The sequence below is a fragment of the Streptomyces spinosisporus genome, from assembly GCF_022698145.1.
GTDB classification, from domain to species: Bacteria; Actinomycetota; Actinomycetes; order Streptomycetales; family Streptomycetaceae; genus Streptomyces; species Streptomyces spinosisporus.
On sequence record NZ_JALDAX010000017.1, the window covers coordinates 55,822 to 113,492 of the forward strand.

At 70.8% G+C, this 57,671-nt stretch carries 51 protein-coding genes (2 of these 51 only partly in view); 35 read left to right on the plus strand and 16 right to left on the minus strand.

Annotated features, from left to right (window positions below):
• Nucleotides 1-527: the 3' portion of a methyltransferase gene (locus tag MQN93_RS34030; RefSeq protein WP_016435838.1), read on the plus strand. The gene continues 301 nt to the left of window position 1, outside the view; the window shows 527 of its 828 coding nt (coding positions 302-828); the start codon falls outside the window, past its left edge; it ends in the stop codon at nt 525-527.
• 277 nt (nt 528-804) lie between these two features.
• On the plus strand, nt 805-1,197 hold the full coding sequence (locus tag MQN93_RS34035; RefSeq protein WP_016435839.1) for an SCO2097 family morphological protein: 393 nt from the start codon (nt 805-807) through the stop codon (nt 1,195-1,197).
• 144 nt (nt 1,198-1,341) lie between these two features.
• On the opposite strand, the gene MQN93_RS34040 is transcribed toward MQN93_RS34035, so the two are convergent.
• The 4 genes from MQN93_RS34040 to MQN93_RS34055 all read right to left on the minus strand — a co-directional run bounded on the left by MQN93_RS34040 (nt 1,342) and on the right by MQN93_RS34055 (nt 7,049).
• A complete protein-coding gene (locus MQN93_RS34040; protein ID WP_016435840.1) occupies nt 1,342-3,858 on the minus strand; it encodes a transglutaminase TgpA family protein in 2,517 nt (838 codons plus the stop codon).
• Nucleotides 3,855-5,225, minus strand: coding sequence for a DUF58 domain-containing protein (locus tag MQN93_RS34045; RefSeq protein WP_016435841.1), 1,371 nt, complete (start codon nt 5,223-5,225; stop codon nt 3,855-3,857). The genes MQN93_RS34040 and MQN93_RS34045 overlap by 4 nt, the downstream gene beginning before the upstream one ends.
• Nucleotides 5,225-6,265 (minus strand): AAA family ATPase, encoded by a 1,041-nt coding sequence (locus MQN93_RS34050; protein ID WP_016435842.1) that lies wholly within the window; start codon nt 6,263-6,265, stop codon nt 5,225-5,227. Before MQN93_RS34050 ends, MQN93_RS34045 begins: the two co-directional genes overlap by 1 nt.
• A gap of 238 nt (nt 6,266-6,503) precedes the next feature.
• The gene (locus tag MQN93_RS34055) at nt 6,504-7,049 is read right to left on the minus strand and encodes a beta-class carbonic anhydrase (RefSeq protein ID WP_037782938.1); all 546 of its coding nucleotides are present in this window, start codon (nt 7,047-7,049) and stop codon (nt 6,504-6,506) included.
• 438 nt (nt 7,050-7,487) lie between these two features.
• On the opposite strand from MQN93_RS34055, the gene rsmH reads away from it, so the two are divergent.
• The 16 genes from rsmH (at nt 7,488) to MQN93_RS34135 (ending at nt 25,278) form a co-directional block, all read left to right on the plus strand.
• Entirely contained in the window at nt 7,488-8,444 is a 957-nt protein-coding gene (rsmH, locus tag MQN93_RS34060; protein WP_078516658.1) for a 16S rRNA (cytosine(1402)-N(4))-methyltransferase RsmH, read from the plus strand.
• A gap of 55 nt (nt 8,445-8,499) precedes the next feature.
• Nucleotides 8,500-9,087, plus strand: a complete 588-nt coding sequence (gene ftsL / locus MQN93_RS34065) for a cell division protein FtsL (RefSeq protein ID WP_242712550.1) — start codon at nt 8,500-8,502, stop codon at nt 9,085-9,087.
• A 5-nt stretch (nt 9,088-9,092) separates the two neighbouring features.
• The gene (locus MQN93_RS34070; RefSeq protein WP_308404485.1) at nt 9,093-11,054 is read left to right on the plus strand and encodes a penicillin-binding transpeptidase domain-containing protein; all 1,962 of its coding nucleotides are present in this window, start codon (nt 9,093-9,095) and stop codon (nt 11,052-11,054) included.
• A 182-nt stretch (nt 11,055-11,236) separates the two neighbouring features.
• Complete coding sequence (locus tag MQN93_RS34075) at nt 11,237-12,766, plus strand: UDP-N-acetylmuramoyl-L-alanyl-D-glutamate--2,6-diaminopimelate ligase (RefSeq protein WP_242712614.1); 1,530 nt, start codon at nt 11,237-11,239, stop codon at nt 12,764-12,766.
• A 4-nt stretch (nt 12,767-12,770) separates the two neighbouring features.
• Nucleotides 12,771-14,186, plus strand: a complete 1,416-nt coding sequence (locus MQN93_RS34080; RefSeq protein WP_242712552.1) for a UDP-N-acetylmuramoyl-tripeptide--D-alanyl-D-alanine ligase — start codon at nt 12,771-12,773, stop codon at nt 14,184-14,186.
• On the plus strand, nt 14,186-15,256 hold the full coding sequence (gene mraY, locus MQN93_RS34085) for a phospho-N-acetylmuramoyl-pentapeptide-transferase (RefSeq protein ID WP_037782941.1): 1,071 nt from the start codon (nt 14,186-14,188) through the stop codon (nt 15,254-15,256). The genes MQN93_RS34080 and mraY overlap by 1 nt, the downstream gene beginning before the upstream one ends.
• Nucleotides 15,238-16,656 carry a UDP-N-acetylmuramoyl-L-alanine--D-glutamate ligase gene (gene murD, locus MQN93_RS34090; RefSeq protein WP_242712553.1) on the plus strand — a complete coding sequence of 473 codons (1,419 nt, stop codon included), beginning with the start codon at nt 15,238-15,240 and terminating at the stop codon, nt 16,654-16,656. The genes mraY and murD overlap by 19 nt, the downstream gene beginning before the upstream one ends.
• 20 nt (nt 16,657-16,676) lie before the next feature.
• The gene (gene ftsW, locus MQN93_RS34095; RefSeq protein ID WP_016435851.1) at nt 16,677-18,011 is read left to right on the plus strand and encodes a putative lipid II flippase FtsW; all 1,335 of its coding nucleotides are present in this window, start codon (nt 16,677-16,679) and stop codon (nt 18,009-18,011) included.
• 33 nt (nt 18,012-18,044) lie between these two features.
• Complete coding sequence (gene murG / locus MQN93_RS34100) at nt 18,045-19,142, plus strand: undecaprenyldiphospho-muramoylpentapeptide beta-N-acetylglucosaminyltransferase (protein ID WP_016435852.1); 1,098 nt, start codon at nt 18,045-18,047, stop codon at nt 19,140-19,142.
• Nucleotides 19,143-19,177: 35 nt separating this feature from the next.
• The gene (locus tag MQN93_RS34105) at nt 19,178-19,978 is read left to right on the plus strand and encodes a cell division protein FtsQ/DivIB (RefSeq protein WP_016435853.1); all 801 of its coding nucleotides are present in this window, start codon (nt 19,178-19,180) and stop codon (nt 19,976-19,978) included.
• Nucleotides 19,979-20,257: 279 nt separating this feature from the next.
• On the plus strand, nt 20,258-21,457 hold the full coding sequence (ftsZ, locus tag MQN93_RS34110) for a cell division protein FtsZ (protein WP_016435854.1): 1,200 nt from the start codon (nt 20,258-20,260) through the stop codon (nt 21,455-21,457).
• Nucleotides 21,454-22,191, plus strand: a complete 738-nt coding sequence (gene pgeF, locus MQN93_RS34115) for a peptidoglycan editing factor PgeF (RefSeq protein ID WP_016435855.1) — start codon at nt 21,454-21,456, stop codon at nt 22,189-22,191. The genes ftsZ and pgeF overlap by 4 nt, the downstream gene beginning before the upstream one ends.
• 5 nt (nt 22,192-22,196) lie before the next feature.
• On the plus strand, nt 22,197-22,916 hold the full coding sequence (locus tag MQN93_RS34120; RefSeq protein WP_016435856.1) for a YggS family pyridoxal phosphate-dependent enzyme: 720 nt from the start codon (nt 22,197-22,199) through the stop codon (nt 22,914-22,916).
• Nucleotides 22,917-23,043: 127 nt separating this feature from the next.
• A complete protein-coding gene (locus MQN93_RS34125; RefSeq protein ID WP_016435857.1) occupies nt 23,044-23,685 on the plus strand; it encodes a cell division protein SepF in 642 nt (213 codons plus the stop codon).
• 73 nt (nt 23,686-23,758) lie between these two features.
• A complete protein-coding gene (locus MQN93_RS34130; RefSeq protein WP_016435858.1) occupies nt 23,759-24,043 on the plus strand; it encodes a YggT family protein in 285 nt (94 codons plus the stop codon).
• 56 nt (nt 24,044-24,099) lie between these two features.
• Entirely contained in the window at nt 24,100-25,278 is a 1,179-nt protein-coding gene (locus MQN93_RS34135) for a DivIVA domain-containing protein (RefSeq protein WP_016435859.1), read from the plus strand.
• 180 nt (nt 25,279-25,458) lie between these two features.
• On the opposite strand, the gene ileS is transcribed toward MQN93_RS34135, so the two are convergent.
• A complete protein-coding gene (gene ileS / locus MQN93_RS34140) occupies nt 25,459-28,596 on the minus strand; it encodes an isoleucine--tRNA ligase (protein WP_242712554.1) in 3,138 nt (1,045 codons plus the stop codon).
• 606 nt (nt 28,597-29,202) lie between these two features.
• Here ileS and MQN93_RS34145 point away from each other — a divergent pair.
• The 6 genes from MQN93_RS34145 (at nt 29,203) to MQN93_RS34170 (ending at nt 35,063) form a co-directional block, all read left to right on the plus strand.
• Nucleotides 29,203-30,477, plus strand: a complete 1,275-nt coding sequence (locus tag MQN93_RS34145) for a TraR/DksA family transcriptional regulator (RefSeq protein WP_242712555.1) — start codon at nt 29,203-29,205, stop codon at nt 30,475-30,477.
• 61 nt (nt 30,478-30,538) lie between these two features.
• Nucleotides 30,539-31,114 carry a signal peptidase II gene (lspA, locus tag MQN93_RS34150; protein WP_242712556.1) on the plus strand — a complete coding sequence of 192 codons (576 nt, stop codon included), beginning with the start codon at nt 30,539-30,541 and terminating at the stop codon, nt 31,112-31,114.
• A gap of 43 nt (nt 31,115-31,157) precedes the next feature.
• Nucleotides 31,158-32,102: an RluA family pseudouridine synthase gene (locus tag MQN93_RS34155; RefSeq protein ID WP_242712557.1), complete on the plus strand. Its 945-nt coding sequence runs from the start codon at nt 31,158-31,160 to the stop codon at nt 32,100-32,102.
• Nucleotides 32,099-32,584, plus strand: coding sequence for a GNAT family N-acetyltransferase (locus tag MQN93_RS34160; RefSeq protein WP_242712558.1), 486 nt, complete (start codon nt 32,099-32,101; stop codon nt 32,582-32,584). Before MQN93_RS34155 ends, MQN93_RS34160 begins: the two co-directional genes overlap by 4 nt.
• Before the next feature lie 74 nt (nt 32,585-32,658).
• Nucleotides 32,659-34,245 (plus strand): Na+/H+ antiporter, encoded by a 1,587-nt coding sequence (locus MQN93_RS34165; RefSeq protein WP_242712559.1) that lies wholly within the window; start codon nt 32,659-32,661, stop codon nt 34,243-34,245.
• A gap of 77 nt (nt 34,246-34,322) precedes the next feature.
• Nucleotides 34,323-35,063 (plus strand): SDR family NAD(P)-dependent oxidoreductase, encoded by a 741-nt coding sequence (locus tag MQN93_RS34170; protein WP_242712560.1) that lies wholly within the window; start codon nt 34,323-34,325, stop codon nt 35,061-35,063.
• A 40-nt stretch (nt 35,064-35,103) separates the two neighbouring features.
• Here the strand turns inward: MQN93_RS34170 and MQN93_RS34175 are convergent, their stop codons facing one another.
• Nucleotides 35,104-36,231 carry a mechanosensitive ion channel family protein gene (locus MQN93_RS34175; protein WP_016435867.1) on the minus strand — a complete coding sequence of 376 codons (1,128 nt, stop codon included), beginning with the start codon at nt 36,229-36,231 and terminating at the stop codon, nt 35,104-35,106.
• Between the two features lie 107 nt (nt 36,232-36,338).
• Here MQN93_RS34175 and MQN93_RS34180 point away from each other — a divergent pair, with 107 nt between their 5' ends.
• Nucleotides 36,339-36,908 carry a dienelactone hydrolase family protein gene (locus tag MQN93_RS34180; protein WP_242712561.1) on the plus strand — a complete coding sequence of 190 codons (570 nt, stop codon included), beginning with the start codon at nt 36,339-36,341 and terminating at the stop codon, nt 36,906-36,908.
• 7 nt (nt 36,909-36,915) lie between these two features.
• Here the strand turns inward: MQN93_RS34180 and MQN93_RS34185 are convergent, their stop codons facing one another.
• The 4 genes from MQN93_RS34185 to MQN93_RS34200 all read right to left on the minus strand — a co-directional run bounded on the left by MQN93_RS34185 (nt 36,916) and on the right by MQN93_RS34200 (nt 41,698).
• A complete protein-coding gene (locus MQN93_RS34185; protein ID WP_242712562.1) occupies nt 36,916-38,586 on the minus strand; it encodes an alkaline phosphatase D family protein in 1,671 nt (556 codons plus the stop codon).
• Nucleotides 38,587-38,664: 78 nt separating this feature from the next.
• Nucleotides 38,665-39,504, minus strand: a complete 840-nt coding sequence (locus tag MQN93_RS34190) for a thioredoxin domain-containing protein (RefSeq protein ID WP_242712563.1) — start codon at nt 39,502-39,504, stop codon at nt 38,665-38,667.
• A gap of 105 nt (nt 39,505-39,609) precedes the next feature.
• Nucleotides 39,610-40,305: a hypothetical protein gene (locus MQN93_RS34195; RefSeq protein WP_242712564.1), complete on the minus strand. Its 696-nt coding sequence runs from the start codon at nt 40,303-40,305 to the stop codon at nt 39,610-39,612.
• Nucleotides 40,306-40,372: 67 nt separating this feature from the next.
• The gene (locus MQN93_RS34200; RefSeq protein WP_242712565.1) at nt 40,373-41,698 is read right to left on the minus strand and encodes a DUF2252 domain-containing protein; all 1,326 of its coding nucleotides are present in this window, start codon (nt 41,696-41,698) and stop codon (nt 40,373-40,375) included.
• A 205-nt stretch (nt 41,699-41,903) separates the two neighbouring features.
• On the opposite strand from MQN93_RS34200, the gene dnaE reads away from it, so the two are divergent.
• On the plus strand, nt 41,904-45,443 hold the full coding sequence (gene dnaE / locus MQN93_RS34205; RefSeq protein ID WP_242712566.1) for a DNA polymerase III subunit alpha: 3,540 nt from the start codon (nt 41,904-41,906) through the stop codon (nt 45,441-45,443).
• Between the two features lie 122 nt (nt 45,444-45,565).
• Here the strand turns inward: dnaE and MQN93_RS34210 are convergent, their stop codons facing one another.
• Nucleotides 45,566-45,733, minus strand: a complete 168-nt coding sequence (locus MQN93_RS34210; RefSeq protein ID WP_016435874.1) for a hypothetical protein — start codon at nt 45,731-45,733, stop codon at nt 45,566-45,568.
• Between the two features lie 243 nt (nt 45,734-45,976).
• Between MQN93_RS34210 and MQN93_RS34215 the strand changes: the two genes are divergently transcribed.
• The 4 genes from MQN93_RS34215 (at nt 45,977) to MQN93_RS34230 (ending at nt 49,931) form a co-directional block, all read left to right on the plus strand.
• Nucleotides 45,977-47,188 (plus strand): NYN domain-containing protein, encoded by a 1,212-nt coding sequence (locus MQN93_RS34215; RefSeq protein ID WP_016435875.1) that lies wholly within the window; start codon nt 45,977-45,979, stop codon nt 47,186-47,188.
• Nucleotides 47,189-47,310: 122 nt separating this feature from the next.
• On the plus strand, nt 47,311-48,285 hold the full coding sequence (locus tag MQN93_RS34220) for an ABC transporter ATP-binding protein (protein WP_242712615.1): 975 nt from the start codon (nt 47,311-47,313) through the stop codon (nt 48,283-48,285).
• A 94-nt stretch (nt 48,286-48,379) separates the two neighbouring features.
• Nucleotides 48,380-49,201 (plus strand): ABC transporter permease, encoded by an 822-nt coding sequence (locus MQN93_RS34225; RefSeq protein ID WP_242712567.1) that lies wholly within the window; start codon nt 48,380-48,382, stop codon nt 49,199-49,201.
• 34 nt (nt 49,202-49,235) lie between these two features.
• The gene (locus tag MQN93_RS34230) at nt 49,236-49,931 is read left to right on the plus strand and encodes a DUF2567 domain-containing protein (protein ID WP_242712568.1); all 696 of its coding nucleotides are present in this window, start codon (nt 49,236-49,238) and stop codon (nt 49,929-49,931) included.
• A gap of 3 nt (nt 49,932-49,934) precedes the next feature.
• On the opposite strand, the gene MQN93_RS44585 is transcribed toward MQN93_RS34230, so the two are convergent.
• The 5 genes from MQN93_RS44585 to MQN93_RS34250 form a co-directional block, all read right to left on the minus strand.
• Nucleotides 49,935-50,009 carry a hypothetical protein gene (locus MQN93_RS44585; RefSeq protein WP_505016698.1) on the minus strand — a complete coding sequence of 25 codons (75 nt, stop codon included), beginning with the start codon at nt 50,007-50,009 and terminating at the stop codon, nt 49,935-49,937.
• Nucleotides 50,010-50,077: 68 nt separating this feature from the next.
• Nucleotides 50,078-50,581, minus strand: a complete 504-nt coding sequence (gene ybaK / locus MQN93_RS34235; protein ID WP_016435879.1) for a Cys-tRNA(Pro) deacylase — start codon at nt 50,579-50,581, stop codon at nt 50,078-50,080.
• A gap of 7 nt (nt 50,582-50,588) precedes the next feature.
• Nucleotides 50,589-51,329: an LON peptidase substrate-binding domain-containing protein gene (locus tag MQN93_RS34240; protein WP_016435880.1), complete on the minus strand. Its 741-nt coding sequence runs from the start codon at nt 51,327-51,329 to the stop codon at nt 50,589-50,591.
• Between the two features lie 11 nt (nt 51,330-51,340).
• Nucleotides 51,341-52,381, minus strand: a complete 1,041-nt coding sequence (locus MQN93_RS34245; protein WP_016435881.1) for a hypothetical protein — start codon at nt 52,379-52,381, stop codon at nt 51,341-51,343.
• 136 nt (nt 52,382-52,517) lie between these two features.
• A complete protein-coding gene (locus tag MQN93_RS34250; protein ID WP_242712569.1) occupies nt 52,518-54,095 on the minus strand; it encodes an oxidoreductase in 1,578 nt (525 codons plus the stop codon).
• A gap of 158 nt (nt 54,096-54,253) precedes the next feature.
• Between MQN93_RS34250 and hisD the strand changes: the two genes are divergently transcribed.
• The 5 genes in view from hisD to hisH are tightly spaced (each overlapping or abutting the next) and all read left to right on the plus strand, a layout consistent with a single transcriptional unit that may run on beyond the window.
• A complete protein-coding gene (gene hisD, locus MQN93_RS34255; RefSeq protein ID WP_016435883.1) occupies nt 54,254-55,579 on the plus strand; it encodes a histidinol dehydrogenase in 1,326 nt (441 codons plus the stop codon).
• Nucleotides 55,576-56,709 (plus strand): histidinol-phosphate transaminase, encoded by a 1,134-nt coding sequence (locus MQN93_RS34260; RefSeq protein ID WP_242712570.1) that lies wholly within the window; start codon nt 55,576-55,578, stop codon nt 56,707-56,709. Before hisD ends, MQN93_RS34260 begins: the two co-directional genes overlap by 4 nt.
• Entirely contained in the window at nt 56,706-57,299 is a 594-nt protein-coding gene (hisB, locus tag MQN93_RS34265; RefSeq protein WP_242712571.1) for an imidazoleglycerol-phosphate dehydratase HisB, read from the plus strand. Before MQN93_RS34260 ends, hisB begins: the two co-directional genes overlap by 4 nt.
• The gene (locus MQN93_RS34270) at nt 57,296-57,460 is read left to right on the plus strand and encodes a CG2302 family histidine operon protein (RefSeq protein WP_016435886.1); all 165 of its coding nucleotides are present in this window, start codon (nt 57,296-57,298) and stop codon (nt 57,458-57,460) included. The genes hisB and MQN93_RS34270 overlap by 4 nt, the downstream gene beginning before the upstream one ends.
• Nucleotides 57,457-57,671, plus strand: the start of a protein-coding gene (gene hisH, locus MQN93_RS34275; RefSeq protein WP_016435887.1) for an imidazole glycerol phosphate synthase subunit HisH. The gene runs 427 nt beyond the window's last position; only the first 215 of its 642 coding nucleotides appear in the window; its start codon is at nt 57,457-57,459; its stop codon lies beyond the right edge, outside the window. Before MQN93_RS34270 ends, hisH begins: the two co-directional genes overlap by 4 nt.

A 57,671-nucleotide genomic window follows, 5' to 3' on the forward strand; every position in this document is an offset into this window, starting at 1 on the left:
CCGACCGCGTCAGGGGCGTCCAGGGCGACGCCCACGGCCTCTTCGACGTGGTCGAGCGCGACCGCCACGACGTGGTGCTGTGCCACGGCGTCCTGGAGTACGTCGACGACCCGGCAGAGGGCGTGCGCAACGCGGTGGCCGCCCTGCGCTCCGAGGGCGTCCTCAGCCTGCTCGCCGCGGGCCTCGGGGGCGCCGTGCTCGCACGCGCCCTTGCCGGCCACTTCAAGGAGGCGAGGCAGGCCCTCGGCGACCCGGACGGCCGCTGGGGCGACGGCGACCCCGTGCCGCGCCGCTTCACCGCCGAGCAGCTGACCGCGCTGGTCGAGGGCGCGGGCCTCAGGGTCGGCGCCGTGCACGGCGTGAGGGTCTTCGCCGACCTCGTCCCGGGCGTCCTGGTCGACACCGAACCCGGCGCGCTCGAAGCGCTGCTGAAGCTGGAGGAGGCGGCGGCCGAGATCCCCGCCTTCCACTCCGTGGCCACCCAGCTCCATGTGCTCGGTGAGACGCAGGGGGCCCAAGGGGCCTGACGCACCTCGTGCGGTGCGCCGCTGATCAGGGACTGGAGCGCACATGGAGTACGCCACAGGCCCCCCGATCGGGCGCTCGCCGCCGTATGATCGAGGGAGACCGCCCGGCATGACGGGTCGGCCGTTGGGGAATGCAAGATTCAGCGAGCCGGGACGTACATGGCGGATTCCGGTTGGTCAATTGGCGCAGAGGGGCGGGTTTCACGGGGGCGATTCCCTGCCTATCCTGAAGGGACCCCCCGGGTCGCCCCGGCGACTGCACGATGAGGAGGACTCCGTGCCGCTCTCGGAGCACGAGCAGCGCATGCTCGAGCAGATGGAGCGAGCGCTGTACGCCGAAGATCCCAAGTTCGCGTCGGCGCTTGAGGGAAGCGGGCTGCGTACGTACACCCGACGGCGGGTCTACCAGGCGGTCGCGGGCTTCCTCGTGGGTATCGCGCTCCTCATGGCTGGAATGGTCGCCAAGCAGGTGTGGCTGAGCGTGGTGGGCTTCCTGGTGATGCTGGGATGCGCCGTGCTGGCCGTGACCGGCTGGCGCAAGGCCCCCAAGCCGGGCGAACAGCCCGCGACGGGTGCCCCGCAGGCGCGTCGTCAGGGACGGCAGAAGCGCTCCATGATGGACCGTATCGAGCAGCGCTGGCAGCGCCGCCGCGACGAGCAGGGCCACTAGCTCCCGCAGACAAGTGACTCCCGCAGACAAGTGACTCCCACGGACGAATGAGGGGGTGACCACGCACCAGGTGGTCACCCCCTCAGCCGTACCCGACGTCCGGCTTTCACGGCGCCCGCCCCCAGGGGGACGGGCGCCGTGCTGTCAGCCGCCGCTCTCCTGCCCGGACGGCCGGCGCACCAGCGTCGCCAGGGCCGACCAGCGGTCGGTCAGCCGGGCCCTGACGGCGGCCCAGCGGTCCGTGGCCTCCCACACCGCCCGGATCGCCGACCGGGGCGCCACCACCGCACGCACCCGCGTGGTCCAGCCGACCCTGGACCGCAGCGCCACCCGCAGCCTGCGCACGTCGTCGGCCAGTCCGGGCCTGACCTGCGGCTCGGGTGCGAAGAGCACCACTTCCACCGCGCTCGCCACGCGGTGCACCGACTCCGCAGTGGCCGGATCCAGCTGTCCCAGCCGCACGATGCGCGCCGCCGCCTTGCGCGGGGTCAGCGCGTCGTCCGGCACGATGCCGTAGTCCCAGGCCGTGTCCGTGAGCTCGCGCCAGACGGCCAGGACATGGCCCGCGGCCACCTGCGCGGCGAACCGGGCCTCGGCCTCGACGGGCAGGACCGTCACGTCGACGTCGTCCCTCGCCCCGGCATCCTGGCGCCGCGCTCTGCGCGACTCGTGGGCCAGTGCCGGCCCCGACGCGGAGTGCTGGGCCGAGGTCAGCCGCACCGAGCGCCGTCGCAGGCGCCACAGCATGGGCAGCAGGGGTACGGCGATCACGAGGAGCCCGAGCAGGGACCAACCGGCGAGCTTGTACCAGGGCGGGCCGCCGTCCTGGGGCTTGGCCGCGTCCGGCGGGACCGCGCCGGCGCATGCCTCCAGCTTCTTGTCCAGAGCCGAGCAGCTCGTGCTCGCCGACGGCGCCGACGAGGCGGAGGAGCCCGCCGACTGCGAGGGCCGCTGCACGTCGGGAAGGCTGGTGCCCGGGGTGTCCGTCTGCGTGTACGAGGGCGCCACACCGCGGTTCGGGGTCGGCTCGAAGCGGGTCCAGCCCACGCCCTCGAAGTACAGCTCGGGCCAGGCGTGCGCGTCCTTCAGGCCCACCGACACCGTGCTGTCCGCCTGGGGCGTACCGGGAGCGAAGCCCACCGCCACCCGGGCCGGGATGCCCAGGCTGCGGGCCATCGTCGCCATCGCGAAGGAGAAGTGGACGCAGAAGCCCTCCTTGTCCTTCAGGAACTTGGCGATCGCCTGCGGGCCGTTGCCGACCTGCACCTGGGTGCTGTACTGGAAGCCGCCGTTGACGGCGAAGTAGTCCTGGAGCTTGACCGCCTGCTCGTAGTGGCTGGTCGCGCCCTCGGTCACCTTGCGGGCGGTCCTCGCCACCACCGAGGGCACCGAGTCCGGCAGCTTGGTGTAGTCGCGCTTGATGGAGGCGGGCGGCTCCGGCGCGTCCGCGAGCTGCTCCGCCGTCGGCTGCACGTCCAGGCTCTTGACCGTGTAGGTCTTGCCGCGCGTGGTCTCGCCGTGGTCGCCGACCAGGGTCATGCCGACCGGCTCGTAGCGCCACTTGCCCGAGACGTCCACGTCGCTGGGCGGATACGGCATCGGCAGCCAGTCCTGGGCGTACCAGTCGGCGGCCGAGACGCGGGTCTCGATCTCCGCGCGCTTGACGTCCGGGGCGAGGCCGGACGGGGCCGGGAACGAGTCCGGGACGCCCGTGACATGCCGCTTGGACGGTCGCCAGGTGCTGCCGTCGAAGTCGTCCAGCGACACGATCCGCATGTACAGGTTCGAGATGTCGTTGCTGTTGGTCTTCAGGGTCATGACCTGGCGGTCCTCGTCCACGTTCAGACTGTCGCGCAACGAGACCAGGGGGTTGACCGCGGAGATCGTGCCGCCGCCTCCGGTGCCCGAGCCCACGCCCGTGCCGGCGGTGTCCAGCAGGCCGCCGTTCATCGCGGGCAGGGCCAGCGGCACCACGAGGGCGACGCCCAGGGCGACGAACCCGATCCGCCGCCCGGTGCGCACCGGTGCCACCGCGCCGCGCTCCGCACCCGGTGAGCGCGCGGCGCCGCCGAAGATCCGGCCCCACTGCGAGAGCCGCTCACGCCCCTCGGCCAGCAGCAGCATCAGATAGCCGGCCGCGGCGACCAGGAACCACAGCCAGTCGGCGCCGCCGTCGGACAGCCCCGCCGCCACCGAGTACAGCGCGAGCAGGGGCAGACCGGCCGGGGCCGCGCTGCGGAAGGTCACCGCGAGCGTGTCCACCGCGAGGCCGATGATCAGCACCCCGCCGAGCAGCATCAGCCTGATGCCGTCGGACTCCAGGGGCGCCGGGATCGCATACCGCGCGATGTCGTCGCCCCCCTGCCGCAGCAGGTCGGAGAAGTGACGGAAGGCCTCGGGGCCCGGGACCAGCCCGATCAGGGCCTGCTGCCGGGCGAACGTCAGGGTCAGCAGCATCAGCGTGACCAGCGCCTGTGCCGCCACAGTCAGCGGCCGGGCCAGCGGCACCCGCCGGGTCGCCGCGCCCACACCCGTCTGCACCGCCAGCATGAGGGCCGCCTGCAGGATCCAGGTGGCCGGGGAGACCAGGGGCAGCAGGGCGCAGGACGCCATCAGCGTGGCCGCCCAGGCGCACAGCGCCAGTCGTGCCCGCCCGCTCATGAGCCCGCCCCCTCACCGCTCGTCCCGCTGGCTGCCAGACCCGTGCGCTCGCGGTCCGCCTGCCGCCACAGCTCGCTCAGCGACACGCCCCGCGGCACGGTCAGGGCCGTCCAGCCCGCCTCGCGCAGCATCCGCAGCCGCTCGCCCTGCTGGTCCAACGGCCCGGGCACATCGCTCGGTTCCCGCATCCAGGCGCGGCTGTCCAGCACGAAGGCGACCGCGCCCCCGCTGCGCTGGCGCATCTTGGCGGCCACCGCGGCCTGTTCCTCGTCCAGGTCGCCGAAGAAGGCCACCAGAAGCCCTTCGTTCCCGCCGCGCAGCACGTCGTACGCCCTGGACAGGCCCGTGCCGTCCGAGTGGTCGATCACCGCGAGGGTGTCCATCATCAGCCCGGCCGCGTCCGCCGTCTCCTGGCTCGCACCGGCGAAACCGTCGGCGCCCTCGCCGGGCACGGAGTTGCCGCTGTCCGTCAGCAGCCGTACGGAGAAGCCCCGTTCGAGCATGTGCACCAGCACGGACGCGGCGCCCGAGACCGCCCACTCGAAGGCCGAGTCCGGGCCCGCGCCCTCGAAGGCGATGCCCCGGGTGTCCAGCAGCACCGTGCAGCGTGAGCGCTGGGGCTGCTCCTCGCGGCGCACCATCAGCTCGCCGTAGCGTGCGGTCAGGCGCCAGTGGACGCGGCGCAGGTCGTCGCCGTAGCGGTAGCCGCGCGGGATCACGTCGTCCTCGCCGGCCAGGGCGAGCGAGCGCTGCCGGCCGTCGCCGTACCCCTTCGCCTCGCCGGCCAGCCGCACCGGAGGAAGCGCCTCCACGCGTGGGATCACCGTGAGGTTGTCGAACGTCGAGAAGGACCGGGTCAGCTCGCACATCCCGAACGGGTCGGTCAGGCGCAGCTGCAGCGGGCCGAGCGGATAGCGGCCGCGCAGGTCGGAGCGGACCCGGTAGGACACCTCGCGACGGCCGCCCGGCTCCACCCGGTCCAGGACGAACCGGGGGCGCGGGCCGAGCACGTAGGGCACCCGGTCCTGGAGCATCAGCAGGCCCGTGGGCAGCCGCGAGACGTTGTCCATCCGCAGATGGACCCGGGCCTCGCTGCCGGCGGGCACGCGCGCGGGCGAGAGCCGGCGGCTGCCGGCCACGCGGTAGCGCGTGCGGTACAGGAACAGCGCGCAGACCAGGGGCAGCACGGCGAGCAGCAGGCCCACCCGCAGCAGATCGCTCTGCCCGAGGACGTAGGCGCAGACGGCGGCCGCGATGCCGGCCGCCAGGAAGGAGCGTCCGCGGGTCGTCAGACCCGCCAGAGCCGTGCGGACGCCGCCCCTCTCGCCCCGGTCGGCGTCCGCGTGCCCCGTCCCCCCTGAGGTCATCACAGCCTCCGCGGCGGTTGCTGGGGATACGCCGGAGCGCCCCGGCCGAGGCCGCCGAAGCCGCTCTGCTGCTGAGGCGCCGCGGGCACCGCGGTGCGCTGCAGGATCTCCTGCACGACCTGCTCCGCGGTGCGGCGGTTGAGCTGGGCCTGGGCCGTGGGCAGCAGCCGGTGGGCCAGGACGGCGACGGCGAGCGCCTGCACGTCGTCCGGCAGCGCGTACTCCCGGCCGCTGAGGGCCGCGGCCGCCTTCGCCGCGCGCAGCAGGTGCAGCGTCGCGCGCGGGGAGGCGCCGAGTCTGAGGTCGGGGTGGGTGCGCGTGGCGGCGACCAGGTCGACCGCGTACCGCCGGACCGTTTCCGCCACGTGGACGCCGCGGACCGCCTCGATCAGCTTCACGATGTCGTGGGCGTGCGCCACCGGTTGCAGGTCCTCCAGGGGGGACACGCCGCCGTGCACGTCGAGCATCTGCAGCTCGGCCTCCACGCTGGGGTAGCCCACGGAGACCCGGGCCATGAAGCGGTCGCGCTGGGCCTCGGGCAGCGGGTAGGTGCCCTCCATCTCGACCGGGTTCTGCGTGGCCACCACCATGAAGGGGCTGGGCAGCTCGTAGGTCTGCCCGTCGATGGTGACCTGGCGCTCCTCCATGGACTCCAGGAGCGCCGACTGCGTCTTGGGGGAGGCGCGGTTGATCTCGTCGCCGATCACGATCTGGGCGAAGATCGCACCCGGCTTGAACTCGAAGTCCCGGCGCTGCTGGTCCCAGATCGAGACACCGGTGATGTCCGAGGGCAGCAGGTCGGGGGTGAACTGGATACGGCGCACCGAACAGTCGATGGACCGGGCCAGCGCCTTGGCCAGCATGGTCTTGCCCACGCCGGGGACATCCTCGATCAGAAGATGTCCCTCGGCGAGCAGTACGGTCAGCGAAAGCCGTACGACCTCGGGCTTGCCCTCGATCACTCCTTCCACCGAACTGCGGACCCTCTCCACAGTGGCAGTCAGATCAGTGAGGCTCGCTCGATCGTCATAGGTCGTCACCCGGCCCTCCTCGGCCCGTTCTTTCTCCGGGCCGTCGCTCTGCGATGCGGACCGGCCCACCCCGAAACACGGACACCACGCGTGAAAAGTTCCGCGTGACGTCACACCCCGCATTCTTGCTGCCGTTACCGATTCGTGTCACTCGACTGTGGACAACTGGCTGCGATATGTCGGGTTTTACGACGCTTGGGCTCCAGCATGCGCGGGTTTTGCGAAAAACGAGAAGGGCCGGGTGCGGTCACTCGGGGTCGATCTCGCGCAGCAGACCCGTCTTCACGTCGAACACGAAACCGCGTACGTCGTCGGTGTGCAGCAGGAACGGGGAGGTGCGCACGCGCTGCATGGACTGCCGTACGTCCTGCTCGACGTCCCGGAAGGCCTCGACCGCCCAGGCGGGACGCTGGCCGACCTCCATCTCCAGGTCGTGCCGGAAGTCCTCGGTGACGGCCTCCATGCCGCAGCCGGTGTGGTGGATGAGGACCACGCTGCGGGTGCCGAGCGCGCGCTGGCTGATGGTCAGGGAGCGGATCACGTCGTCGGTGACGACCCCGCCCGCGTTGCGGATGGTGTGGCAGTCGCCGAGTTCCAGGCCGAGCGCCTGGTGCAGGTCGAGGCGGGCGTCCATGCAGGCCACGACCGCGACGTGCAGGACGGGGCGGGCGTCCATGCCGGGGTCGGTGAATGCGGCGGCGTACCGTTCGTTCGCCTCTACGAGGCGGTCCGTCACCGTGCCGCCGCGTATGGCGCCCTCGGACTCGGTGGGGACGGATGCGGGAGTCGTCATACCCATGACGTTACTGGTCACCTGCGAATCGGTCGCGGCGTGGCTATGGGAAAAGGCAGTCATCACAGTCCTCTTGTGAGGTACCCCACACGGGTGGTCGTAAGGGGGCCGTGCGGGTCGTTTTCCCTGATCTGCCACATCGCACGCATGCCGTGCCACGACGCGCATGCCGGTTGATTGACCGCGGGGGGCCGTGGACTAGAGTGACGCGGAGCGGGAGGCGGTGCGCTCCCTGCTGGACTGACATTCCCGGAGGCCACACGCGGTGGGCGGCCTCCCCACGTGCGCGGCGCGTACGTAACGCTCGGCCTCCTCCCGCTCCCGGTCGGCTGACGCTCCCGGCGCCGGCAGGCCTCCCCTTCTTCGGGGGTCCCCAGCTCGCTGGGGAGGGCGGGGACCCGGCGGTGCGTACGGCCGCGCCGGATCTGAGAGGGACCCTTGAGCGAGAGTCGACACGTCCCGGTGATGCTCCAGCGGTGCCTGGACCTGTTGGCCCCCGCACTGCAGCGGCCCGGAGCCGTGGTCGTCGACTGCACCCTCGGTCTCGGCGGGCACAGCGAGGCCCTGCTGACCCGGTTCCCCGAGGCCCGGCTGGTCGCCCTCGACCGCGACAAGGAGGCCCTGCGGCTGTCCGGCGAGCGGCTCGCCCCCTTCGGTGAGCGGGCCACCCTGGTGCACGCCGTCTACGACGAGCTGCCGGACGTACTGGAACGGCTCGGCATCGCGCGCGTGCAGGGCGTCCTGTTCGACCTCGGCGTCTCCTCCATGCAGCTCGACGAGGCCGACCGCGGCTTCGCCTACGCCCAGGACGCCCCGCTCGACATGCGCATGGACCAGACGACCGGCATGAGCGCCGCCGAGGTCCTCAACACCTATCCGCCGGGCGAGCTGGTGCGCATCCTGCGGGCGTACGGCGAGGAGAAGCAGGCCAAGCGGATCGTGGCGGCGATCGTGCGCGAGCGCGCGAAGGAGCCGTTCAGCAACAGCGCGCGGCTGGTCGAGCTCATCCGGGACGCGCTGCCGCAGGCCGCCAAGCGCACCGGCGGCAACCCGGCCAAGCGCACCTTCCAGGCCCTGCGCATCGAGGTCAACGGCGAGCTCTCGGTGCTGGAGCGGGCGATCCCCGCCGCGGTGGACGCCCTCGACGTGGGCGGACGCATCGCCGTCCTGTCGTACCACTCGCTGGAGGACCGCCTGGTCAAGCAGGTGTTCGCGGCCGGCGCCGCGAACACCGCCCCGCCCGGGCTGCCGGTCGTGCCCGAGCGCTACCAGCCCCGGCTCAAGCTGCTCACGCGCGGTGCCGAACTTCCCACCGAGGAAGAGGTCGCCGAGAACCGGCGTGCGGCACCCGCGCGGCTGCGCGGGGCCCAGCGCATCAGGGAGTCCGTCGAATGAGCGATGTGCACCAGTTCGGGGAGTGGGTTGGGAAACCGGACTCGCTGGAGGGCGTGTGAGTAGGAAACCCGAACTGAAGGGGCGGGCCGCTCGGCTGGCACGGCTCTTTCCGGGACCGGCGAACCGCAGACAGGCGGCCCGTACGCCCTTCGTCCTCCTCGTCGTCCTCCTCCTGGGCGGCGGCCTCATCGGTCTCCTGGTGCTGAACTCCGCGGTCAGCGAGGGCTCCTTCAAGCTCGACGACCTCCAGAAGGACACCAAGAGCCTCACCGACGAGGAACAGGCGCTGCAGCGGGACATCGACTCCTACTCCGCCCCGGAGGCCCTCCAGCGCCGCGCCCGCGAGCTCGGCATGGTCCCCGGAGGGGACCCCGCGTTCCTGAATCCCGACGGCACCGTGAAGGGCGTCCCCTCGGCCGCCGCCGAGCAGTCCGTCGCCGATCGCCCGCTCGTGCTGCTCCCGCCCGAGGCCCTTGAGTCCGAGCCGGAACCCGGCACCTCCCCGGCCCCGGACGCGCCGTCCGACGGGGCGACGACTCCGGCCGCGCTGCCCGGGCAGCCGACGACCCCCGCGGCCCTGCCCGCCGGGGCGACCACCCCGGCGGCCCTCTCCACCCCGACGACCACGACCCCCGGCAGGTGACGGAAGTGTCCGACAGGGAACCGCAGCGCCGCCGCGTGCCTGGCCCCGCGCGTCCCGCCCGCCCCGCCTCCGGCCGGCCACGCCCGGGCCCCGGCGCCCGCCCGGCCCGCCGCCCGGCGCCGGGCCGCCCCGGGGCCCCGAAGATCCTCCGGCTGGGCAGCGCCCGCCCCCGGCTGCGCATGGTCAGCCTGGCGCTCACCCTGGTGCTGATCGCCTTCGTCGTACGGCTGCTGCAGGTGCAGGCCGTGGACGCGAGCTCGTACGCCGCCAAGGCCGAGCAGAACCGCTACGTCGGCCACGTCCTGACCGCCGAGCGCGGCGGCATCACCGACCGCAACGGCGTGGCCCTCGCCAACAGCGTGGACGCCTACGACCTCACCGCCGACCCCACGATGTTCACCCGCGCCCAGCTGAAGATCGACGACGGGCCCGAGCAGGCGGCCGCGCTCCTCGCGCCGATCCTCGGCGTCGACCAGCAGTCGATCGTCAAGAAGCTGCGGCCGAAGAACAAGGAGTCGCGCTACGTCCTGCTCGCCCGCCGCCAGACCCCGCAGGTGTGGACGCAGATCAAGGACCTGAAGTCGGCCCTCGTCGCCAAGGGCGAGACGGACAAGTCAACGGTCAACGTCCTCGCCGGCGTCTTCGCCGACCCCAGCAACAAGCGCGTCTACCCCAACGGCGACCTCGCCGCCGGGATACTGGGCTGGGTCAACGACGACGGCAAGGGCGGCGGGGGCGTAGAGCAGCAGTACGACAAGGAGCTGGCCGGCAAGGACGGCAAGATCCGCTACGCCCAGTCCGGCGGACGCCTGGTGCCCACCGTGGGCTCCACCGAGACCCCCGCCGTGCCCGGCAGCGATGTGGAGCTCACGATCGACCGGGACATCCAGTGGGCCGCGCAGAACGCGATCGCCAAGCAGGTCAAGGAGTCCAAGGCGGACCGCGGCTACGTGATAGTGCAGGACACCCGGACCGGCGAGATCCTCGCCATGGCCAACGCGCCCGGCTTCGACCCGAACGACCTGTCCAAGGCGAGCTCGAAGGCCCTGCACAACTGGGCCGTCGAGGACGCCTTCGAGCCCGGCTCCACCGCCAAGATCATGTCGATGGCGGCCGTGCTGCAGCAGAACGTCGCCACCCCGCTGACGCATGTCGTCGTGCCGAACCGGCTGCACCGCGGCGACCGGCTCTTCAAGGACGACATCGACCACGAGACCTGGAACCTGACGCTCAACGGCGTGCTCGCCAAATCCAGCAACATCGGGACCATCCTGGCCACCGGGCAGCTGGGCAAGACCCAGGCGCAGGCCAACAAGGTCCTCTACTCGTACCTGCGCAAGTTCGGCCTCGGCGAGTACAGCGGCCTCGGCTTCCCGGGCGAGACCAAGGGCATCCTCGCCCCGCCCGACAAGTGGTCGACCTCGCAGCAGTACACGATTCCTTTCGGCCAGGGCGTCTCCCTCAACGCACTGCAGGCCGCCTCCGTCTACTCGACCATCGCCAACGGCGGCGTACGCATCGAACCCACCCTCGTGCGCGGCACGAAGGGACCCGACGGGCGCTTCGCACCGGCCCCGAAACCCAAGAAGAACAGGGTCGTCAGCGCGAAGACGGCGAAGACCCTCGCGCAGATGCTGGAGTCCGTCGTGGACGACCAGGAGGGGACCGGCACCAAGGCGCGCATCCCCGGCTACCGGGTCGCGGGCAAGACGGGTACGGCCAACCGCGTGGATCCGGCCACCGGCAAGTACCGCGGCTACACCTCCTCCTTCGCCGGATTCGCGCCCGCGGACAACCCCCGCGTGACCGTCTACTGCGCCATCCAGAACGCCACGAGCGGAAGTTACTTCGGCGGCCAGATCTGCGGACCCATCTTCAAGGAGGTCATGGAGTTCGCCCTGAAGACCCTTCAGGTCCCGCCCACCGGGGCCAAGGCCGCGAACCTTCCCGTCACCTTCAAGCCCTGATCAGCGCAACCAGCCAGGAACGCTCCGTGACCATGATCACTCCAGATTCCGGGAACCGGACCCCGCCCCCGTCCGGAGAGCCGGCCGCGGGGCCCTCGCTTCGCCCGCAGGCGGGTGGGCCCGGTACGCTCACCGCCGTGCCACACGCTGATCAGTCCCAAACCACCCAGAAGGGCGCATCCGTGACGTACCCGGGGCCGCCCAGGCCGGTACAGGTCTCCGCCACACCCCTCGCGGAGCTCGCCGATCAGCTGGGCGCCGCAAGGCCGCAGACCGCGCAGGACGCCGTCGAGGTCACGGGCATCACCCATGACTCGCGCGCCGTGCGCCCCGGAGACCTGTACGCGGCCCTTCCGGGCGCCCGGCTGCACGGCGCCGACTTCGTCACCCAGGCCGCCGGTCTCGGCGCGGTCGCCGTGCTGACCGACCCCACCGGCGCCGAGCGCGCCCGCGCGACCGGCCTGCCGGTCCTGGTCGTCGAGGACCCGCGCGGACAGATGGGCGAGCTGGCGGCGACGATCTACGGCCACCCCGGCCGGGACCTGCTCCAGATCGGCATCACCGGCACCTCCGGCAAGACCACCACCGCCTACCTCGTCGAGGGCGGTCTGCGGACCAAGAGCAACACCGGACTGATCGGCACGGTCGAGATGCGCATCGGCGACGAGCGCATCAAGTCCGAGCGCACCACCCCCGAAGCCACCGACCTCCAGGCCCTGTTCGCGGTCATGCGCGAACGCGGCGTCGAGGCGGTCGCCATGGAGGTCTCCAGCCACGCCCTGGTCCTCGGCCGGGTCGACGCCTGTGTCTTCGACATCGGCGTCTTCACCAACCTGAGCCCGGAGCACATGGAGTTCCACTCCGACATGGAGGACTACTTCCAGGCCAAGGCGCAGCTGTTCACGCCGAAACGCAGCAGGCTCGGCGTGGTCAACGTGGACGACGAGTACGGCCGCCGGCTGGCCAAGGAGGCCGGCGTCCCGGTCGTCACCTTCTCCGCCGAGGGCCACCCGGACGCCGACTGGCGCGCCGAGGACGTCGAGATCGGCCGGCTGGACTCGACCTTCACCGCCATCGGCCCCCAGGGCGAGCGGATCGACGCCAGGTCGCCGCTGCCGGGCCCCTTCAACGTGGCCAACACCCTCGCCGCGATCGTCGCGCTCGCCGCCGCCGGGCTCGACCCGCAGACCGCCGCTGACGGCATCGCCGCCGTGCCGGGCGTGCCCGGGCGCCTGGAGCGCGTGGACGCCGGACAGCCGTATCTCGCGGTCGTCGACTACGCCCACAAGACCGACGCCGTCGAGTCGGTGCTGCGCGCCCTGCGCAAGGTCACCGAGGGCAGCCTGCACATCGTGCTCGGCTGCGGCGGGGACCGCGACAAGACCAAGCGGGAACCGATGGGCGCCGCGGCGGCACGCCTCGCCGACACGGCCGTACTGACCTCCGACAACCCCCGCTCCGAGGACCCCCTCGCGATCCTTGCAACCATGCTCGTGGGCGCGGCGTCCGTACCAGCACACGAACGCGGCGAGGTCCAGGTCTTCGAGGACCGGGCCGCCGCGATCGCCGCCGCCGTCGCCCGCGCGCAGCCCGGGGACACCGTGCTGGTCGCGGGCAAGGGCCACGAGCAGGGCCAGGACATCGCCGGAGTGGTCCGTCCCTTCGACGACCGCCAGGTGCTTCGCGAAGCTATCCAGAAGACCCAGGGATGAACTTGTGATCGCCCTCTCTCTCGCCGAGATCGCAGAAGTCGTCGGCGGGCAGACGCACGACATACCGGATCCGTCCGTCCAGGTCACCGCTCCGGTCGTCCGGGACTCCCGCGAGGTGGAGCCCGGCAGCCTGTTCGTCGCCTTCGTCGGCGAACGTGTGGACGGCCACGACTTCGCCCAGCAGGTCGTGGACGCGGGCGCGGTCGCCGTGCTGGCGTCGCGCCCCGTGGGCGTGCCCGCGATCGTCGTCGAGGACGTGCAGACCGCGCTCGGCGCCCTCGCCCGTCATGTCGTACGACGCCTCGGCGCGACCCTCGTGGCCCTCACCGGCTCCGCGGGCAAGACCAGCACCAAGGACCTCATCGCCCAGGTGCTGCAGCGCAAGGCGCCGACGGTGTACACGCCCGGCTCGCTCAACAACGAGATCGGACTGCCGCTCACCGCGCTGACCGCCACCGAGGAGACGAGGTTCCTCGTCCTGGAGATGGGCGCCCGCGGCATCGGCCACATCCGCTATCTCGCGGGCCTGACACCCCCGAGGATCGGCCTCGTCCTGAACGTCGGCACCGCCCACATCGGCGAGTTCGGCGGCCGGGAGCAGATCGCCGAGGCCAAGGGCGAACTCGTCGAGTCCCTCCCGGCGTCCGACGAGGGCGGCACCGCGATCCTCAACGCGGACGACCCCCTCGTACGGGCCATGGCGTCCCGTACGAAGGCCAAGGTGGTCCTCTTCGGGGAGGCCGACGAAGCGGACGTACGCGCCGAGAACGTGCGACTCACGGACACCGGACAGCCCGCCTTCAGGCTTCGCACACCCTCCGGTGCAAGCGACGTGACCATACGCCTGTACGGTGAGCACCACGTGTCGAACGCGCTCGCCGCGGCCGCCGTCGCCCATGAGCTGGGCATGTCCGCGGAAGAGATCGCCACCGCGCTCTCCGAGGCGGGCTCCCTCTCCCGCTGGCGCATGGAGGTCACCGAGCGACCGGACGGCGTGACCATCGTCAACGACGCCTACAACGCGAACCCCGAGTCCATGCGAGCCGCTCTGCGCGCGCTCGTGGCCATGGGCACCGGGCGGCGGACCTGGGCGGTGCTCGGCAAGATGGCCGAGCTCGGGGACGAGGCGCTCGCCGAGCACGACGCGGTCGGACGGCTCGCCGTCCGGCTCAATGTCGGCAAGCTCGTCGCGGTCGGGGGCAGGGAAGCGTCCTGGCTGCAACTGGGCGCATATAACGAGGGTTCGTGGGGTGAGGAGTCGGTGCACGTGTCCGACGCACAGGCGGCTGTCGACCTGTTGCGCAGCGAGTTGCGCCCGGGGGACGTCGTGCTCGTGAAGGCGTCCCGGTCGGTCGGTCTGGAGAGCATCGCGGAGGCGCTGCTCGCGACCGGTGCCGAGGGTGAGGTTGCCGCCCGATGATGAAGCAGATCCTGTTCTCGGGAGTCATCGGCCTTTTCCTGACGCTGGTCGGCACTCCGCTGCTGATCAAGCTTCTGGCCCGCAAGGGCTACGGCCAGTACATCCGGGACGACGGTCCGCGCGAGCACGCCAGCAAGCGCGGTACGCCGACCATGGGCGGTATCGCCTTCATCCTGGCGACGGTTGCCGCCTACTTCCTGTCCAAGCTCATCACCGGCTACGCGCCCACCTATTCGGGCATGCTGGTGCTCGGCCTGATGGTCGGCATGGGCCTGGTCGGCTTCCTCGACGACTACATCAAGATCGTCAAGCGGCGTTCGCTGGGCCTGCGGGCCAAGGCGAAGATGGCCGGCCAGCTGATCGTCGGCATCTCCTTCGCCGTACTGGCCCTGCAGTTCCAGGACGTCCGCGGCAACACCCCAGCCTCCACGAAGCTTTCGTTCATCACCGACTTCGGCTGGAAGATCGGCCCGATCCTGTTCGTGGTCTGGGCGCTGTTCATGATCCTCGCGATGTCGAACGGCGTGAACCTCACCGACGGTCTGGACGGCCTCGCCACCGGCGCCTCCGTCCTCGTCTTCGGCGCCTACACCTTCATCGGCGTCTGGCAGTTCCAGGAGTCCTGCGCCAACGCGCAGACCCTGACCAACCCGGGCGCCTGCTACGAGGTGCGTGACCCCCTCGACCTCGCGGTCATCGCCTCCGCGCTGATGGGTGCCTGCCTCGGCTTCCTGTGGTGGAACACCTCGCCGGCCAAGATCTTCATGGGCGACACGGGCTCGCTCGCCCTCGGCGGTGTCCTCACCGGCCTCGCCATCTGCTCGCGCACCGAGCTGCTGGTGGCCATCATGGGCGGCCTGTTCGTCCTCATCACCATGTCGGTGGTCATCCAGGTCGGCTCGTTCCGCCTCACCGGCAGGCGGGTCTTCCGGATGGCGCCGCTCCAGCACCACTTCGAACTCAAGGGCTGGTCCGAGGTCCTGGTGGTGGTCCGCTTCTGGATCATCCAGGGCATCTGCGTGATCGTCGGACTGGGTCTCTTCTACGCGGGATGGGCAGCGGACAAGTGACCGACTGGCAGGGCAGGCACGTCACCGTCGCCGGACTCGGCGTCTCGGGGATCCCGGCGGCCAAGGTGCTGCACGCGCGCGGGGCGCACGTCACGGTCGTCAACGACGGCGACGACGCACGCGCGCGTGAACAGGCCGCCGAACTCCAGGCGCTGGGCATCACGGTGCGTCTCGGTGACGGCGCGACCCTGCCGGACGGCACCGAACTCGTCGTCACCACACCGGGCTGGAAGCCGGACAAGCCGCTGTTCGCGGCGGCCCGCGAAGCCGGCCTGGAGATCTGGGGCGACGTCGAACTCGCCTGGCGCCTGCGCGGCCCCGACGCCGCCCCCTGGCTGGCCGTCACCGGCACCAACGGCAAGACCACGACCGTGCAGATGCTGGCCTCCATCCTGAAGGCCGCCGGTCTGCGCACCGCCGCCGTCGGCAACATCGGCGTCTCCCTGCTCGACGTGGTCCTCGGCGAGGAGCAGTACGACGTCCTGGCCGTGGAGTTGTCGAGCTATCAGCTCCACTGGGCGCCGTCCCTGCGCGCCCACTCCGCCGCCGTCCTGAACCTGGCCCCCGACCACCTCGACTGGCACGGCTCCATGGAGGCCTACGCCGCCGACAAGGGCCGTATCTACGAGGGCAATCGCGTCGCCTGCGTCTACAACGCGGCCGACAAGGCCACCGAGGACCTGGTGCGCGAGGCCGACGTCGAGGAAGGCTGCCGGGCGATCGGCTTCACGCTCGGCACCCCCGGTCCCTCCCAACTCGGCGTCGTGGACGGCATCCTGGTCGACCGCGCCTTCGTGGAGAACCGGCAGCGCAACGCCCAGGAGCTCGCCGAGGTCGCGGACGTGAACCCGCCGGCCCCGCACAACATCGCCAACGCTCTCGCGGCGGCGGCGCTCGCGCGCGCCTTCGGGGTGCCCGCCGCGGCCGTACGCGACGGCCTGCGCACCTTCACCCCGGACGCGCACCGCATCGCGCATGTCGCCGACGTGGACGGCGTCGCGTACGTCGACGACTCCAAGGCGACCAACACCCACGCCGCGGAAGCCTCGTTGGCGGCGTACGAGTCCATCGTCTGGATGGCCGGCGGGCTCGCCAAGGGTGCGACCTTCGACGAGCTGGTCGCCAAGTCGGCGAAGCGGCTTCGCGGCGTCGTGCTCTTCGGCCGGGACCGGGCCCTGATCCGCGAAGCCCTCGCGCGACACGCGCCGGAAGTACCCGTCGTCGACCTCGACCGGACCGACACTGGGGCGATGCTCGCGGCTGTCCAGGAGGCCCGGCGGCTCGCGACCGCGGGCGACACGGTGCTGCTGGCCCCGGCCTGCGCCTCCATGGACATGTTCGCCAACTACAACAAGCGCGGTGACGCGTTCGCGGAGGCGGTTCGCGAACTCGGCTCCTGACCGACGCAGCGGAGGCGCTGATGCCCAGTAGCCGTACCGGACGGCCGCCCGTTCAGCGGGCCGCCAGACGTCCCGCCACCGCCCGGCCGGCGCGCGAGAACCCCGTGATGCGGCTCTACGCCAACGCCCGCAGGGCCTGGGACCGGCCGCTGACCGCGTACTACCTGATCTTCGGCGGCAGCCTGCTGATCACCGTCCTCGGACTGGTGATGGTCTACTCGGCCTCCCAGATCACCGCGCTGCAGATGTCCCTGCCGGGCTCGTACTTCTTCCGCAAGCAGCTGCTCGCCGCCGTCATCGGCGGTGTGCTGCTGCTGATCGCCTCGCTGATGCCGGTCAAGCTGCACCGGGCGCTCGCCTATCCGATCCTCGCGGGCGCGATCTTCCTGATGGTCCTGGTGCAGGTGCCGGGGATAGGGCTGTCGGTCAACGGCAACCAGAACTGGATCGCGCTCGGCGGCTCCTTCCAGATCCAGCCCAGCGAGTTCGGCAAGCTGGCGCTGGTGCTGTGGGGCGCGGACCTGATGGCCCGCAAGCAGGACAAGAAGCTGCTCAACCAGTGGAAGCACATGCTGGTGCCGCTCGTCCCGGTCGCCTTCATGCTGCTCGGGCTGATCATGCTCGGCGGCGACATGGGTACGGCGATCATCCTGACGGCGATCCTGTTCGGCCTGCTGTGGCTGGCCGGTGCGCCGACCCGGCTGTTCGCCGGCGTGCTGTCGGTCGCCGCCGTCATCGGTGTGATCCTCATCAAGACCAGCCCGAACCGCATGGCCCGCCTGTCCTGCATCGGCGCCACCTCACCGCAGTCGGGCCCCGCCGACTGCTGGCAGGCCGTACACGGGATCTATGCGCTCGCATCGGGCGGAATCTTCGGATCCGGGCTCGGCGCGAGTGTGGAAAAATGGGGCCAACTCCCCGAAGCGCACACGGACTTCATCTTCGCCGTCACCGGTGAGGAACTGGGCCTGGCGGGGACACTGTCGGTGCTCGCCCTGTTCGCGGCTCTAGGCTATGCGGGTATCCGCGTGGCCGGACGCACGGAGGACCCCTTCGTCAGGTATGCCGCGGGAGGCGTGACCACCTGGATCACCGCGCAGGCGGTGATCAACATCGGTGCGGTGCTCGGCCTGCTGCCGATCGCCGGCGTCCCCCTCCCGCTGTTCTCCTACGGAGGATCCGCCCTGCTGCCGACCATGTTCGCCATCGGGCTGCTGATCGCGTTCGCGCGTGACGAGCCCGCTGCGCGGGCGGCGCTTTCCGCGCGGCAACCTCGCTTTGGTAGAAAGCGGGCGGGAGGCACCGCGCGGAACCGGGGGCCTCGGAGATGGAACACGATGCGACGGCGCGCCTAGACGGCGCGGTCGTCCGGAGAGCGGTGAATTTCGGTGCATGTCGTACTCGCCGGTGGGGGGACCGCCGGCCACATCGAGCCCGCGCTCGCCCTCGCGGACGCACTTCGCAGGCAGGACCCGACCGTGGGGATCACGGCCCTGGGCACCGAGCGCGGCCTCGAGACCACACTCGTTCCGCAGCGCGGCTACGAGCTCGCGCTGATCCCGGCGGTGCCGCTGCCGCGCAAGCCGACGCCCGAACTGATCACCGTCCCGGGCCGGCTGCGCGGCACGATCAAGGCGACCGAGCAGATCCTGGAGCGCACCAAGGCGGACGCGGTCGTCGGCTTCGGCGGCTATGTGGCGCTGCCCGGCTATCTCGCCGCCAAGCGCCTCGGTGTGCCGATCGTCATCCACGAGGCCAACGCCCGCCCCGGCCTCGCCAACAAGATCGGTTCTCGGTACGCGGCCCGCGTCGCCGTCTCCACTCCGGACAGCAAGCTGCGCGACGCCCGCTACATCGGCATCCCGCTGCGCCGCACGATCGCCACGCTGGACCGGGCGGCCGTACGCCCCGAGGCCCGCGCGGCGTTCGGACTCGACCCCAACCTGCCCACGCTGCTGGTCTCCGGCGGCTCGCAGGGCGCCCGCCGGCTCAATGAGGTGACCCAGCAGGTCGCGCCCTGGCTCCAGCAGGCGGGCATCCAGATCCTGCACGCGGTCGGCCCGAAGAACGAACTGCCGCATGTGCAGCAGATGCCGGGAATGCCCCCGTACATCCCGGTAAGTTACCTGGACCGGATGGACCTCGCGTACGCCGCTGCCGACATGATGCTCTGCCGCGCGGGCGCGATGACCGTCGCCGAACTCTCCGCCGTCGGACTGCCGGCCGCCTACGTCCCGCTGCCCATCGGCAACGGCGAACAGCGGCTGAACGCCCAGCCGGTGGTGAAGGCCGGCGGTGGACTGCTGGTGGACGACGCGGAACTGACGCCCGACTGGGTGCGGGCGAACGTGCTGCCCGTGCTCGCCGACCCGCACCGGCTGTTCGAGATGTCCCGCGCGGCCGCGGAGTTCGGCCGCCGGGACGCCGACGACCTGCTCGTCGGCATGGTGTACGAGGCGGTCTCGGCCGGCCGTGCACACCGTTAGCGACCGTATTCCGATGTAGGCGAAGGGCAGGAAGCGTGGCCGGACCGACCACCGCCGAGCGCGGTGAACGCCAGCAGGAGTCGTCCGGCCCGTCTCCGGTACGGCGGTTGAGGTGGAGACCGCCCAACCCTCGTACGATCATCATTCTTGTCATCGCGCTCGTTCTTCTCGGGGCGGGCGCGGTCTGGCTTTTGTACGGCTCCCCGTGGACGCGCGTGGAGCGGGTGTCCGTCTCCGGCACCCGGGTCCTGACGCCCGCCGAGGTGCGCGAGGCGGCCGACGTCCCCGTCGGGGGGCCGCTGATTTCCGTGGACACCAACGGGATTGAGTCGCGTCTGCGCCGTGAACTGCCCCGAATCGACACGGTTGACGTGGTTCGTTCCTGGCCCCATGGAATCGGCCTGAAAGTGGTTGAGCGTACTCCGGTTCTGATGGTGCAAAAAGGTGGAAAGTTCATCGAAGTGGACGATGAGGGTGTCCGTTTCGCCACGGTTTCCCAAGCCCCTAAAGGCGTTCCCGCACTGGAATTGGCGGTGCACTCCTCGGAGTCGTCCGCCGCGAGTCTGCGGCGCTTCGGCGAGGACGGTCTGGTGCGCGAAGCGGTACGTGTCGCGGGCGCCATTCCGGCCTCCGTCGCCCACTCCACCGAAGCCGTCAAGGTGCGTTCCTACGACGACATCTCACTGGAGTTGAGCGACGGCCGGACCGTCGACTGGGGAAGTGGTGAGAAGGGCGCCGCGAAGGCCCGTACGCTCACCGCTCTCATGAAAGCGGCGCCGGATGCGCGGCACTTCGACGTCTCGGTTCCCACCGCCCCTGCGTCATCGGGGAGTTGACGCACATCCGCGCAGGCCAGCACCCTGGTTGGGCAGCGCTACGGCTGATCACATAGGGTGAAAAGAAAAACGGGAGGTTCGGCGTGTTCGTTGAACGTGCGCCACTTGTCGACTTAGTGTCCTGTTCGGAAGAGTCCAGCGAACAGACACACTGGTAACCCTAAACTTCAACGTTAGGGTTCGGGTCGGCGTACGGACCGTCCCATTCGGCATCAGTCGTACGACCGCGGCAAGACCCGCGAGAGGACGACACGTAACTCGAGGCGAGAGGCCTTCGACGTGGCAGCACCGCAGAACTACCTCGCAGTCATCAAAGTCATCGGTGTCGGCGGCGGTGGTGTCAATGCCATCAACCGGATGATCGAGGTCGGTCTCAAGGGCGTCGAGTTCATCGCCATCAACACCGACGCGCAGGCGCTGTTGATGAGCGACGCCGACGTCAAGCTCGACGTCGGCCGCGAACTGACGCGCGGACTCGGCGCCGGAGCCAACCCGGCCGTCGGCCGCAAGGCCGCCGAGGACCACCGCGAGGAGATCGAAGAGGTCCTCAAGGGGGCCGACATGGTCTTCGTGACGGCCGGTGAAGGCGGCGGCACCGGCACCGGCGGCGCGCCCGTCGTGGCCAACATCGCCCGCTCCCTGGGCGCCCTCACCATCGGTGTGGTCACCCGCCCGTTCACCTTCGAGGGACGGCGCCGGGCCAACCAGGCCGAGGACGGCATCGCCGAACTCCGCGAAGAGGTCGACACCCTCATCGTCATCCCGAACGACCGGCTGCTGTCCATCTCGGACCGCCAGGTCTCGGTGCTCGACGCCTTCAAGTCCGCCGACCAGGTTCTGCTCTCCGGTGTCCAGGGCATCACCGACCTCATCACCACGCCCGGCCTGATCAACCTCGACTTCGCCGACGTCAAGTCCGTCATGTCCGAGGCGGGTTCGGCGCTCATGGGCATCGGCTCGGCCCGCGGCGACGACCGCGCGGTGGCCGCGGCCGAGATGGCGATCTCCTCCCCGCTCCTCGAGGCGTCCATCGACGGCGCCCGCGGTGTGCTGCTCTCCATCTCCGGCGGCTCCGACCTCGGCCTGTTCGAGATCAACGAGGCCGCACAACTGGTCAGCGAGGCCGCCCACCCCGAGGCCAACATCATCTTCGGCGCGGTGATCGACGACGCCCTCGGCGACGAGGTCCGGGTCACCGTGATCGCGGCCGGCTTCGACGGCGGCCAGCCGCCCTCCAAGCGGGACACCGTCCTCGGCTCGTCCTCGACCTCGGCCCGCCGCGAGGAGACCACGCCCGTACGGCAGTCCGAGAGCAGCCGCCCGTCCTTCGGCTCACTCGGCAGCGTCACGCCGAAGGAGGACGCCGAGCCCGCGCCCGAGCCGGCGAACGACATCCAGGTCGCCCCGCCGGTCCCGCCGTCGCGGTCCTACGCGGACAACGGCGCGGAGGAGCTGGACGTGCCGGACTTCCTGAAGTGATAGGACAGCGCTCCGCAACGAGCACAGTGGACGGCGCGCACTTCGCCTTCACCGACCGGTGGGGCGGGGTGAGCGCCGTTCCGTACGAGGAGCTCAACCTCGGCGGCGCGGTCGGCGACGACCCCGAAGCCGTACGGACCAATCGCGAACTGGCGGCCAAGTCCCTCGGCCTCGACGCGGCCGGGGTGGTCTGGATGAACCAGGTGCACGGGGCGGAGGTGGCCGTGGTCGACGAACCGTGGGGCGATCGCCCCGTACCGGAGACCGACGCCGTCGTCACCACGCGACGCGGTCTCGCTCTGGCCGTCCTCACCGCCGACTGCACGCCCGTCCTGCTGGCCGACCCGGTCGCCGGCGTCGTCGCCGCGGCCCACGCGGGCCGGCCCGGCATGGTCGCCGGAGTCGTTCCCGCCGCCGTGCGCGCGATGACCGAACTCGGCGCCGAGCCGGGCCGGATCGTGGCCCGCACCGGACCCGCCGTGTGCGGCCGGTGCTATGAAGTGCCCGAGGCGATGCGCGCCGAGGTGGCGGCCGTCGAGCCTGCGGCGCACTCCGAGACGAGCTGGGGCACGCCCGCGGTCGACGTGACCGCCGGAGTGCACGCCCAGCTCGAACGGCTCGGGGTGCACGACCGGGAGCAGTCGCCGGTGTGCACGCTGGAGTCGGGCGATCACTTCTCGTACCGCCGCGATCGCACCACGGGGCGACTCGCGGGATATGTCTGGCTGGACTGAGGGACATGACGGGTCGAAAGGACGAACTCGCCGCGAACCTGGCGAAGGTGGAGCGTCGTATCGCCGACGCCTGCGAGGCGGCCGGGCGGGCGCGCGAGGAGGTGACCCTGATCGTGGTCACCAAGACGTACCCGGCGAGCGACGTGCGGATCCTGTCCGAACTGGGCGTGCGGCACGTGGCGGAGAACCGGGACCAGGACGCGGCACCCAAGGCCGCGGAATGCTCGGATCTGCCGCTGACGTGGCACTTCGTGGGTCAGCTGCAGACCAACAAGGTTCGTTCCGTGGTCGGTTATGCCGACCTCGTGCAGTCCGTCGACCGCGCGCGGCTGGTCACGGCGCTCTCCAAGGAGGCCGTGCGGCAGGAGCGCGAGATCGGCTGTCTGCTTCAGGTCGCGCTGGACGCCGGCGAGGGCGGACGCGGGGAGCGCGGGGGCGTCGGGCCCGACGGAATCGAAGAGTTGGGCGAGATGGTCGCCCGGGCGCCGGGTCTGCGGTTGGACGGTCTGATGACCGTCGCGCCGCTCACCGGGCAGTATGCGGGACGTGAACTGGCGGCGTTCGAGCGGTTGATGGATTTGTCGACCGACCTGCGCCGAGCTCATCCGGCTGCGAACATGGTCTCGGCAGGAATGAGTGCGGACCTCGAGCAGGCCGTGGCGGCCGGAGCGACACATGTACGCGTCGGTACCGCGGTACTCGGAGTCCGCCCCGGGCTCGGGTAACGTCGCCAGGAAGTCGGACCACAGCAGAAAATATGGTCAATGTCGCCGAAGGCGGGCGAACGACCTCGTGGATCGCGGGCACTTGGCGGTAGTCGGTCGATCCACCACAGAGCGGAGGACTCAGAGCATGGCCGGCGCGATGCGCAAGATGGCGGTCTACCTCGGCCTCGTGGAGGACGATGGGTACGACGGCCGGGGATTCGACCCCGATGACGACTTCGAGCCCGAACTGGACCCCGAGCCCGAACGGGACCATCGGCGGCACGAACCGTCCCACCAGCAGCATGTGGCACATCAGTCCCAACGGGACGAAGAGGTACGAATCGTACAGCCTCCGGTGACGCGTGAACCGGTCGCCCGTTCCGCTTCGCTACCCGCGGAATCCGGTCGTCCGGCGCGCATCGCGCCCGTGGCGTCCATCACACAAGAACGCGCAAGCCTGGAGAAGAACGCACCGGTGATCATGCCCAAGGTCGTGTCGGAACGAGAGCCTTACCGGATCACCACGCTTCACCCGCGGACCTACAACGAGGCCCGTACCATCGGGGAACACTTCCGTGAGGGCACCCCGGTGATCATGAATCTGACTGAGATGGATGACACAGACGCGAAGCGACTTGTCGACTTTGCGGCCGGTTTGGTGTTTGGTCTTCACGGCAGCATCGAGCGGGTGACGCAGAAGGTGTTCCTGTTGTCGCCTGCTAACGTCGATGTCACGGCGGAGGACAAGGCCCGCATCGCAGAGGGCGGGTTCTTCAACCAGAGCTGAGACGCACGACCGGAATCAGCGGTAAAAAGCAGTACCCGGCAGCACGGAAACAGGGGAGAGGGAAGCACGAGTCATGAGCGTGGTCCTGGATGTGATCTACATCGCGCTGATGTGCTTCCTCATCGTGCTCATCTTCCGGTTGGTCATGGACTACGTCTTCCAGTTCGCCCGCTCATGGCAACCCGGCAAGGCGATGGTGGTCGTTCTGGAGGCCACCTACACTGTCACTGATCCACCGCTCAAGCTTCTGCGGCGGTTCATCCCGCCGTTGCGTCTCGGGGGCGTGGCGCTCGACCTGTCCTTCTTCGTACTGATGATCATCGTCTACATCCTGATCTCGATCGTGAGCCGGCTGTGATGAGCGATGTGACCTACCGTCTTGCCGAATGCCGACGACTACGTTGAGGTGAAGAGATGCCGTTGACCCCCGAGGACGTGCGGAACAAGCAGTTCACGACCGTCCGCCTCCGAGAAGGCTATGACGAGGACGAGGTCGATGCCTTCCTCGACGAGGTCGAAGCCGAACTGACCCGCCTGCTCCGCGAGAACGAGGACCTGCGCGCCAAACTGGCCGCGGCCACGCGCGCCGCTGCCCAGAATCAGCAGAACATGCGCAAGCCCCCGGAGGGTCCCGGCGGTCCTGGTGGACCCGGCGGCCCCGGTGGTCCCGGCCCGCAGGACCAGCAGCACCCGCAGCAGGGCATGCGCGGTCCGGGCGCTCCCGTGCCCGCCGGCATATCGGGCCCGCCGCAGCAGATGGGTGGCCCCATGGGTGGCCCGCCCCAGCTGCCGAGCGGCGCCCCGCAGCTGCCCGCCGGCCCCGGCGGTGGTCAGGGTGGTCCGCAGGGTCCCGGTCCGATGGGCCAGGGTCCGATGGGTCAGGGCCCCATGGGCCAGGGCCCGATGGGCGGCCAGCCTCCCATGCAGCAGCAGATGGGCGGTCCGATGGGTGGCCCCATGGGCGGCCCGATGGGCGGCCCCGGTCAGGGCCCCGGTGGCGACAGCGCCGCCCGAGTCCTCTCGCTGGCCCAGCAGACCGCCGACCAGGCGATCGCCGAGGCCCGTTCCGAGGCCAACAAGATCGTGGGCGAGGCGCGTTCGCGTGCCGAGGGCCTCGAGCGTGATGCCCGTGCCAAGGCCGACGCCCTGGAGCGGGACGCGCAGGAGAAGCACCGCGTCGCGATGGGCTCCCTGGAGTCCGCCCGCGCCACGCTGGAGCGCAAGGTCGAGGACCTGCGCGGCTTCGAGCGCGAGTACCGCACGCGTCTGAAGTCCTACCTGGAGTCGCAGCTGCGTCAGCTGGAGACCCAGGCCGACGACTCGCTGGCTCCGCCGCGTACGCCCGCGACCGCGTCGCTGCCGCCGTCCCCGGCGCCCTCGATGGCACCGGCCGGCGCGAGCGCCCCGTCGTACGGCGGCAACCAGACCATGGGCGGTGCGCCGAGCCCCGCTGCCCCGTCCTACGGCGGCCAGCAGCAGATGTCCCCGGCGATGACCCAGCCGATGGCTCCGGTCCGGCCGCAGGGCCCGTCCCCGATGGGTCAGGCTCCCTCGCCGATGCGCGGGTTCCTGATCGACGAGGACGACAACTGACGGCCCGCATGGTCAGTAGTACGCGATAGTCGTCGGCGGCGTTCAAAAAGGGCGGGGCTCCGGACTTCGGTCCGGGGCCCCGCCCTTTTACGCGTGTTGATCAGCGTTGCCGACGACTCACACCGAAGGGCCCGGCCTCCCCGCTGCGGGAAGGCCGGGCCCTTCGGGCTGTGTGATCGGTTACGCCTTGCGGAGGCGGAACGTCAGGCTCAGACCCTCGTCGGTGAAGGGCTCGCCGTAGGACCCGTCGGCCTCGCCCTGGGCGAAGTCCGTCGCCAGGACCTCGTCGGCGATCAGGCCGGCGTGCTCGGTGAGGGCGGCGACGACCGCCGGGTCCGTGGACGTCCAGCGCAGGGCGATGCGGTCCGCCACGTCGAGGCCGCTGTTCTTGCGGGCCTCCTGGATCAGGCGGATCGCGTCACGGGCGAGGCCCGCCTGCCGCAGTTCCTCGGTGATCTCCAGGTCCAGGGCGACCGTGGCGCCCGAGTCGGAGGCCACCGACCAGCCCTCGCGCGGGGTCTCGGTGATGATCACCTCGTCCGGCGCGAGGGTGATCGTCTCGCCGTCGACCTCGACCGACGCCGTGCCCTCGCGCAGCGCCAGGGACAGCGCGGCCGCGTCCGCGTTCGCCACGGCCTTCGCGACATCCTGGACGCGCTTGCCGAAACGCTTGCCCAGGGCGCGGAAGTTGGCCTTCGCGGTGGTGTCGACCAGGCTGCCGCCGACCTCGGAGAGGGAGGCGAGCGAGCTGACGTTCAGCTCCTCCGTGATCTGCGTGTGCAGTTCGCGGTCGAGCGTGTCGAAGCCGGACGCGGCGACGAGCGCCCGGGACAGCGGCTGACGGGTCTTCACGCCCGACTCCGCGCGCGTGGCGCGGCCCAGTTCGACCAGCCGTCGTACCAGGACCATCTGCTTCGACAGTTCCGGGTCGATGGCGGAGAGGTCCGCCTCGGGCCAGGTCGACAGGTGCACCGACTCCGGGGCGCCCGGGGTGACCGGCACGACCAGGTCCTGCCAGACCCGCTCGGTGATGAACGGGGTCAGCGGGGCCATCAGCTTGGTGACCGTCTCCACGACCTCGTGCAGGGTGCGCAGCGCCGCCTTGTCGCCCTGCCAGAAGCGTCGGCGCGAGCGGCGGACGTACCAGTTGGACAGGTCGTCGACGAACGCGGACAGAAGCTTGCCGGCGCGCTGGGTGTCGTAGGCCTCCAGGGACTGGGTCACCTGGTCGGTGAGCGCGTGCAGTTCGCTCAGCAGCCAGCGGTCCAGGACCGGGCGGTCGGCCGGGGCCGGATCCGCCTCGCTGGGCGCCCAGTCCGAGGTGCGGGCGTACAGCGCCTGGAAAGCGACCGTGTTCCAGTACGTCAGCAGCGTCTTGCGGACGACCTCCTGGATCGTGCCGTGGCCCACGCGGCGTGCCGCCCACGGGGAGCCGCCGGCCGCCATGAACCAGCGCACCGCGTCCGCGCCGTGCTGGTCCATCAGCGGGATCGGCTGCAGGATGTTGCCCAGGTGCTTGGACATCTTGCGGCCGTCCTCGGCGAGGATGTGGCCGAGGCAGACGACGTTCTCGTAACTGGACTTGTCGAAGACCAGGGTGCCGACGGCCATCAGCGTGTAGAACCAGCCGCGGGTCTGGTCGATGGCCTCGCAGATGAACTGCGCGGGGTAGCGGGCCTCGAACAGGTCCTTGTTCTTGTACGGGTAGCCCCACTGCGCGAACGGCATCGAACCCGAGTCGTACCAGGCGTCGATGACCTCCGGCACGCGCGTGGTCGTCTTCGCGCACGTCGGGCAGTCGAAGGTGACGTCGTCGATGTACGGGCGGTGCGGGTCCAGTTCGGACTGGTCGCTGCCGGTCAGCTCGGTCAGCTCGGCGCGGGAGCCGACGACGGTGAGGTGGTCGTCCTCGCAGCGCCAGATGGGCAGCGGGGTGCCCCAGTAGCGGTTGCGGGACAGCGCCCAGTCGATGTTGTTGTTCAGCCAGTCGCCGTACCGGCCGTGCTTGACCGTGTCCGGGTACCAGGCGGTGTTCTCGTTCTCCTGCAGCAGGCGGTCCTTGACGGCCGTGGTGCGGATGTACCAGGACGGCTGCGCGTAGTAGAGGAGCGCGGTGTGGCAGCGCCAGCAGTGCGGGTAGCTGTGCTCGTACGGGATGTGCTTGAAGAGCAGGCCGCGCTGCTGGAGGTCCTCGGTGAGCTTTTCGTCCGCCTTCTTGAAGAAGACGCCGCCGACCAGGGGGACGTCCTCCTCGAAGGTGCCGTCCCGGCGGACCGGGTTGACCACTGGCAGGCCGTACGCGCGGCAGACCTTGAGGTCGTCCTCACCGAAGGCGGGGGACTGGTGGACCAGACCCGTACCGTCCTCGGTCGTCACGTATTCGGCGTTGACAACGAAATGGGCCGGTTCCGGGAACTCGACGAGCTCGAACGGTCGTTGATAGGTCCAGCGCTCCATCTCGGCGCCGGTGAAGGTCTGGCCGGTGGTCTCCCAGCCCTCGCCGAGCGCCTTGCCGGCGAGCGGCTCGGCGACGACGACCTTCTCCTCGCCGTCCGTCGCCACGACGTAGGTGACCCCGGGGTGCGCGGCGACAGCCGTGTTGGAGACCAGCGTCCAGGGGGTCGTCGTCCAGACCAGGAGCGCGGCCTCGCCGGCCAGCGGACCGGAGGTGAGCGGGAAACGGACGTACACGGAGGGGTCCACGATCGTCTCGTAGCCCTGCGCCAGCTCGTGGTCGGACAGGCCCGTCTCGTCACGCGGGCACCAGGGGGCCACGCGGTAGTCCTGCACCAGCAGGCCCTTGTTGAAGATCTCCTTGAGCGACCACCAGACCGACTCGATGTACTCGGCGTCCATCGTGCGGTACGGGTCGGTGAGGTCGGTCCAGTACCCCATGCGGGTCGTGAGCTCTTCGAAGGCGTCCGTGTGCCGGGTCACCGACTCGCGGCACTTCGCGTTGAACTCCGCGATGCCGTACGCCTCGATGTCCCGCTTGCCCGTGAAGCCGAGTTCCTTCTCGACCGCAAGCTCCACCGGCAGGCCGTGGCAGTCCCAGCCGGCCTTGCGGGCCACGTGGTAGCCGCGCATGGTGCGGAAGCGGGGGAAGACGTCCTTGAAGACGCGGGCCTCGATGTGGTGGGCGCCCGGCATGCCGTTGGCGGTGGGCGGGCCCTCGTAGAAGACCCACTCGGGGCGGCCCTCGGACTGCTCCAGGGTCTTGGCGAAGATCTTCTGCTCGCGCCAGAAGTCGAGCACGGCGTGCTCGAGCGCGGGCAGGTCGACCTGGGCGGGCACCTGGCGGTACGTCGGCATTGTCATCAGCGAGCTTCCTCCGGCGGACTTGCTGCCTTCCGTCCGGAGGGACGAGAGCCGAGTCTTTCGATACGCCGGTTTCGGCGCGCTCCCGCGGTACCACCCTCCTTGGCCCGCCGGCGCAGGGTGTGCGACGGTGAGCCCCCTCATTGGGGTCGCGATGCCGGTTCTACTCGCCGCTGCTTCGACGCTGCGGCTTTCTTCCGGCGGCTCCGGGGTGATCTTCGCGTCGCGCTCGCCCCCGGGCTTCCACCGTCCCCGGGTCGCTCTGGGCTGCGTACGCCGCTACTCGTCCCCATCCATGCTTTTCCGCTCCGCCCAGTCTACGGCGCCCCGAGGACAGCATCAGACCGGTTTTCCCGGTACCTGGGGTTGCGGGTGCCGCGTGGTCGGGGATGACCCGAATGGAGCGGTACGCCTGTTCGCATCCTGGGACGGGCCGTCCGGCGGATTACCCCGCGGGGAGCTGGGCACAACGCATGCAGGCTTGCGGAGCGGCGTGCGTGAGCCGGGCGAATCGGGTGGTGTGCCCCGTTGCCGCGGGTCACAAGTCGATTTATCGTCCCAGCACGATTCGCGTGCAAGATCACAATATGTGAAGGGGCCGCGGCCATGGTGGCTAAGAAGACCGCCGTACAGCAGTCGGCGTCCGAACAGGCCACCGGCGGTACGGCCAGGGATGTGAGCGGCAACGGGAGCGGCGCCGCCCGCGGGGTGGCGCTGGTGCGGACGGTCCGGGAGGTGGTGGGCGAGGGGCCGGGGGCCGCCAGGACACCTGCACCGTCGACCGACGGCCACGGGAAGCCCGCCGGCAAGAAGAGGGCTACGACGGCCGGGGGCGGGGCAAAGGCGGGCACGTCCACGCGGACCGCGGCTGGAAGCGGCCCGGCCGACAAGAGTGCGACCACGAAGAGCGCGGCCAAGAAGAAGGCGACGGGGAAGCCTGCGGCAGCGAAGACCGGAGCCACGAAGAGCGCGGCCAAGAAGACCGCGCCCACCAAGGCCTCGGCCACGAAAGCCAAGAAGGCCACGAAGGCCACGACTTCTACGACGACGACCGGCAGAGCCACCGCCAAGAAGACCACGGCGACGAAGTCCGCGGTCGAGAAGACCCCGGCGGCCAGGAAGACCACGACCAAGAAAGCCACGACCAAGAAAGCCACGACCAAGAAAGCCACGACCAAGAAAGCCACGACCAAGAAAGCCACGACCACGAAACCGGCGGCCAAGAAGGTCACGACCGCCAGGAAGTCCACGCCCGCCGGAGCCACGGCCAAGAAGGCTGCGGCGAAGAAGGCGGTCGCAGGGAAGAAAAGCGCTCGTACGAAGGGCGCGGGTGTGGTGGGTGGGAAGAGTTCGGCCAAGACGGTGGGTGCGGCGCAGGCCGCGGAGGAGACGGGAGCCACGACGGTGGTTGCGAAGAAGACTCCAGGCACGGCCACGGCGGCCAAGACAGCCGTACCCAAGGCACGCGTGGCTGCGGCGGAGCCCGGTGAACTCGCCGTACGCCCCGGTGAGGACCCCTGGACCCCGGAAGAGGTCGAGGAGGCGCGTGCGGAGCTGCTGGCCGAGATGACCCGGCTGAAGGACGAGATCAGCTCGTCGGAGAGCGCCATCGTGGGCATGATGCGCGACTCCGGCGACGGCGCGGGCGACGACCAGGCGGACACCGGCACCAAGAACATCACGCGCGAGCACGAGATGGCCCTCGCGGCCAACGCCCGCGAGATGCTCACCCAGACCGAGCGCGCCCTGCAGCGACTGGACGCCGGCACCTACGGCCTGTGCGAGAACTGCGGCAACCCCATCGGCAAGGCCCGTATGCAGGCATTCCCGCGGGCCACCCTCTGCGTGGAGTGCAAGCAGAAGCAGGAACGCCGGTACTGAGGGGCAGGGTGGGCGTGTCGTACCCTCGTCCTCAGTCGAGTATCTAGGTTGAGGGACTCACGTGGCAGAGGCGGAGCGCATCATCGGTACCCCGGAGACCCCGGACACGGCGGGGACCGAGCCGGAGCAGGGCGGCACCGCACGCCCCAGGGGCAAGCGCCGTATCGCCGTGCTGTTCGCGGTTGCCGCGTTCGCGTACGCCCTCGACCTGATCAGCAAGATGATCGTGGTCGCCAAGCTGGAGCACCACGCGCCGATCGAGATCATCGGGGACTGGCTGAAGCTAGAGGCGATCCGCAACGCGGGCGCGGCCTTCGGCTTCGGCGAGGCCTTCACCGTGATCTTCACGCTGATCGCCGCGGCCGTGATCGTCGTGATCGCCCGGCTCGCCCGCAAGCTCTACAGCCTGCCCTGGGCGATCGCGCTCGGCCTGCTCCTCGGCGGCGCCCTCGGCAATCTCACCGACCGGATCTTCCGCTCGCCCGGCGTCTTCGAGGGCGCGGTCGTCGACTTCATCTCGCCCAAGGGCTTCGCCGTCTTCAACCTGGCGGACTCGGCGATCGTGTGCGGCGGCATCCTGATCGTGCTGCTGTCGTTCCGGGGGCTCGACCCGGACGGCACCGTCCACAAGGACTGAGCGCGCGGTCGGGGGTGTCCGACCCGTCCGGCATACTCGACGGGTGAGCACGATTCCCGAGATCCGTACCCTGCCCGTGCCCGACGGCCTGGAGGGCGAGCGCGTCGACGCCGCCATCTCCCGCATGTTCGGCTTCTCCCGTACGAAGGCCGCGGAGCTCGCCGCGGCGGGGAAGGTCACGGTCGACGGCTCGGTGGTCGGCAAGTCCGAGCGGGTGCACGGCGGGGCCTGGCTCGAGGTCGAGATGCCGCAGGTGGCCGCGCCCGTGCAGATCGTCGCGGAGCCGGTCGAGGGCATGGAGATCGTGTACGACGACGATGACGTGGTCGTGATCGTCAAGCCGGTGGGCGTCGCCGCGCACCCCAGCCCCGGGTGGAACGGCCCGACCGTCATCGGCGGCCTGGCCGCGGCCGGTTACCGCATCTCCACCTCCGGCGCCGCCGAGCGCCAGGGCATCGTGCACCGTCTCGACGTCGGCACGTCCGGGCTGATGGCGGTCGCCAAGTCGGAGCGCGCGTACACCTCGCTCAAGCGCCAGTTCAAGGAGCGCACGGTCGACAAGCGCTACCACACGCTCGTCCAGGGCCACCCCGACCCGACGAGCGGCACCATCGACGCCCCCATCGGCCGCCACCCCAACCACGACTACAAGTGGGCGGTCACCGCCGACGGCAAGCCGTCCGTCACGCACTACGACCTGATCGAGGCCTTCCGCGCCGCCTCCCTCCTCGACGTCAAGCTGGAGACGGGCCGCACCCACCAGATCCGGGTCCACATGTCCGCCCACCGCCACCCGTGCGTCGGCGATCTGACGTACGGCGCCGACCCGACGCTCGCCAAGCGCCTGCATCTGACCCGCCAGTGGCTGCACGCCGTGCGGCTCGGCTTCGAGCACCCCGGGGACGGGGAGTGGGTCGAGTTCACCAGCGAGTACCCTGCCGACCTGCAAAAAGCCCTGGACCAGGTCCGTGAGGAGACGTACGGATGAGCAGCACGCACGCGTACGAGGTGCGCGTCGCCGAGGAGAGCGCCGACCGGGAGGCCTGCTTCGCGGTCCGCAAGGAGGTCTTCGTCCGCGAGCAGGGCGTGCCCGAGGACATCGAGTACGACGCGTACGACGAGACGGCCGTGCATGTGCTGGCCGTCCGGGCGGACGGGGTGCCGCTGGGCACCGGGCGGCTGCTGCACGGGGAGGCGGCCGCGGCGAAGACCGGCGGCGACCTGACGGTGGGCTCGCTCGGCCGGCTCGCGGTGGCCCAGCAGGCGCGCGGCCTCGGCATCGGGGTGGCGCTGGTGCGGGCCATCGAGGACGTCGCACGCGCGCGTGGACTCGCAGCGGTGGACCTGCACGCGCAGACGCATGCGCTGGGTTTCTACGAGCGGCTCGGCTACGAGGCGTACGGCCCGGAGTATCCGGAGGCGGGCATCCCGCACCGGGCGATGCGGCGCGTGCTGCGGCCCACGGGCTGAACACCCTGGCGGGTGCGCGGGCGTGGCAGGCTTGAGCCCTGCCGCCGTACGTCGACCTGCCCGGAGCGCTGACCGTGGATCAGTTGGCCCTGCTGTTCGTGCTGTTGCTCGGGGCGGTGCTCAGCGTCCCGGTGGGGGACCGGTACGGGCTGCCGGCGCCGGTGCTGATGACCCTGCTCGGCATCGTGCTCGCGGTGCTCGACTTCGTGCCCAACGTCGAGATCCCGCCCGAGCTGATCCTGCCCCTGGTGCTGCCGCCGCTGCTGTACGCGGCCGTACGGCGCACCTCCTGGCGGCAGTTCGCGGCGAACCGGCGGCCGATCTTCCTGCTGGCGGTGGCGCTGGTCTTCGTCACCACGGTCTGCGTGGCCGTCGTCGCCCACTCGATCGTGCCGGGGCTGCCCGTCGCCGCCGCCGTGGCGCTCGGCGCGCTGGTGGCACCGCCGGACCCGATCGCCGCGACCGCGGTCGCGGGCCAGCTCGGGCTGCCGCGCCGGCTGGTGTCCATCCTGGAGGGCGAGGGCCTGTTCAACGACGTGACGGCGATCGTGCTCTACAACGTCGCGGTCGCCGCTGCCGTCAGCGGTGACTTCCACCCCGGGCGGGCCGCCCTCGACCTGGTGCTGTCCGCCGTCGTCGCCGTCGCCCTGGGGGTCGCCCTGGGCTGGGGAGCCAACCGGCTCCTCGACCTGCTGAACGACGCGACTCTCCAGGTCGGCCTGACGCTGCTCGTGCCGTATGCGTCGTACGTCCTCGCCGAGGAACTGCACGGCTCCGGTGTGCTCGCCGTGCTCACCACCGCGATGTTCCTCGCCGAGTACGGCACCGACCCCGACGACGTGCTGACCCGGCTCGCGGGCCACACGTTCTGGGACATCATCGACACGCTCGTCACGGGCGTCGCGTTCGGGCTGATCGGCCTGGAGCTGCACAACGCCCTGCGCACGGCGTCCGGGCGGTGGAGCGAGATGCTCGGCTGGGCCGGGGTGATCCTGGCCGTGGTCGTCGTCGTACGCCTGGTGTACCTGCTGCCGGCGACCTGGCTCACCAAGCGGCTGCACGCCAAGCGGGACCACGACGAGGACATCCCGATGAGCATGCGGGAGACCGTGGTCATGTGGTGGTCGGGGATGCGGGGGGTGGCCTCGGTGGCGCTGGCGCTGGCGATCCCGCTCACGACCGACGACGGCTCGGACTTCCCGGACCGCGACGAGATCGTGTTCATCGCCTTCGGAGTGATCATGGGCACCCTGGTGCTGCAGGGTCTGACGCTGCCGTGGCTGGTGAAGCGGCTCGGGGTGCAGGCCGACGCGGAGCACGAGAAGAAGTTCGAGCGGGAACTGGCCGAGCGGGCGGCCAAGGCGGCCCGACGCAGGCTCCACGAGATCGAGGAGGCCGAGGACCTGCCGGAGGAGCTCTCCGAGCAGATGCTGCGGCGGGCCTTCGAGATCGGGGTGCGGATCAGCCCGGACATGGGCGAGGAGGAGCGGCGCGAGGCGCACCGGATCCGGATGCGCAGGCTCAAGCGGATGCGCCGTATCCAGGGCGAACTGCTGAGCGCCGCACGGCACGAGGTGCTGGCGGCGCGCAGCGAGCCCGGTGCGGACCCGGAGATCGTGGACCGGGTGCTGCGCCATCTCGACGTACGCAGTCTGCGCTGATCCGCCGCAGGACGGCCCCGGCGCAGGCAGGCCCTATATCGTTCGCGACCGGCGGCCCCGCTTCGTAGGGTCGCCTCATGACGCGCAATGTGGTGATCAGTGGGGGCGGTACGGGAATCGGGCTCGCCGCGGCCCAGGTCTTCGCGGCGGACGGCGACCGGGTTCTGCTGCTGGGGCGCCGGGCGGACGTCCTCGACAGGGCCGCGGTGCCCGGAGCGCTGCGGCATGCGGCCGATCTCAGTGACACGGCCGCGGTGCGGGGCGTCGCGGATCTCGTGGCGCAGGAGTTCGGCACCGTGGACGTGCTGGTGCACGCCGCCGGAGGCACCGGGCAGCTGGAGCCCGGGTCCGCGAGCGACGACCCGCTCGACCGGGTCGCGCACAACTGGACCGTCAACTTCCGGATCAACACGCTGACCGCCGCGCTGCTCACCGAGGCACTGAAGGACCGGCTCGCCTCACCGGGCGGGCGGGTGCTGTTCGTGAGCTCCATCGCCGCGTACCGGGGGTCGGGCACCGGGGCGTACGGTGGAGCCAAGGCCGCCCTGCACCCCTACGCCCACGACCTGGCACGGGAGTTGGGGCCGCGCGGCATCACCGCGAACGTGGTCGCGCCCGGCTACATCGAGGACACCGAGTTCTTCGAACCGCGGATCGATCCGGCGCGACGCGAGCGGCTCATCGAGGACACCTCCGACAAGCGCGCCGGCACTCCCGGTGATGTCGCCGCGACCCTGCACTGGCTCGCCTCCTCCGGGGCGAGCCATGTCACCTCGCAGGTCGTCCAGGTCAACGGGGGTGCGGAGCGCGGACACTGAGACACTGGGCCCGTAGGGGCTCGTACCCGCCCGTACGGGCTCAGCCGCGTCCCGTACGGGGCGGCTCGTGGAAGCGGTTCGCGGTGGCGCCGTCGGCGTGGCCGTCGCGGTGTCCGTCGGGGGAGGTACGGCCCGGGGGCAGGACCGCGTCCGCGGTGTTGACGCGGGGCAGGGCGTACGGATGCGTCTTGCACAGCCAGTCGATCATCTGCTCGCGCACCGTGACCCGTACCGTCCAGATGTCGTCCGCGTCCTTGGCGGTCACCAGGGCGCGGACCTGGATGGTGTTCGGCGTCGAGTCGGTGACCACCAGACCGTAGGCGCGCCCGTCCCAGGCGGGGCACTCGCGCAGGATGTCCCGCAGCCTCTCGCGCATCTCCTCGATCGGCGCGGTGTGGTCGAGATGCCAGTAGACGATGCCCGTCATCTGGTTGCCGCCGCGCGACCAGTTCTCGAACGGCTTCGAGGTGAAGTACGACACCGGCATCGTGATCCGGCGCTCGTCCCAGGTCCGTACGGTCAGGAACGTCAGCGTGATCTCCTCGACCGTGCCCCACTCGCCTTCCACCACCACGGTGTCGCCGATGCGGACCATGTCGCCGAAGGCGATCTGCAGCCCGGCGAACATATTGCTCAGGGTCGACTGGGCGGCGACACCGGCGACGATGCCGAGGATGCCGGCCGAGGCCAGCAGCGAGGCACCGGCGGCGCGCATGGCGGGGAACGTCAGCAGCATCGCGGCTACGGCCACCACCCCGACGACCGCGGTGACCACGCGCATGATCAGCGACACCTGGGTGCGCACCCGGCGCACCCGGGCGGGGTCGTGGTGGGCGCGGGCGTAGCGCGAGTACGTCGTCTCCACGACCGCGGCCGCGATCCGCACCACCAGCCATGCGGTGGCGCCGATCAGTACCAGCGTCAGCGTCTGGCCGATGCCGGCGCTGTGCGTCCTGAACAGCCGTGCCTGGTCGTAGGACCCTCTCAGCATCGCCGCGCACAGCACGAGCTGGTAGGGCACCCGGCCGCGGCGCAGCAGCCCCCACAGCGGGGTCTCGCTGTGCCGCTCGTCGGCCTTGCGCAGCAGCTGGTCGGTGGCCCAGCCGATGACCAGCGTGAACACGACCGAGCCGCCGAACACGATCAGGGGGCGCAGTATGTTCTCCATGCCTCCGAACGTAACCGGCCCATGGGGGTCATGAACATGTGACTTCGCGCTCGAAGAGGGAACGGCCGCCGGGCGGCGTTGTCGGACCCGGCTGGCACCATGGCCTCATGAACATCATGCTCTTTCACTCGGCCTTCGGTCTCAGGCCCGCGGTGCGCGACGCCGCCGACCGGCTGCGCGGCGCCGGACACGAGGTGTGGACCCCGGACCTCTTCGAGGGGCGTACGTTCGAGACGGTCGAGGAGGGCATGGAGTTCAAGGACGGCATCGGCAAGGACGAACTGCTCAAGCGTGCCGTCCTGGCCGCGGCGCCCTACTCGGGGCGGGGTCTGGTGTACGCCGGGTTCTCGCTCGGCGCCTCCATCGCGCAGACCCTCGCGCTCGGCGACGAGAAGGCCCGCGGACTGCTGCTCGTGCACGGCACCTCCGACATCGCGCCGGACGCCTCGGTGGACGACCTGCCGGTCCAGCTGCATGTGGCGGAGCCGGACCCGTTCGAGACGGACGACTGGCTGAGCGCCTGGTATCTGCAGATGGGCAGAGCCGGCGCCGACGTCGAGGTGTACCGCTACGCGGGAGCGGGCCACCTCTACACCGACCCCGGTCTGCCGGACTACGACGAGGAGGCCGCCGAGGCCACCTGGCGGGTGGCGCTCGGCTTCCTCGAGAGCCTGTAGCGCGGGGCTACACGGGGTCGTAGGTGCGCTCGACCTTCTGCGTGCCGGACCGCGTGCGGTACGAACGCACCCAGCTGGACGTCGCGTTCCTGTCGGTACGGTCCGACAGGACGTAGTAGTCCATCTGCGCGCGCTCGGCGGTGATGTCCAGGACGCCGTAGCCGTGGCGGTCGGTGTCGACCCAGTGGACATGCCGGTTGGCGGCGCGGATGACCGGCGAGGCGATCGCGGAGACCGTGCCCTCGGGCACCTTCACGATGTCGTCGAGGTTGTCGGAGGTCACCGAGGTCACCACGAACTCCGTGGCGGCGGACGCCGACAGCGGGTACGTCCCGGCGTTCACCGGCACGTCGTTGGCCCACGCCATGTGGATGTCGCCGGTCAGGAAGACGGTGTTGCGGATCGCGTTGGAGCGCAGGTGCGCCAGCAGTTCGCGGCGGTCGTCGGTGTAGCCGTCCCACTGGTCGGTGTTGAGCGCGATGCCCTCCTGCGGCAGCCCGAGCAGCTCGGCGAGCGGCCCCAGCAGGTCGGCCGGGAGCGAGCCGACGGCGAACGGCGAGATCATCACCGAGTTGCCGACCAGCCGCCAGGTGGTGTCGGAGGCCTTCAACCCGGCCTTCAGCCAGTCCAGTTGGGCGCGCCCGGTGAGCGTGCGGTCCGGGTCGTCGACCGAACCGCTCGCGGTGGACGCCTGCTGCGAGCGGAAGGAGCGCAGGTCGAGCAGGGACAGATCGGCGAGCTTGCCGAAGCGCAGCCGGCGGTAGGTGGTGCCCGCGATCGCAGGGCGGACCGGCATCCACTCGAAGTAGGCCTGCTTGGCGGCCGCCTTGCGGTCCATCCAGGTGCCCTCGGCGCCCTCGGTGTGGTTGACCGCGCCGCCGGACCACGCGTTGTCGGCGAACTCGTGGTCGTCCCAGATCGCGACGACCGGCGCCTTGTGGTGCAGGGCCTGCAGATCCGGGTCGGTCTTGTACTTGCCGTGCCGGGTGCGGTAGTCGGCGAGCGTGAGGATCTCGTTGGCGGGCGCGTGCGGGCGGACGACGGTGCCGCGGTTCGCGTACTCGCCGGACTTGTACTCGTAGATGTAGTCGCCGAGGTGCAGCCAGGCATCGAGGTCGCCGCGGGCCGCGAGATGGCGGTACGAGGAGAAGTAACCGGCCTCCCAGTTGGCGCAGGAGACCACGCCGAAGCGCAGGCCGGACACGGCGGCGTCGGCGGCGGGCGCGGTGCGGGTGCGGGCGACGGGGGAGTCGGTGGGGCCGGCCGAGAAGCGGAACCAGTAGTCGGTGGCGGGTTCGAGGCCGCGTATGTCCGCCTTGACGGTGTGGTCGGAGGCGGCGGTCGCGGTGGTGGAGCCCTTGGCCACGATGTCGGTCAACGCCCTGTCCCGGGCGACGATCCAGCTGACCTCGGTGTCCGGACCGCGCCCGGAGCCGGGGACCGCGTCGGCAGTGGGTGTCACCCGGGTCCACAGCAGGATGCCGTCGGGCAGCGGGTCGCCGGAGGCGACGCCGTGCAGGAAGGCGGGGGTGTCGGCGGCGGCTCGGGCCGGGAGTGCGGCGGCGAGCGGGCCGGCCAGAGCGGCAGTCGCCGCCGCGGCCTTGACGACCGTACGGCGGCGGGGCGCAAGCGGGTTGAGGCTCTGGTTCGCCTCGGACGATCTGTATCGACTGGTCACGGGCGAACAGGTTACTGGCTGGTATGCGTCGGAGCGGGCGAACGCGGAAAGTTCGCCCGCTCTTCACCTGCGGCGGGGTCAGGCCTTGAGGGCCGCGCCCACCACGGAGTTGAAGTCGGCCACCGTCATGGGCGGGTTGCCGTCGGAGGCCTTGAGCTGCTTGCCGTCCATCACGAAGCTCGGGGTGCCGGTGACGCCGTCCTTGTTGGTGTCCCAGGTCTTCGACATGGCGAGCGCCCAGGCGTCGTACTTGCCGCTCTTGACGTCGCTCTGGAACGTCTTGTTGTTCTTCAGGGCGGGAACGGTCTGGGCGACCTTGATGAGGTAGTCGTCGCTCTTGAACTTGTCCGAGGTCTCCTCGGGGTGCCACTTCTTCGAGTACAGCGCCGTCTTGTACTCCAGGAACGCCTCGTCGCTCACGTTGAGCGCGGCGCCCATGGCCGCCATCGCGTTCTTGGAGCCCTCGCCGCGCGAGCCGATCTGGCCCTTGCCGAGGGAGTCGCCGTCGATGAACGTGCCACCGATGTACTGGATCTTGAACTTGCCGTCGTCGATGTCCTTCTTCACGGTCGACCCGACGACCTGCTCGAACGAGGCGCACACCGGGCACCGCGGGTCCTCGTAGACCTTGAGGGTCTTCTTGGCGCTCGCCTTGCCGATGACGACGGTCGTGCCGTCCTTGCCGGAGGTGTGGGCCGGTGCGACGACCTTGTCGTCCTTCACGGCCTCCCAGTGGGAGGGCTTGTTGGCCTGGACGACCGCGTAACCTATGCCGCCGGCCGCCGCCAGGACGACCACGACCGAACCGGCCACGATGGCCTGCCGCTTGGCCTTGGCCCGCTTGGCCTGGCGCTCGCGCTCCTGCCGCAGCCGCTCCCGGGCCGCCGTCTTCGCCGCCTGGCTGTTCCGCTTGCTCATGTTGGTGTTCTCCATGTGGGACGCGCAGCTGTCGTGCGCGGAATACGTGTGGGGGACTGGCCGTGCTCAGGGGGAGGGCCGCTGCGGCGACCGGGGTGCGGTCGCTCAGGCCGGGGCGATCGAGCACGGCGGTCCACGCCGTCCCAGGGAGTGCACGAGGAGCCGGTCGCGGACGACGGCGGCGGCCGGGGCGGGGCGCCCGAGGCGCCGTACCGGGGCGGCGGGCCGCACGGCCACCGCGGCGACCGCGAGCAGCAGCGGCCGGAACGTCGTCGCGGCGGCCGCCTGAAGCAACTGGGCCAGGGCGCGCTCGCCGCGGCGCAGCCAGGCGGCGGCGAGCAGGCCGACGCCGATGTGCGCGCCGAGCAGCAGCCAGGCGGTGGCCGGGTCCGCGTGGGCGAGCAGCGCCGCGACCCGGTCGGTGCCGCCGCTCTCGGTCACCTGGGTCAGCGGCGTGCCGACCCGGGTGTCGCTGCCGCACAGCAGATCCCAGCCGACGGTGCGCAGCGGGCCGGTCACCGGGCCGCCCGCCCTGCCGTAGCAGACGTGCTGGCCGGTGGTGAGGATCGTGTCGGCGGCCAGCTCCAGCGGGATCAGCAGGGCGGCGATCGGTCCGAAGCCGCGCTCGCGTCCGGCCAGGGCGTAGGCGGCCACGAACACGGTGGCGGCGACCGCGGCCACCGTGTTCAGCGGCAGCGGGACCTGGGACAGCAGCACGTGCGACGCGGTGCTGAGCGTCACGACGAGTGCCGTGAACAGCGCCGCGCGAAGCGCTCTGAGTCGGGTCCCGGATATGTCCATAGCGAGGAGAGTCTGTCATGGGCTCCGGTAAGGGACCCCTAAAAGGTCCCTGTGAGAGCCAGGACCGTTAGAGACCCGGAATCCGGCCGTTGCGGAACAGGTCGACGAAGATCTGGTGGTCGGCACGCGCGCGTGCGCCGTAGCTGTGCGCGAAGTCCGTCAGCAGGGCCGCGAAGCCGTCCTCGTCGGCGGCGATCGCCGCGTCGATGGCGCGCTCGGTGGAGAACGGCACCAGGGACTCGCCGGAGGTGTCGTCCGCCGCGGCGTGCATCGTGGCCGTGGCCCGGCCGAGGTCGGCGACGACGGACGCGATCTCCTCCGGGTCGTCGATGTCGCCCCAGTCCAGGTCCACCGCGTACGGCGAGACCTCGGCGACCAGCTGGCCCGTGCCGTCCAGCTCCGTCCAGCCCAGCCACGGGTCGGCGTGCGCCTGCAGGGCGCGCTGCGAGATCACCGTGCGGTGGCCCTCGTGCTGGAAGTAGTCGCGGATCGCCGGGTCGGTGATGTGCCGGGAGACGGCCGGGGTCTGGGCCTGCTTGATGTAGATCACCACGTCGTTCTCCAGGGCGTCGCTGTGGCCCTCCAGGAGGATGTTGTACGACGGCAGGCCGGCCGAGCCGATGCCGATGCCGCGGCGGCCGACGACGTCCTTCACGCGGTAGGAGTCCGGGCGGGCCAGGGAGGCGTCCGGCAGCGTCTCCAGATAGCCGTCGAAGGCCGCGAGGACCTTGTAGCGCGTGGCGGCGTCCAGCTCGATCGAGCCGCCGCCGGACGCGAACCGGCGCTCGAAGTCGCGGATCTCGGTCATCGAGTCCAGCAGCCCGAAGCGGGTCAGGGAGCGGGCGTCGCGCAGCGCGTCCAGCAGCGGGCCCTGGGCGGTGTCCAGGGTGAACGGCGGCACCTCGTCGCTCTTCGCGCCGGTGGCCAGGGCGTGGATGCGCTCGCGGTACGCGCCCGCGTACACCTGCACCAGCTCGGTGATCTGCTCGTCGCTGAGCGCCTTGGCGTACCCGATCAGGGCGATCGAGGCGGAGAAGCGCTTGAGGTCCCAGGTGAAGGGGCCGACGTAGGCCTCGTCGAAGTCGTTGACGTTGAAGACCAGGCGGCCGTTGGAGTCCATGTACGTGCCGAAGTTCTCCGCGTGCAGGTCGCCGTGGATCCACACGCGCGAGGTGCGCTCGTCCAGGTACGGGCCGCCCCGCTTGTCGGTGTCGGCGTCGTGGTAGAAGAGGCACGCCGTGCCCCGGTAGAACGCGAACGCCGAGGCCGCCATCTTCCGGAACTTCACGCGGAACGCGGCCGGGTCGGCGGCCAGGAGCTCGCCGAAGGCGGTGTCGAAGACGGCGAGGATCTCCTCGCCGCGCTGCTCGTCGTTGAGCTGGGGTACCGACATCGCTGGGTGCCTCCTGGTGCATGGTCGTGTACGACGGCGTTGCGTCGTTTCCAACGGTCGAGGGTGCCCGGAAGTGCCCGGGAACTCTCGCTGTGAAGGTACGCGGACGAGCCCGCTGAGTGTCAGTGCCGAGGCATAGACTTCGACGCTGACCCCAGGACTGTCCGCCAGCCCGTTGCCGATCGTTTCCCTTGGAGGCCGCACCGTGTCGAAGCCGCCGTTCACGCACCTGCACGTCCACACCCAGTACTCGCTGCTGGACGGTGCCGCGCGGCTCAAGGACATGTTCAACGCGTGCAACGAGATGGGCATGACCCATATCGCGATGTCCGACCACGGCAACCTCCATGGTGCGTACGACTTCTTCCATTCCGCGAAGAAGGCCGGAGTCACCCCGATCATCGGGATCGAGGCGTATGTCGCCCCCGAGTCGCGGCGCAACAAGCGCAAGATCCAGTGGGGCCAGCCGCACCAGAAGCGCGACGACGTCTCGGGTTCGGGTGGCTACACCCACAAGACGATCTGGGCGGCGAACTCCACGGGTCTGCACAACCTCTTCCGGCTCTCCTCCGACGCGTACGCCGAGGGCTGGCTGCAGAAGTGGCCCCGGATGGACAAGGAGACCATCTCGCAGTGGTCCGAGGGCCTGATCGCCTCCACCGGCTGCCCCTCCGGCGAGGTCCAGACCCGGCTCCGGCTCGGCCAGTTCGACGAGGCCCTGAAGGCCGCCGCCGACTACCAGGACATCTTCGGCAAGGACCGCTACTTCCTGGAGCTGATGGACCACGGCATCGACATCGAGCACCGGGTCCGCGACGGCCTGCTGGAGATCGGCAAAAAGCTCGGCATCCCGCCCCTGGTGACGAACGACTCGCACTACACGTACGCGCACGAGGCGGCCGCCCACGACGCCCTGCTGTGCATCCAGACCGGCAAGAACCTCTCCGACCCGGACCGCTTCAAGTTCGACGGCACCGGCTACTACCTGAAGTCCACGGACGAGATGTACGCCATCGACTCCTCGGACGCCTGGCAGGAGGGCTGCCGCAACACGCTCCTGGTGGCCGAGCAGATCGACACCTCGGGCATGTTCGAAAAGCGCGACCTCATGCCCAAGTTCGACATCCCCGAGGGGTACACCGAGGTCACCTGGTTCCAGGAGGAGGTCCGCCGCGGCATGGAGCGCCGCTTCCCCGGCGGCGTCCCCGAGGACCGCCAGAAGCAGGCCGAGTACGAGATGGACGTCATCATCCAGATGGGGTTCCCGGGCTACTTCCTCGTCGTCGCCGACTTCATCATGTGGGCCAAGAACAACGGCATCGCGGTCGGCCCCGGCCGAGGCTCCGCGGCCGGTTCGATCGTCGCCTACGCCATGGGCATCACCGACCTCGACCCGATCCCGCACGGCCTGATCTTCGAGCGGTTCCTCAACCCCGAGCGCGTCTCCATGCCCGACGTCGACATCGACTTCGACGAGCGCAGGCGCGTCGAGGTGATCCGGTACGTGACGGAGAAGTACGGCGCCGACAAGGTCGCCATGATCGGCACCTACGGCAAGATCAAGGCGAAGAACGCGATCAAGGACTCCGCGCGCGTGCTGGGCTACCCGTACGCGATGGGCGACCGCCTCACCAAGGCCATGCCGGCCGACGTCCTCGGCAAGGGCATCGACCTCGACGGCATCACCAACCCCTCGCACCCGCGCTACAGCGAGGCGGGCGAGATCCGCTCGATGTACGAGAACGAGCCGGACGTGAAGAAGGTCATCGACACCGCCAAGGGCGTCGAGGGCCTGGTCCGGCAGATGGGTGTGCACGCCGCGGGCGTGATCATGTCCAGCGAGCCCATCGTCGACCACGCCCCCGTGTGGGTGCGGCACACCGACGGCGTGACCATCACGCAGTGGGACTACCCGCAGTGCGAGTCGCTCGGCCTGCTGAAGATGGACTTCCTGGGCCTGCGCAACCTCACGATCATGGACGACGCCGTCAAGATGGTGAAGTCCAACAAGGGCGTCGACCTCGACCTGCTCTCCCTGCCGCTGGACGACCCGAAGACCTTCGAACTGCTCCAGCGCGGCGACACCCTGGGCGTCTTCCAGTTCGACGGCGGCCCCATGCGCTCCCTGCTGCGCCTGATGAAGCCCGACAACTTCGAGGACATCTCCGCCGTCTCCGCGCTGTACCGCCCCGGCCCGATGGGCATGGACTCGCACACCAACTACGCGCTGCGCAAGAACGGTCTGCAGGAGATCACCCCGATCCACCCCGAGCTGGAGGAGCCGCTCAAGGAGGTCCTGGACGTCACCTACGGCCTGATCGTCTACCAGGAGCAGGTGCAGAAGGCCGCCCAGATCATCGCCGGTTACTCGCTCGGCGAGGCCGACATCCTGCGCCGCGTGATGGGCAAGAAGAAGCCCGAGGAACTGGCGAAGAACTTCGTCCTGTTCCAGAAGGGCGCCCGCGAGAAGGGCTACAGCGACGAGGCCATCCAGGCCCTGTGGGACGTCCTGGTCCCCTTCGCCGGCTACGCGTTCAACAAGGCGCACTCCGCCGCGTACGGCCTGGTGTCGTACTGGACGGCCTATCTGAAGGCGAACCACCCCGCCGAGTACATGGCGGGGCTGCTCACCTCGGTCAAGGACGACAAGGACAAGTCGGCCGTCTATCTCAACGAGTGCCGCCGCATGGGCATCAAGGTGCTGCCGCCGAACGTCAACGAGTCGGTGCACAACTTCGCCGCCCAGGGCGACGACGTGATCCTCTTCGGCCTCGAAGCCGTCCGCAACGTCGGCACGAACGTCGTCGAGTCGATCATCAGGAGCCGCAAGGCCAAGGGGAAGTACGCCTCGTTCCCGGACTACCTCGACAAGGTCGAGGCGGTCGCCTGCAACAAGCGCACCACGGAATCGCTGATCAAGGCGGGCGCGTTCGACACCCTGGGGCACACCCGCAAGGGCCTCACCGCGCAGTACGAACCGATGATCGACAACGTGGTGGCGGTCAAGCGCAAGGAGGCCGAGGGGCAGTTCGACCTCTTCGGCGGCATGGGCGAGGAGGAGAGCGACGAGCCCGGCTTCGGACTCGACGTGCAGTTCACCGACGAGGAGTGGGACAAGACCTATCTGCTCGCCCAGGAACGGGAGATGCTCGGTCTCTACGTCTCCGACCACCCGCTCTTCGGCCTCGAACACGTGCTGTCGGACAAGGCCGACGCGGGCATCGCCCAGCTCACCGGCGGCGAGCACGCGGACGGCGCGGTCGTCACCATCGGCGGCATCATCTCCGGCCTGCAGCGCAAGATGACCAAGCAGGGCAACGCCTGGGCGATCGCCACGGTCGAGGACCTCGCGGGCTCCATCGAGTGCATGTTCTTCCCCGCGACCTACCAGCTCGTGTCGACCCAACTCGTCGAGGACGCGGTGGTGTTCGTCAAGGGCCGGCTCGACAAGCGCGAGGACGTGCCGCGGCTGGTGGCGATGGAGCTCCAGGTGCCGGACCTGTCCAACGCCGGCACCAACGCACCCGTGGTCCTCACCATCCCGGCCACCCGCGTCACCCCGCCCATGGTCAGCCGCCTCGGCGAGATCCTCACCCATCACAAGGGCGACAGCGAGGTCCGTATCAAGCTGCAGGGCCCGACCAGGACGACCGTGCTGCGTCTGGACCGGCACCGGGTCAAGCCCGATCCGGCGCTCTTCGGCGACCTCAAGGTGTTGCTCGGCCCCTCCTGTCTGGCGGGCTGAGCAACAGGACGGCCGAGCGGCAGCGGACGGGCCGAGCGGCGGCGCATGCGCGAGGGGCGCGCCCTTTCACGGGGGTGCGCCCCTCGGCCGTGCCTGGGTCTCAACAACCCGATATGCAGATGTCAGTTGTGACCGAAGCTCTTCTGCCGGCCCTTGCGGGGCATGTCACCCGGGGTGACCTGCTGCACGGTGCGCTGCTCGGACTGCGCCTCCATCGAGGACTGGTGGTCCTGCTGCTGCCCGCGCTCGGACTGCGGCTGCTTCCGGTTCTGCTTCTTGTTCTTGGCCATGGTGATCTGCCTCCTGTGGGGGATCTAGGGGCCAGGGCCGGGACCAGATTCACATAGGCTGACAACAAGCGCATTTCGGATAATTACCGTCTGTGACAGGGCATGTCGGAGCGCGAGGCCGCGGAGCGCGAACCGAAACGCCACGCCGAAGATCGAGTTCGGGCCGTTAACCCCCGCGCAGTCGGGCAGACTCGAAGGAAGGCCGAAGCAAACCTCCCGGAAACCGGAAAGAGGGTGGACCGCGTGGACCGCTGCATCGTCCTGGTGGACGCCGGTTATCTGCTGGGGGCCGCCGCCAGTCTCCTCGCCGGGGAGCCCTCGCGTTCCCGGATCACCGTCGACCACACCGCCCTCATCCAGGCGTTGCGCGAGCGCGCCGAGTCCGACACCGAACGGCCGCTGCTGCGGATCTACTGGTTCGACGGCGCCCCCGACCGTGTCCCCCAGCCCGAGCACCGCAGGCTGCGCGTGATGCCCCGGGTCACCGTCCGGCTCGGCGCGCTGACCCGCAGCGACGGACGCTGGGCCCAGAAGGGCGTCGACGCCGCCATGCACGCCGAACTCACCGAGCTGGCGCGCAACCGCGCCTGCTCCGACATCGTCCTCGTCACCGGCGACGGCGATCTGCTGCCGGGCATGATGGCCGCCAAGGAGCACGGCGTCGCCGTACACCTGTGGGCCGTGCAGGCCGCCGACGGGGACTACAACCAGTCCGAGGACCTGGTCGCCGAGGCGGACGAACGGCGCGTGCTGGACCGCACCTGGATCACCAAGGCCGTACGGGCCAAGGAGTCCGGCGGCGTCTGCGCACCACCGCCCGTGCCCCGCCCGGAGATCGCCGCGATCCTCTCCGCGCCGCTGCCGGAGTCCTCGCTCGCCGCCGCGCCCGAGCGGCCCGCCGAGGAGGGCGAGCACAGCCCGGCCGCCGCGACCGGGAACGGCACCCAGGAGCGGGCGTCCGCGTCCAAGGGCGTGCCCACCCCCAAGGACCTCGCCGCGCTGCGCGCCCCCGGGGTGCAGCCCGCCCCGCACCCCCCGACCGCGACCCTGCGCTGGTCCTCCGACAAGGGCTGGGTCGACCGGCCCCCCACGGAGCCCGCCGAGGCCGCCTCGATGCCGACGCTCGCGCAGCTGACCTCCGCGGAGCAGCGGTGGGCCGACCGCGAGGAGGACATCACCACGGTCGGCGGCGATCCCTACGAGGTCGGGCAGGTCTTCGCGCGCCGCTGGATCCAACGCCTCGGCGACCAGAGCCATCTGCAGAAGCTGTCCGTGATGTACCCGAGGGTCCCGCACCGCATCGACGGTGAACTGCTGCGCTACGCCGCCCGCTTCGGGCTGCTCGCGCACAAGGACGACCAGATCGACGAACACGACCGGTACGCGATCCGGGCCGGTTTCTGGCGGGAGATCGACGTACGCACGGCCGCGGAGCACGCACCCGCGGGCGAGTAGTTCTTTGCCTGGGGATTTCGCGTTGTCGACCAACCCGAGGGCGGACGGCCGCCGCGGACCCCGTACCCTCGTGCTTTGTGAGTACGCGCGCGGCACAGGCACTTCGGCACGGCGGGGACGTCGTGTGCGCGGTGCGCGGACTGACCAAGACCTATCCGGCGGTACGAGGGCGGCGGGGCACCCCGGGCACTCCCGCGGTACGGGCCACCGACGATGTGCACCTCGACATCCGCCGCGGTGAGATCTTCGGCCTCCTCGGGCCGAACGGCGCGGGCAAGTCCACCCTCGTACGGCAGCTGACCGGGCTGATGCGGCCCGACGCCGGGCGCGTGGAGATCCTCGGGCACGACATCGTGCGGCACCCGGAGCGGGCCGCGCGGATCCTCGCCTATCTGGGCCAGGAGTCGACCGCACTGGACGAGCTGACCGTGTCGCTGGCCGCCGAGACGACCGGGCGGCTGCGCGGGCTCCAGGCGCGGGACGCGCGGGCCGAGCGGGACGCCGTACTCGAAGAGCTCGGGCTCACCGCCATCGCCGGGCGCCCGCTGAAGAAGCTGTCCGGCGGGCAGCGGCGGCTCGCGTGCTTCGCCGCCGCGCTGGTCGGGGAGCGGTCGCTGCTGGTGCTCGACGAGCCGACCAGCGGTATGGACCCGGTCGCCCGGCGCGCCGTGTGGGCGGCCGTGGACCGGCGACGGGCCGAGCGCGGCACGACGGTGCTGCTGGTCACGCACAACGTCATCGAGGCCGAGACCGTGCTCGACCGGGTCGCCGTGCTCGACCGGGGCCGGGTGATCGCCTGCGACACCCCGGCCGGGCTGAAGGAGCAGGTCGCGGGGGAGGTCCGGGTCGAGCTGCTGTGGCGCGAGACGGCGCCGCTGCAGGTGCCCGAGGTGGCGGCGCTGCGCGAGCGGGCCGTGGAGTCCGGGCGCCGCTGGACGCTCAGGCTCGCCCCGGAGGAGGCCCGCGCGGTCGTGGCCACCGTCACCGGCGGCAGCGCCTTCGCCGCGCTCGACGACTTCACGCTGGCCACGCCCAGTCTGGAGGACGTGTACCTGGCGCTGGGCGGCGCCGCACAGCAGGGGTTGGTGAAGGCATGAGCCACGGCATGAGCGTGCGGGCCGTGAGGTCCGTATGGTCCGGCATGAGAGCGAGCGACCGGATGCGTCCCGGCCGGAAGGGGAGCAGCGCGACGTGAGTGTCCTACCCGCCGATGTTCTGCCGGGCAGTCCCCTGGCCGTGGAGGAGGCCGCGAGCGGCGCGGTCGAGCTCGGTCCGCGGGCGCGGATGTGGCCGGCCCTCGGGGCCGTGTACCGGGCCCAGCTGTCCCGCGCGCGGGTGGCGAGGATTCCGCTGCTGTTCGTGGCGACCTTCCAGTCGATCGGGATCATGATCCTGATGCGGGGCGTCGTGGACGGCGGCGGCGAGGCCGAGTCGGTGGTGGCCGGTTCCTCGGTGCTCGTGGTGGCGTTCGTCGCGCTGAACCTGCTCGCCCAGTACTTCGGTCAGCTGCGGGCGAGCGGCGGGCTCGACCACTACGCGACCCTGCCGGTGCCGCCCGCGGCCGTGGTGCTCGGGGCCGCCGGTGCCTATGCGTCGTTCACCGTGCCCGGGACCGTGGTCACCGCGGTGTTCGGCTGTGTCCTGTTCGGTCTTCCGCTGACCCATCTGTGGGTGCTCGTCGCGGTGATCCCGCTGGCCGGAGCGGCGCTGTCGGGCCTCGGGGCGGCGCTGGGACTGCTGGCGCCGCGGCCGGAACTGGCGACGCTGCTCGGCCAGTTGGGCATGTCCGCGGCACTGCTGCTCGGGGTGCTGCCGGCCGACCGGATGCCCGAGGTCGTACGGTTCGCGCGGGATCTGCTGCCGTCGACGTACGGCGTCGAGGCCTTCGCCCGGACCTTCGGGGCGGATCCGGACTGGGCCTTCGTGGCCGGTGACCTCGCCGTGTGCGCCGGGGTGGGCGTCGTCTCGCTGGCCGTCGCGACCTGGGCGTACCGTCGGGCGGCCGTCCGGTGACGCGCCGCACAGGCGCGCCTGGCACGATGTCAGGGTGACCGCACCGTTGACTCCGCCTCCACCGCCGCATGAACAGTCCTCGCAGCATTCGTGGCAGCCGCCGGCTGCCGGGCAAGCGGCTCCCGCGTCCCACGACGCCGTCTGGGACGGCACGTACGGACAGGACGGGCCCGGAATGAAGACCGAACTGCGCGAGGCCTCCGTGATCACGGTGGTGGTGGCGATCGCCGGGGCGCTGCTCGGGGTGCTGTGGTGGTGGCTGGCTCCGCATGTGCCGCTGGTCGCGGACGTCGTCGACAAGCGCTGGATCGTCTATCTCTCGGACAGCGAGGGCGAGCAGGCGATCGGGGTCGACGGAACGTTCACCCTGCTCGCGCTGGGCTTCGGTGTGGTCAGCGCGCTGGTCGTCTTTCTGCTGCGGCGGCGCGGGGGAGTGCCCCTGGTGGTCGCCCTCGGCGTCGGCGGAGTGCTCGGCTCGCTGCTGGCCTGGCGGATCGGCGTGTGGCTCGGACCGGCCGAGGACGTCGTCGCCCATGCGAAGGCCGTGGGCAAGGGCGTCGTGTTCGACGCGCCGCTCAAGCTCGGCGCGAAGGGCGCGCTGCTGGCCTGGTCGCTCGCCGCGCTGGTGGTGCATCTGGGGCTGATGGCGCTGTTCGGGCCGCGGGATCCGGAGCCGTACCCGGAGCAGGGGACGGCCCCGAACGATCCCTACGAGGCGCCGCTGCGGTAGCCGCTATGCGGGGCGACGGCCGTGGTTGGAGCGGCCCTTCTTGACGCGCCACTTGCGTTTCCTGGTTTTCTTCGACATGTCCCTCGTGCTTAACCGACCCGGGGCCGGCCGTCGAGGGGTCGCGCACGACAGTCACTCATAACCGGTCAGGCACGGCCGATGGGCGCCACGACCGCTTTCGTCAGGGTGGTGAGGTCGGCGGGGGCGAGCTCCACCTCCAGGCCGCGGCGGCCCGCCGAGACGCAGATCGTGGCGTGGGCCGACGCCGAGGCGTCCAGGACGGTGGGCAGCCTCTTGCGCTGGCCCAGCGGGGAGATGCCGCCGCGGACGTAGCCCGTGGTGCGCTCGGCGAGGGCGGGGTCCGCCATCGCGGCACGCTTGCCGCCGACCGCCGCGGCCAGGGCCTTGAGGTCCAGCTGGCCCGCCACCGGGACCACGGCGACCGTCAGGGTGCCGTCCACGTCCGCCACGAGGGTCTTGAAGACCCGCTCCGGCGAGACACCCATCGCCTCCGCCGCCTCCTCGCCGTAGGAGGGGTGGGAGGGGTCGTGGTCGTAGGAGTGGAGGGTGTACGCGACGCCCGCGGCGGTCAGGGCCACCGTCGCGGGGGTGCCGCCGGACTGCTGCTGCTTCTTCGGCTTCTTCGCCATCCCGGTCCTAGTTGAGGCTCGTCGTGCCGCGCGTGAGGTCCGACGCCGGCAGTGACGGCAGATTACGGATGATGGCGGTCTCGGAGCGAAGGAGTTTCAGCTCGTCGCGCAGCCGGGACGCGGTGTCCGGGGCCTGGAGCAGACGCTGCTTGGTGGGGGTGTCCAGCATCATCGCCGCGGCCACCAGGTAGGAGACCACGGACGGCTCGTCCGGGAGCTCGGCGCCGGTCGACAGCGAGCGCTCGCGGGCGCCCGCCAGGCGCTTCTGGTACTGGCGGAAGGCGCGCAGCACGCCCTCGGCCAGCGCCCCGGCCTCGTCGCCCGGATCCTCCGTCAGCTCCTCCAGGTCGGCCGTCAGAAAGGGGCCCGACGTGTCCACGGAGACCAGGCGGACCCGGTTCGTGCCCGTCGCCAGGACCTCGAAGGTGCCGTCCGCGCGCTCGCGGATCGTCGCGGCGTCCGCCACACAGCCCGTCGCGTGGAACGACTTCGCCGGGTCGGACCCGAAGCCGGCCGCGGGGCCGCGGTCGGGCAGCGCCGTGGGATCCGGCATGCCGGGCGCGCTCGGTGCCACCTCGTGGCCGTCACGGATCGCCACGACGGCGAACCGGCGCGGTTCGTCCTCGGGTGTCTTGAGCAGCTCGCGCATCATGGCGCGATAGCGCTCCTCGAAGACGTTCAGCGGGAGCACGAGTCCCGGGAACAACACCGAGTTCAGGGGGAAGAGCGGGAGACGGACGGTGGTCACGGCGCAAAAGCCTAATGGTCGCCGGAGCCGGCGCGTCCGGCACGTTCACTCCGTGGATGCCGTGACGGGGCCGCGAACCCTGTGGCCCGGGCCAGGATCTCGCCGCGCACACTGAGGAACAGCGCCAGCGGGTCGTCCGACATCCGGTCCCAGGGGACGGACGTGGCGTACGGGCCGATCCGGTGGACCTCGGTCAGGGCCTCCTCCCAGCGTTCCAGGCGCACGAGGACGTACAGCAGCTTGTTGCGGATCTCGGCGGGCCAGGGGTCGGCCGCCGGGAAGCGGGCGGACAGCGCGACGGCCCGGTCGGCCGCCGCGTCCAGCCGCTCGCGCGGCACCTCGGTGCCGGTGCCCTCGGTGAGACAGGCCAGGGCCGCCCGTGACGGCAGTGCCTGGATCAGGGAGTCGGGCAGGGCGTCCTGTGCGGCCCGGTCGGCGAAGTCGAAGCACTCGCGGTACGAGCCCTGCCAGGACGTGGCCAGATAGCGCAGGGCCGCCACATGGCAGCCGTAGTGGTGCGGGGCGCGGCGCAGCGCCGCCTCCCAGAGCTCGCTGAAGTACTTGTGGCCGGCGCGTGCGCCGCGCGCGTGGTCCAGCGCGAGCCGCCACGGCACCGGGTCGCGGTCGTCGCCGCGCGCGGCCGCCGTGATCAGCGGGCTCACCTCGCGCAGCAGTTCCGCCCGGTCGGGGGAGCGCCAAGCCTGGTCCACCGCGAGCTGCGCCCGGACCAGGAGCAGGTCGGGGTCGTGCGGGTCGGCGGCGGACCAGCTCTCCAGCCACTCCGGGCGGGCGGACGCGAAGGTCGCGAGGCGTCTCGCGCTGCGGTCGCGGATCTCCCAGTCGGCGGATCTGCGGGTGGCGGCCAGCAGGGCGGCGGCGGGGCCGTGTTCGCCGCGCGCGGCCGCGACCAGCGCGGAGCACAGACCGTCGTCGGGCGCGTCGAGCAGCACCTCGTCGTCGGCGGGCAGTGGGGCGCCGGCGGGAGGCGGCGCGGTCCGGGAGGTGCGGGCCGCGCGGCTGAAGGGATGCAGCAGAGCCATGGTGCCGACCATTGAAAGACCGCAGGTCACACCGGCGCCAGGGGCTCCACACAATCCACGGAAAGTTGTACGTCAATCGGTCAAGAGCGAGTAAAGGTCCACTGTTCAACCACTGTCCCGCATCTGTGACCCCACGGGACACGGTGGATCAATTCCGCCGCAGCAGTCGCGTGGCCCCCGCCGCCACCGTCGTGGCCAGGACCCAGCCCAGCAGGATCAGCGCCGCGGCCAGCCACTGCCAGCCGTCGTCCAGCCGCCAGGCGGAGGCCTGGCCCAGGTCGATGACCGGCAGCAGCAGGTCCAGCGCGAACAGGGACGGATTCCAGGCCGGGTGCTGCGACGGCTGCACCGGCGGATGGCTCGCGTGTGCGAAGGCCAGCGAGCCCGCCGCCCACAGCACCGCCATCCACACCGCGGCCCGGCCCGGCCGGTACCCGTAGGCCACCGTCCAGTCCTGCACGTACCCCCAGAACTTCCCGGCCACCGGCAGGCTCTCGCGGCGCCTGCGCTGCTTGGCCAGCAGCACCTCGCGCGCGTCCTCGTCCTCGCCGCCGGCCCGCAGCACGGAGGCCAGGCGCTCGTACGGCTCCGGGTTGTACTCGGCGGTCGCCGCGGCCACCCACTCCAGCCGCTCGGTCAGCGGGAAGGGGCCCTGCGGCACCAGGTTCTCGTAGCTGAAGCCGCCCATGTGCAGATTGCCCGGGCCCGGCCAGGCGCTCGCCCGGTCGATCAGATTGACGATCCGCGCGCCGGACAGGACCACCTTGCCGCGCTGCGGCCGCTCCCCGAGAAAACGCAGCTCGGGCGTCTGCACCCGGCGCAGCGACAGCTCCTGGTCGTCGGTGAAGGCGAACCGGGCCCGCTCCAGGTCGACCGCGTCCCCGAACCGGCCGTCGTCCAGGCGCACCCCGCCCCGGCACTCGAACCGCTGGATGCGCGTCCCGCGCGCGGGGGTCGCACCGCTCGTCATGGCGGCGCCGACGCCCGCCGGGGTGAGGTACAGCGTGCGCTCGACGGTCAGCTGGGGCGCGTTCAGCGCGAGCCGGGAGTGGGGGTTGTCCAGCCGGGCGCCGCGCAGGCTCAGCGTGACGCCGATGTTGGCGCTGCGCAGGCTCAGCTCGCCGTGCGACTCCAGCAGCTCGGCCTGCAGGTCCTGGCCCACGGTCATGCCGTCACCGGCGATCGAACGGCCGCTGCGGTCGCGGTGCACGATCGCCTGGTTGAGCATCAGGTCCGTGCCGATGTGCGCGTCGGTCAGCCGGATGCCGCCCAGGAAGCGGCAGCGCGGCAGATGCAGATCGCCCTCGGTGTGGACCCGGGCCGCCTCCAGCCGGGGCACCGAGCAGTCCACCATGCGCAGCGTGGTGAAGCGGGCCTCCGGCAGCAGCACGTCCCGCTCGAAGCGGCAGCCGCGCATCTCGACGTACGGCACGACCGTGCCGCCGGCCAGGTCCAGGCTGCCGCTGATCTGCACCCCGCGCAGCTTGAGAGAGGAGACCCGGCCGGCCAGCGCGGGCGGCCCGTCGAGCAGCAGCCAGCACACGATGCGGGCCCGCACCGTCCGCTCGGGCCCCCATGGATGCCCGCCGTGCGGATCGTCGACGACCGGGTCCCCGCTGCTGAGGTCGTACACGGTGCCGTTGCGAAAGGCCTGCCACATGCCGGCCTCGGCGGCGGTCAGATCGTCCGGCAGGTCTCCGGCGCGCAGGCCGGCCCCTTCGGTCACTTACTCCTCCAGTGCTGTGCTCGCACAACCGTTCATGCCCGCTGAGTAACATCCGAAGCACAGGACGTGAAGGCGATCTTCCGGGTTCCCCGCGCGTTCTGTATCAGCCATTGATACGCGCGAACGACGCCTGACCCGGGTCTGAGAGAATTGGGTACGTGATCTCCCGAATCGATCTGCGCGGCGACGCCCTTCCCGAGGGCCCCGCCCTGCGCGACCTGCTGCCCCGAGCCGACTTCGACGTTGCGGCCGCCCTGGAGAAGGTGCGTCCGATCTGCGAGGCCGTGCATCATCGGGGCGACGCGGCGCTGATCGACTTCGCCGAGAAGTTCGACGGCGTCCGGCTCGACCAGGTGAGGGTGCCCGCCGAGGCGCTGACGAAGGCCCTCGACGAGCTCGACCCGGCCGTGCGCGCCGCCCTGGAGGAGTCCATCCGGCGCGCCCGTCTCGTCCACCGCGAGCAGCGGCGTACGACACACACGACGCAGGTCGTGCCCGGCGGCACCGTCACCGAGAAGTGGGTGCCGGTCGAGCGGGTCGGGCTGTACGCGCCGGGCGGCCGGTCCGTCTACCCCTCCTCCGTGATCATGAACGCCGTGCCCGCGCAGGAGGCCGGCGTCGAGTCCATCGCCCTCGCCTCCCCGGCACAGGCCGAGTTCGACGGCCTGCCGCACCCGACGATCCTCGCCGCCTGCGCTTTGCTCGGCGTCGACGAGGTGTACGCGGCCGGGGGCGCCACGGCCGTCGCGATGTTCGCGCACGGCACCGAGTCCTGCCCGCCCGCCACCATGGTCACCGGCCCCGGCAACATCTGGGTCGCCGCCGCCAAGCGCTACTTCACGGGCAGGATCGGCATCGATGCCGAGGCGGGCCCGACCGAGATCGCGATCCTCGCGGACGACACGGCCGACCCGGTGCACGTCGCCTCCGACCTGATCAGCCAGGCCGAGCACGACCCGCTGGCCGCCGCCGTCCTGGTCACCGACTCCGTCGCGCTCGCGGACGCGGTCGAGAAGGAGCTGGAGCCGCAGGTCGCGGCCACCAAGCACATCGAGGACCGGATCCGCCCCGCGCTCGCGGGCCGCCAGTCCGCGATCGTCCTGGTCGACGGCGTGGAGGAGGGCCTCAGGGTCGTCGACGCGTACGGTGCCGAGCACCTGGAGATCCAGACCGCCGACGCCGCCGCCGTCGCGGACCGTGTGAAGAACGCGGGCGCGATCTTCGTCGGCCCCTGGGCGCCGGTCTCCCTCGGCGACTACGCGGCCGGCTCCAACCACGTGCTCCCGACCGGCGGCTGCGCCTGCCACTCCTCGGGCCTGTCCGTGCAGTCCTTCCTGCGCGGCATCCACATCGTCGACTACGGCAAGGACGCGCTGGCCGAGGTCGCGCATCACGTGGTCACGCTGGCGGAGGCGGAGGACCTGCCCGCGCACGGCGCGGCGATCAAGGCACGGTTCGGGTGGAAGGTTCCGGAAGGCAAGTGACAGGCAACCCCGCTGCGTCCCGCTGGGACGAGCTCCCCATCCGCGACGAGCTGCGCGGCAAGTCCCCCTACGGCGCGCCCCAGTTGGACGTGCCCGTACGACTGAACACGAACGAGAACCCCTACCCGCTGCCCGAGCCGCTGGTCGAGCGCATCGCCGAGCGGGTGCGCGAGGCGGCCCGCCACCTCAACCGCTACCCGGACCGGGACGCGGTCGAACTGCGCACCCGGCTCGCCGAGTATCTGACGGACACCTCAGGACATGAGGTCGGCCTCGCCAACGTCTGGGCCGCCAACGGCTCCAACGAGGTCATCCAGCAGCTGCTGCAGACCTTCGGCGGACCGGGCCGTACGGCGATCGGCTTCGAGCCGTCGTACTCGATGCACGCGCTCATCGCGCGCGGCACCGGCACGGGCTGGATCTCCGGCCCGCGCGGCGCGGACTTCACGATCGACCTCCCGGCGGCCGAGCGCTGGATCGCCGAGAACAGGCCGGACGTCGTCTTCGTCACGACCCCCAACAACCCCACGGGCAACGCGGTCCCGCGCGAGACGGTCCTCGCGCTGTACGAGGCCGCGCAGGCGGCGGGGCCGTCCATGGTGATCGTGGACGAGGCGTACATCGAGTTCAGCCACGGCGACTCGCTGCTGCCGCTGATCGAGGGGCGGCCGCATCTCGTCGTCTCCCGGACGATGTCGAAGGCGTTCGGCGCGGCCGGTCTGCGCCTCGGCTATCTCGCCGCGCACCCGGCCGTCGTCGAAGCCGTCCAGCTCGTACGGCTGCCGTACCACCTCTCGGCGGTCACCCAGGCGACCGCGCTGGCCGCCCTGGAGCACACCGACACGCTGCTCGGTTACGTCGAGCAGCTGAAGTCGGAGCGGGACCGGCTGGTCGCCGAGCTGCGCGCGGCCGGATACGAGGTCGTCGAGTCCGACGCGAACTTCGTGCAGTTCGGCAGGTTCGACGACGAGGGCGGCTCGCACGCGGCCTGGCAGAAGATCCTCGACCGGGGCGTCCTGGTCCGGGACAACGGCATCCCGGGGTGGCTGCGGGTCAGCGCCGGAACCCCGGCGGAGAACGACGCGTTCCTCGACGCGGTACGTGAGTTGAAGAAGGAGCAGAGTTCATGAGCCGCGTAGGACGCGTGGAACGGGTCACCAGGGAGACCTCGGTGCTCGTCGAGATCGATCTCGACGGGTCCGGAAAGGTCGATGTGTCGACAGGCGTCGGCTTCTACGACCACATGCTCGACCAGCTCGGCCGGCACGGTCTGTTCGACCTCACCGTGAAGACCGAGGGCGACCTGCACATCGACTCCCACCACACCATCGAGGACACCGCCCTCGCACTCGGCGCCGCCTTCAAGCAGGCGCTCGGGGACAAGGTGGGCATCTACCGCTTCGGCAACTGCACGGTCCCGCTGGATGAATCCCTCGCCCAGGTCACCGTCGACCTCTCCGGCCGCCCCTACCTCGTGCACACCGAGCCCGAGAACATGGCGCCGATGATCGGCGAGTACGACACGACGATGACCCGGCACATCCTGGAGTCCTTCGTCGCCCAGGCCCAGATCGCCCTGCACGTGCACGTGCCGTACGGACGCAACGCGCACCACATCGTGGAGTGCCAGTTCAAGGCGCTCGCGCGGGCCCTGCGCTACGCCAGCGAGCGCGACCCGCGCGCGGCCGGCATCCTCCCCTCCACGAAGGGCGCGCTGTGAACGGCCTGTCGACCATCCTGATCGTCGTCGGCCTCTTCCTGGTCGGCGGCATCATCTCCTTCGCCAAGCAGCAGATGCCGAGGCAGCTGATCGTGCTGCTGTCGATCGGAGCCGCGATGTGCCTGGTCGCCGGCGTGATGAGGCTGGAGGTGTGGAATTGAGCGCGCCCAAGAAGGTCGTCGTCTTCGACTACGGCTTCGGGAACGTGAGGTCCGCCGAGCGTGCCGTCGCACGCACGGGCGCGGACGTCGAGATCACCCGTGACTTCGACACGGCCATGAACGCCGACGGCCTGCTCGTGCCGGGCGTCGGCGCCTTCGCCTCCTGCATGCGGGGCCTGAGGGAGGCGCGCGGCGACTGGATCGTCGACCG

What these genes read in the sequence shown, in the direction of transcription:
- MQN93_RS34245 (WP_016435881.1), bottom strand. Translation starts at nt 52,381, where the DNA reads ATGGTCGGCACCATGGCTCTGCTGCATCCCTTCAGCCGCGCGGCCCGC.
- ileS (WP_242712554.1), bottom strand. Translation starts at nt 28,596, where the DNA reads ATGACAATGCCGACGTACCGCCAGGTGCCCGCCCAGGTCGACCTGCCC.
- MQN93_RS34055 (WP_037782938.1), bottom strand. Translation starts at nt 7,049, where the DNA reads ATGACGACTCCCGCATCCGTCCCCACCGAGTCCGAGGGCGCCATACGC.
- MQN93_RS34135 (WP_016435859.1), top strand. Translation starts at nt 24,100, where the DNA reads ATGCCGTTGACCCCCGAGGACGTGCGGAACAAGCAGTTCACGACCGTC.
- MQN93_RS34045 (WP_016435841.1), bottom strand. Translation starts at nt 5,225, where the DNA reads ATGACCTCAGGGGGGACGGGGCACGCGGACGCCGACCGGGGCGAGAGG.
- MQN93_RS34120 (WP_016435856.1), top strand. Translation starts at nt 22,197, where the DNA reads ATGACGGGTCGAAAGGACGAACTCGCCGCGAACCTGGCGAAGGTGGAG.
- ftsW (WP_016435851.1), top strand. Translation starts at nt 16,677, where the DNA reads ATGCCCAGTAGCCGTACCGGACGGCCGCCCGTTCAGCGGGCCGCCAGA.
- MQN93_RS34195 (WP_242712564.1), bottom strand. Translation starts at nt 40,305, where the DNA reads ATGGACATATCCGGGACCCGACTCAGAGCGCTTCGCGCGGCGCTGTTC.
- MQN93_RS34145 (WP_242712555.1), top strand. Translation starts at nt 29,203, where the DNA reads ATGGTGGCTAAGAAGACCGCCGTACAGCAGTCGGCGTCCGAACAGGCC.
- hisB (WP_242712571.1), top strand. Translation starts at nt 56,706, where the DNA reads ATGAGCCGCGTAGGACGCGTGGAACGGGTCACCAGGGAGACCTCGGTG.
- MQN93_RS34040 (WP_016435840.1), bottom strand. Translation starts at nt 3,858, where the DNA reads ATGAGCGGGCGGGCACGACTGGCGCTGTGCGCCTGGGCGGCCACGCTG.
- mraY (WP_037782941.1), top strand. Translation starts at nt 14,186, where the DNA reads ATGAAGCAGATCCTGTTCTCGGGAGTCATCGGCCTTTTCCTGACGCTG.
- MQN93_RS34180 (WP_242712561.1), top strand. Translation starts at nt 36,339, where the DNA reads ATGAACATCATGCTCTTTCACTCGGCCTTCGGTCTCAGGCCCGCGGTG.
- MQN93_RS34175 (WP_016435867.1), bottom strand. Translation starts at nt 36,231, where the DNA reads ATGGAGAACATACTGCGCCCCCTGATCGTGTTCGGCGGCTCGGTCGTG.
- MQN93_RS34200 (WP_242712565.1), bottom strand. Translation starts at nt 41,698, where the DNA reads ATGTCGGTACCCCAGCTCAACGACGAGCAGCGCGGCGAGGAGATCCTC.
- ybaK (WP_016435879.1), bottom strand. Translation starts at nt 50,581, where the DNA reads ATGGCGAAGAAGCCGAAGAAGCAGCAGCAGTCCGGCGGCACCCCCGCG.
- MQN93_RS34160 (WP_242712558.1), top strand. Translation starts at nt 32,099, where the DNA reads ATGAGCAGCACGCACGCGTACGAGGTGCGCGTCGCCGAGGAGAGCGCC.
- MQN93_RS34210 (WP_016435874.1), bottom strand. Translation starts at nt 45,733, where the DNA reads ATGGCCAAGAACAAGAAGCAGAACCGGAAGCAGCCGCAGTCCGAGCGC.
- MQN93_RS34190 (WP_242712563.1), bottom strand. Translation starts at nt 39,504, where the DNA reads ATGAGCAAGCGGAACAGCCAGGCGGCGAAGACGGCGGCCCGGGAGCGG.
- MQN93_RS34130 (WP_016435858.1), top strand. Translation starts at nt 23,759, where the DNA reads ATGAGCGTGGTCCTGGATGTGATCTACATCGCGCTGATGTGCTTCCTC.
- MQN93_RS34125 (WP_016435857.1), top strand. Translation starts at nt 23,044, where the DNA reads ATGGCCGGCGCGATGCGCAAGATGGCGGTCTACCTCGGCCTCGTGGAG.
- MQN93_RS34170 (WP_242712560.1), top strand. Translation starts at nt 34,323, where the DNA reads ATGACGCGCAATGTGGTGATCAGTGGGGGCGGTACGGGAATCGGGCTC.
- murD (WP_242712553.1), top strand. Translation starts at nt 15,238, where the DNA reads ATGGGCAGCGGACAAGTGACCGACTGGCAGGGCAGGCACGTCACCGTC.